This is a genomic window from Sulfitobacter sp. S190 (genome assembly GCF_025141935.1).
In the GTDB taxonomy this organism is placed as follows: Bacteria; Pseudomonadota; Alphaproteobacteria; order Rhodobacterales; family Rhodobacteraceae; genus Sulfitobacter.
Window position 1 is genome coordinate 2,077,512 of sequence record NZ_CP081120.1, and the last position, 57,671, is coordinate 2,135,182.

47 protein-coding genes and 1 pseudogene (2 of these 48 cut by a window edge) are annotated in these 57,671 nt (G+C 61.2%); 26 read left to right on the plus strand and 22 right to left on the minus strand.

Annotated features, from left to right (window positions below; genetic code table 11):
• The 3 genes in view from K3756_RS10530 to K3756_RS10540 are tightly spaced (each overlapping or abutting the next) and all read right to left on the minus strand, a layout consistent with a single transcriptional unit that may run on beyond the window.
• A protein-coding gene (locus K3756_RS10530; protein ID WP_259987188.1) for a TRAP transporter large permease subunit crosses the window boundary here: on the minus strand, window positions 1-1,014 show its 5' portion. 312 nt of this gene lie to the left of the window's left edge; the window shows 1,014 of its 1,326 coding nt (coding positions 1-1,014); the start codon lies at window positions 1,012-1,014; its stop codon lies beyond the left edge, outside the window.
• Window positions 1,014-1,535, minus strand: a complete 522-nt coding sequence (locus tag K3756_RS10535; protein ID WP_259987190.1) for a TRAP transporter small permease subunit — start codon at window positions 1,533-1,535, stop codon at window positions 1,014-1,016. The genes K3756_RS10530 and K3756_RS10535 overlap by 1 nt, the downstream gene beginning before the upstream one ends.
• Window positions 1,523-2,284, minus strand: a complete 762-nt coding sequence (locus tag K3756_RS10540; protein ID WP_259987191.1) for an N-formylglutamate amidohydrolase — start codon at window positions 2,282-2,284, stop codon at window positions 1,523-1,525. Before K3756_RS10540 ends, K3756_RS10535 begins: the two co-directional genes overlap by 13 nt.
• Before the next feature lie 121 nt (window positions 2,285-2,405).
• On the opposite strand from K3756_RS10540, the gene K3756_RS10545 reads away from it, so the two are divergent.
• Complete coding sequence (locus K3756_RS10545) at window positions 2,406-3,275, plus strand: MurR/RpiR family transcriptional regulator (RefSeq protein WP_259987192.1); 870 nt, start codon at window positions 2,406-2,408, stop codon at window positions 3,273-3,275.
• On the opposite strand, the gene K3756_RS10550 is transcribed toward K3756_RS10545, so the two are convergent.
• Complete coding sequence (locus tag K3756_RS10550; RefSeq protein WP_259987193.1) at window positions 3,276-4,310, minus strand: LacI family DNA-binding transcriptional regulator; 1,035 nt, start codon at window positions 4,308-4,310, stop codon at window positions 3,276-3,278.
• Window positions 4,311-4,404: 94 nt separating this feature from the next.
• Between K3756_RS10550 and K3756_RS10555 the strand changes: the two genes are divergently transcribed.
• The 6 genes from K3756_RS10555 to K3756_RS10580 all read left to right on the plus strand — a co-directional run bounded on the left by K3756_RS10555 (window position 4,405) and on the right by K3756_RS10580 (window position 11,868).
• Window positions 4,405-5,916 (plus strand): tripartite tricarboxylate transporter permease, encoded by a 1,512-nt coding sequence (locus tag K3756_RS10555; protein ID WP_259987194.1) that lies wholly within the window; start codon window positions 4,405-4,407, stop codon window positions 5,914-5,916.
• Entirely contained in the window at window positions 5,913-6,383 is a 471-nt protein-coding gene (locus K3756_RS10560; RefSeq protein WP_259987195.1) for a tripartite tricarboxylate transporter TctB family protein, read from the plus strand. Before K3756_RS10555 ends, K3756_RS10560 begins: the two co-directional genes overlap by 4 nt.
• 44 nt (window positions 6,384-6,427) lie before the next feature.
• Entirely contained in the window at window positions 6,428-7,396 is a 969-nt protein-coding gene (locus K3756_RS10565; RefSeq protein ID WP_259987196.1) for a tripartite tricarboxylate transporter substrate binding protein, read from the plus strand.
• Window positions 7,397-7,452: 56 nt separating this feature from the next.
• Window positions 7,453-8,856: an acylating sulfoacetaldehyde dehydrogenase gene (gene sauS, locus K3756_RS10570; protein WP_259987197.1), complete on the plus strand. Its 1,404-nt coding sequence runs from the start codon at window positions 7,453-7,455 to the stop codon at window positions 8,854-8,856.
• Window positions 8,853-10,364 (plus strand): AMP-binding protein, encoded by a 1,512-nt coding sequence (locus K3756_RS10575; RefSeq protein WP_259987199.1) that lies wholly within the window; start codon window positions 8,853-8,855, stop codon window positions 10,362-10,364. Before sauS ends, K3756_RS10575 begins: the two co-directional genes overlap by 4 nt.
• A 70-nt stretch (window positions 10,365-10,434) precedes the next feature.
• Window positions 10,435-11,868 carry an MFS transporter gene (locus K3756_RS10580; protein ID WP_259987200.1) on the plus strand — a complete coding sequence of 478 codons (1,434 nt, stop codon included), beginning with the start codon at window positions 10,435-10,437 and terminating at the stop codon, window positions 11,866-11,868.
• Window positions 11,869-11,874: 6 nt separating this feature from the next.
• Here K3756_RS10580 and K3756_RS10585 read toward each other — a convergent pair whose 3' ends face one another.
• The 3 genes from K3756_RS10585 to K3756_RS10595 form a co-directional block, all read right to left on the minus strand.
• The gene (locus K3756_RS10585; protein ID WP_259987202.1) at window positions 11,875-12,543 is read right to left on the minus strand and encodes a hypothetical protein; all 669 of its coding nucleotides are present in this window, start codon (window positions 12,541-12,543) and stop codon (window positions 11,875-11,877) included.
• Between the two features lie 3 nt (window positions 12,544-12,546).
• Entirely contained in the window at window positions 12,547-13,947 is a 1,401-nt protein-coding gene (locus tag K3756_RS10590) for a selenium-binding family protein (RefSeq protein WP_259987204.1), read from the minus strand.
• Between the two features lie 432 nt (window positions 13,948-14,379).
• Window positions 14,380-15,354 carry a dipeptidase gene (locus tag K3756_RS10595; protein WP_259987205.1) on the minus strand — a complete coding sequence of 325 codons (975 nt, stop codon included), beginning with the start codon at window positions 15,352-15,354 and terminating at the stop codon, window positions 14,380-14,382.
• A 236-nt stretch (window positions 15,355-15,590) separates the two neighbouring features.
• Here K3756_RS10595 and K3756_RS10600 point away from each other — a divergent pair, with 236 nt between their 5' ends.
• Window positions 15,591-16,541, plus strand: a complete 951-nt coding sequence (locus K3756_RS10600; protein ID WP_259987206.1) for a L,D-transpeptidase — start codon at window positions 15,591-15,593, stop codon at window positions 16,539-16,541.
• The gene (locus K3756_RS10605; protein WP_259987207.1) at window positions 16,538-17,308 is read left to right on the plus strand and encodes an extensin family protein; all 771 of its coding nucleotides are present in this window, start codon (window positions 16,538-16,540) and stop codon (window positions 17,306-17,308) included. Before K3756_RS10600 ends, K3756_RS10605 begins: the two co-directional genes overlap by 4 nt.
• Before the next feature lie 7 nt (window positions 17,309-17,315).
• On the opposite strand, the gene K3756_RS10610 is transcribed toward K3756_RS10605, so the two are convergent.
• Entirely contained in the window at window positions 17,316-18,203 is an 888-nt protein-coding gene (locus tag K3756_RS10610) for a LysR family transcriptional regulator (protein WP_259987208.1), read from the minus strand.
• Between the two features lie 124 nt (window positions 18,204-18,327).
• Between K3756_RS10610 and K3756_RS10615 the strand changes: the two genes are divergently transcribed.
• The 5 genes from K3756_RS10615 to K3756_RS10635 all read left to right on the plus strand — a co-directional run bounded on the left by K3756_RS10615 (window position 18,328) and on the right by K3756_RS10635 (window position 22,923).
• Window positions 18,328-19,290, plus strand: coding sequence for a tripartite tricarboxylate transporter substrate binding protein (locus K3756_RS10615; RefSeq protein ID WP_259987209.1), 963 nt, complete (start codon window positions 18,328-18,330; stop codon window positions 19,288-19,290).
• Entirely contained in the window at window positions 19,287-19,763 is a 477-nt protein-coding gene (locus K3756_RS10620) for a tripartite tricarboxylate transporter TctB family protein (RefSeq protein ID WP_259987210.1), read from the plus strand. Before K3756_RS10615 ends, K3756_RS10620 begins: the two co-directional genes overlap by 4 nt.
• 3 nt (window positions 19,764-19,766) lie before the next feature.
• Entirely contained in the window at window positions 19,767-21,275 is a 1,509-nt protein-coding gene (locus K3756_RS10625) for a tripartite tricarboxylate transporter permease (protein ID WP_259987211.1), read from the plus strand.
• The gene (locus K3756_RS10630; RefSeq protein WP_259987213.1) at window positions 21,275-22,462 is read left to right on the plus strand and encodes a CaiB/BaiF CoA-transferase family protein; all 1,188 of its coding nucleotides are present in this window, start codon (window positions 21,275-21,277) and stop codon (window positions 22,460-22,462) included. Before K3756_RS10625 ends, K3756_RS10630 begins: the two co-directional genes overlap by 1 nt.
• Before the next feature lie 62 nt (window positions 22,463-22,524).
• Window positions 22,525-22,923 (plus strand): hypothetical protein, encoded by a 399-nt coding sequence (locus tag K3756_RS10635; protein ID WP_259987215.1) that lies wholly within the window; start codon window positions 22,525-22,527, stop codon window positions 22,921-22,923.
• On the opposite strand, the gene K3756_RS10640 is transcribed toward K3756_RS10635, so the two are convergent.
• From K3756_RS10640 to dctP, 8 genes are all read right to left on the minus strand, one after another.
• Entirely contained in the window at window positions 22,920-24,245 is a 1,326-nt protein-coding gene (locus tag K3756_RS10640) for a sorbosone dehydrogenase family protein (RefSeq protein ID WP_259987217.1), read from the minus strand. The two genes, K3756_RS10635 and K3756_RS10640, sit on opposite strands and share 4 nt — an antisense overlap.
• 133 nt (window positions 24,246-24,378) lie before the next feature.
• On the minus strand, window positions 24,379-24,732 hold the full coding sequence (locus K3756_RS10645) for a c-type cytochrome (protein ID WP_259987219.1): 354 nt from the start codon (window positions 24,730-24,732) through the stop codon (window positions 24,379-24,381).
• Between the two features lie 96 nt (window positions 24,733-24,828).
• Window positions 24,829-26,346: an ABC-F family ATP-binding cassette domain-containing protein gene (locus K3756_RS10650; protein WP_259987221.1), complete on the minus strand. Its 1,518-nt coding sequence runs from the start codon at window positions 26,344-26,346 to the stop codon at window positions 24,829-24,831.
• A 255-nt stretch (window positions 26,347-26,601) separates the two neighbouring features.
• Entirely contained in the window at window positions 26,602-28,113 is a 1,512-nt protein-coding gene (locus K3756_RS10655) for a malonyl-CoA synthase (protein WP_259987222.1), read from the minus strand.
• Between the two features lie 11 nt (window positions 28,114-28,124).
• The gene (locus tag K3756_RS10660; RefSeq protein WP_259987223.1) at window positions 28,125-29,363 is read right to left on the minus strand and encodes a malonyl-CoA decarboxylase; all 1,239 of its coding nucleotides are present in this window, start codon (window positions 29,361-29,363) and stop codon (window positions 28,125-28,127) included.
• Window positions 29,360-30,676 (minus strand): TRAP transporter large permease, encoded by a 1,317-nt coding sequence (locus K3756_RS10665; RefSeq protein ID WP_259987224.1) that lies wholly within the window; start codon window positions 30,674-30,676, stop codon window positions 29,360-29,362. The genes K3756_RS10660 and K3756_RS10665 overlap by 4 nt, the downstream gene beginning before the upstream one ends.
• Window positions 30,676-31,224, minus strand: coding sequence for a TRAP transporter small permease (locus tag K3756_RS10670; protein ID WP_259987225.1), 549 nt, complete (start codon window positions 31,222-31,224; stop codon window positions 30,676-30,678). The genes K3756_RS10665 and K3756_RS10670 overlap by 1 nt, the downstream gene beginning before the upstream one ends.
• 70 nt (window positions 31,225-31,294) lie before the next feature.
• Window positions 31,295-32,281 carry a TRAP transporter substrate-binding protein DctP gene (gene dctP, locus K3756_RS10675; RefSeq protein ID WP_259987226.1) on the minus strand — a complete coding sequence of 329 codons (987 nt, stop codon included), beginning with the start codon at window positions 32,279-32,281 and terminating at the stop codon, window positions 31,295-31,297.
• Between the two features lie 140 nt (window positions 32,282-32,421).
• Between dctP and K3756_RS10680 the strand changes: the two genes are divergently transcribed.
• On the plus strand, window positions 32,422-33,069 hold the full coding sequence (locus tag K3756_RS10680) for a GntR family transcriptional regulator (RefSeq protein ID WP_259987227.1): 648 nt from the start codon (window positions 32,422-32,424) through the stop codon (window positions 33,067-33,069).
• A 112-nt stretch (window positions 33,070-33,181) separates the two neighbouring features.
• Window positions 33,182-34,288, plus strand: a complete 1,107-nt coding sequence (locus tag K3756_RS10685) for a serine hydrolase (protein WP_259987228.1) — start codon at window positions 33,182-33,184, stop codon at window positions 34,286-34,288.
• A 118-nt stretch (window positions 34,289-34,406) separates the two neighbouring features.
• Here K3756_RS10685 and K3756_RS10690 read toward each other — a convergent pair whose 3' ends face one another.
• Window positions 34,407-35,294: a LysR family transcriptional regulator gene (locus K3756_RS10690; RefSeq protein ID WP_259987230.1), complete on the minus strand. Its 888-nt coding sequence runs from the start codon at window positions 35,292-35,294 to the stop codon at window positions 34,407-34,409.
• 160 nt (window positions 35,295-35,454) lie between these two features.
• Here K3756_RS10690 and K3756_RS19620 point away from each other — a divergent pair.
• A pseudogene (locus K3756_RS19620) lies at window positions 35,455-35,601 on the plus strand (aldo/keto reductase); the annotation flags it as partial.
• Window positions 35,602-35,710: 109 nt separating this feature from the next.
• The gene (locus K3756_RS19625; protein WP_409202398.1) at window positions 35,711-36,175 is read left to right on the plus strand and encodes an aldo/keto reductase; all 465 of its coding nucleotides are present in this window, start codon (window positions 35,711-35,713) and stop codon (window positions 36,173-36,175) included.
• Between the two features lie 88 nt (window positions 36,176-36,263).
• Here the strand turns inward: K3756_RS19625 and K3756_RS19580 are convergent, their stop codons facing one another.
• The gene (locus tag K3756_RS19580; RefSeq protein ID WP_311201695.1) at window positions 36,264-40,778 is read right to left on the minus strand and encodes a Hint domain-containing protein; all 4,515 of its coding nucleotides are present in this window, start codon (window positions 40,776-40,778) and stop codon (window positions 36,264-36,266) included.
• A 294-nt stretch (window positions 40,779-41,072) separates the two neighbouring features.
• On the opposite strand from K3756_RS19580, the gene K3756_RS10715 reads away from it, so the two are divergent.
• The 5 genes from K3756_RS10715 (at window position 41,073) to K3756_RS10735 (ending at window position 47,842) form a co-directional block, all read left to right on the plus strand.
• Window positions 41,073-41,972, plus strand: a complete 900-nt coding sequence (locus K3756_RS10715) for a LysR family transcriptional regulator (RefSeq protein WP_259987232.1) — start codon at window positions 41,073-41,075, stop codon at window positions 41,970-41,972.
• Window positions 41,973-42,067: 95 nt separating this feature from the next.
• The gene (locus K3756_RS10720; protein WP_259987233.1) at window positions 42,068-44,155 is read left to right on the plus strand and encodes a hydantoinase/oxoprolinase family protein; all 2,088 of its coding nucleotides are present in this window, start codon (window positions 42,068-42,070) and stop codon (window positions 44,153-44,155) included.
• Window positions 44,152-45,861, plus strand: coding sequence for a hydantoinase B/oxoprolinase family protein (locus K3756_RS10725; protein WP_259987234.1), 1,710 nt, complete (start codon window positions 44,152-44,154; stop codon window positions 45,859-45,861). The genes K3756_RS10720 and K3756_RS10725 overlap by 4 nt, the downstream gene beginning before the upstream one ends.
• On the plus strand, window positions 45,858-47,069 hold the full coding sequence (locus K3756_RS10730; protein ID WP_259987235.1) for an FAD-binding oxidoreductase: 1,212 nt from the start codon (window positions 45,858-45,860) through the stop codon (window positions 47,067-47,069). The genes K3756_RS10725 and K3756_RS10730 overlap by 4 nt, the downstream gene beginning before the upstream one ends.
• Window positions 47,069-47,842 carry an HpcH/HpaI aldolase/citrate lyase family protein gene (locus K3756_RS10735; protein WP_259987236.1) on the plus strand — a complete coding sequence of 258 codons (774 nt, stop codon included), beginning with the start codon at window positions 47,069-47,071 and terminating at the stop codon, window positions 47,840-47,842. Before K3756_RS10730 ends, K3756_RS10735 begins: the two co-directional genes overlap by 1 nt.
• A 67-nt stretch (window positions 47,843-47,909) precedes the next feature.
• Here K3756_RS10735 and K3756_RS10740 read toward each other — a convergent pair whose 3' ends face one another.
• Window positions 47,910-48,623, minus strand: coding sequence for a PP2C family serine/threonine-protein phosphatase (locus K3756_RS10740; RefSeq protein WP_259987237.1), 714 nt, complete (start codon window positions 48,621-48,623; stop codon window positions 47,910-47,912).
• Window positions 48,624-48,725: 102 nt separating this feature from the next.
• Window positions 48,726-49,616, minus strand: coding sequence for an adenylate/guanylate cyclase domain-containing protein (locus K3756_RS10745; RefSeq protein WP_259987238.1), 891 nt, complete (start codon window positions 49,614-49,616; stop codon window positions 48,726-48,728).
• Window positions 49,617-49,745: 129 nt separating this feature from the next.
• Here K3756_RS10745 and K3756_RS10750 point away from each other — a divergent pair, with 129 nt between their 5' ends.
• Together K3756_RS10750 and K3756_RS10755 are read left to right on the plus strand one after the other, a co-directional pair.
• Window positions 49,746-50,201: a hypothetical protein gene (locus tag K3756_RS10750; protein ID WP_259987240.1), complete on the plus strand. Its 456-nt coding sequence runs from the start codon at window positions 49,746-49,748 to the stop codon at window positions 50,199-50,201.
• Between the two features lie 13 nt (window positions 50,202-50,214).
• Window positions 50,215-54,681, plus strand: a complete 4,467-nt coding sequence (locus K3756_RS10755; RefSeq protein ID WP_259987242.1) for a protein kinase domain-containing protein — start codon at window positions 50,215-50,217, stop codon at window positions 54,679-54,681.
• 125 nt (window positions 54,682-54,806) lie between these two features.
• Here the strand turns inward: K3756_RS10755 and K3756_RS10760 are convergent, their stop codons facing one another.
• Together K3756_RS10760 and K3756_RS10765 are read right to left on the minus strand one after the other, a co-directional pair.
• The gene (locus K3756_RS10760; protein WP_259987244.1) at window positions 54,807-54,962 is read right to left on the minus strand and encodes a hypothetical protein; all 156 of its coding nucleotides are present in this window, start codon (window positions 54,960-54,962) and stop codon (window positions 54,807-54,809) included.
• An 88-nt stretch (window positions 54,963-55,050) separates the two neighbouring features.
• Window positions 55,051-56,619 (minus strand): GAF domain-containing protein, encoded by a 1,569-nt coding sequence (locus K3756_RS10765; RefSeq protein ID WP_259987246.1) that lies wholly within the window; start codon window positions 56,617-56,619, stop codon window positions 55,051-55,053.
• Between the two features lie 175 nt (window positions 56,620-56,794).
• On the opposite strand from K3756_RS10765, the gene radC reads away from it, so the two are divergent.
• Window positions 56,795-57,671, plus strand: partial view of a RadC family protein gene (gene radC / locus K3756_RS10770; RefSeq protein WP_259987248.1) — the 5' portion only. The gene runs 62 nt beyond the window's last position; only the first 877 of its 939 coding nucleotides appear in the window; it begins with the start codon at window positions 56,795-56,797; its stop codon lies off the right edge, out of view.

Consider the following 57,671-nt stretch of genomic DNA (forward strand, 5'->3'; position numbering starts at 1 on the left):
CATCAGGATAAAGCTCAGCTGCATCAGGATCAGGATCACCCAAGGGCTGAGGCCCAGCTTTTCGGTAAACAGGCTCTCGATCGCCTTGACCGCGCCCAACCCATCGAAAACGGCCCCGAAGGCAAGGGCTGCGAGGATGATCCACATGAACATGCACGAGATGCCCAGCGTCTTGCGCACGCTCGTCTCGAAGACCTTGGCGGTCATGCGGCCCTTCAGCACCGCGGCGGCAAAGGCCGCAATCGCGCCGATGGCCGAGCTTTCGACCAGTGAAGTCCAGCCATTCACGAAGGGCACCATCATGGCGAAGAAGATGAAGAGCGGCAGCAGCCCCGCGCCCAGCAGCCTGATCTTTTCAGTGCGTGGCATTGCCCGTTCCTCGGGTGGCAGGATCGGGCCCAGCGCAGGGTTCAGCCGGCACCGCACCACGATATAGATCACGAACATCGCTGCCATCAGCAGCCCGGGCACCACGCCCGCCAGCCACAGCTGACCCACGGGTTGCCGCGCGATCATCGCATATAGGACCAGCACCACAGAGGGCGGCACCAGAATGCCCAGCGATGATCCGGCCTGTATCACCCCCGTCACCATACGTTTGTCATAGCCACGCTTGAGCAGTTCAGGCAGTGCGATCGTAGCCCCGATGGCCATCCCTGCGACAGACAACCCGTTCATCGCGGAAATGAGCACCATCAACCCGATCGTCCCGACCGCGAGGCCACCCGACAGCCCCCCCATCCAGACATGAAACATCTTGTAGAGATCGTCGGCGATGCGGCTTTCGGACAGGATGTAGCCCATGAAGATGAACATCGGCAGTGTCAGCAGCGGATACCATTTCATCAGCTTGATCGCCGCCGCAAAGCCCAGATCATACCCGCCGCGGTCCCCCCAGAGGAAAAACGCCGCAACGACAGCGACAAAACCGATGGCCCCGAAAACCCGCTGACCGGTCAGCAGCATCAGCATCATCGAGGAAAACATCAGGATGGCGATGACCTCATACGACATCAGATTTTCTCTCCCATGTCGTGTCCTTGCAACCGCAAGATATCCTTGAAAAATTCCGATATCGCCTGCAGCAGCATAAGGAAAATACCCAGCACCATGATCGATTTGATGGGCCACAGATACGGGCGCCAGACGGATGAACTGCGCTCTCCGCCATAGCTGAACGAATACATCAGGCTTTCCCAGCCGCCCCACAGAAGGAACACGAGATAGACGATCAGGAAAAGGATGGTCATCGCATCAATCTGCGCCTTGCGGTGGTCCGACCACTCTCCGTAGAGCAGATCCATCCGGACGTTCGAACCCATCTGGATCGAATACGGCCCTCCCAGCATGTAATAGGCCACCATCGCGAACTGCGCGACCTCAAGCGTCCACAGGGAGGGCGAGAAGAACGTCTTGGACACCGACGACCACAGCAGGATCGCCATCATCACGAATATGCCATACATCACGATCCGCCCGATGCGGTAATTCAAGGCGTCCACGATACCGATATAGCGGCGCATCAGCTTTTGCATGCAACAGTCCCTTCGTCGACGAGGGCCGCCTTTATCCAGCCGGACAGCGTCTGCGCCATCTTGCCCTGCGCAGCAGCATCCAAGAGCAGGTCATTGCGCACTTCGATCATCACGTTGCGGTGGCCATGCGGCAACGCGTGGGTGCGCAAGGTATGGGTTACACCGTCTTGCGGGCCGTAGGGTTCGTTGCGCGCGACCTTGTGCGTCACCGTGCCCGGCGCCAACGCCAGCATGCGGTCCGCAAGCCGCGCGTCGCTGTCGTGCAGCACGCCTACTTCCACCGCCCGGTGTTTGCCATGATAAACCGGCGTGAAGCTATGGATCGTCACCATGACAGGATCGCGCCGCGCGGCAAGACAGGCGGCGAGCGCATCGTGGAACGGCGTGTAATAGGTCGCGACCCGCGACTGGCGCTCGGCATCCGTCATCGCGCGGTTGCCCGGAATGTCGAACACCTCGCTGCGGGCGGGCATCGCATCGGGCGCATGAGGGGGCCGGTTGCAATCATACACCAGCCGCGACGTGCGCGCCGCCACCAGCGTGGCATCCAGCATATGCGACATCCCACGCGCCACTGCCATCGCACCGGGATCCCACGCAATATGGCTTTCGCGGGCCGTCGCGGACAAGCCCAGCCCGTTAAATTCATCGGGGATACGGTGACTGGCATGCTCGCACACCAACACAACCGGTGACGCCGCATCGGCATTCACAACTTCTACCAGATTTGTGTCGACCGTATGATTCATCCCACCCCCATCCCTACGAAAGTTCTTGCCAAGACGGGATTCTGTCAACAAAATTGTGAAAAATTTATCTCAGTCGATCTCGATCTGATATATTTTCAATCAAACCGGAGCCTGCTTCGCCGTGGATGAAACCCAGACCATCTCTGATCGTATCCACGAAAAGATGGACCAGATGACGCGCGCTGAGCGGCAATTGGCGCTGTCGATCCTCGAGAACTACCCCGCATCAGGGTTGGGGCCGCTGGCCGCCTTGGCCAAAAGCGCGCAGGTGTCGGTGCCGACCGTCGCGCGCATGGTGCAAAAGCTGGGATATCGCGGATACCCAGACTTTCAGGCCGATCTGCGCGATGAACTGGGCGCGATAGCCAAAGGCCCGATTGCCAAGCACGAGACTTGGGCCGGAGGAGCGCCGTCCGAGCACATCCTGAACCGCTTTACCGACGCGGTGATCGACAACATCCGCAACACGCTCGCGCATATCGATCCTGCCGCCTTTGATGCGGCCTGTGCGCTGGTCGCGGACCGCAAGAGGCACCTTTATATCGTGGGCGGTCGAGTAACGCACACGCTCGCCGAATATCTGTTTTTGCATATGCAGGTCATCCGGCCGAACCTCACCCATGTGCAATCCACATCGAATACATGGCCACACTATCTGCTGAATGCGCAGGACGGTGATGTGTTCGTCATCTTCGATGTGCGTCGGTACGAGAACAACACGCTCAAGCTTGCGGAAATGGCCGCGGCGCGCGGTGCGCGGATCGTGCTGTTCACCGATCAGTGGCGCTCGCCCGTGCACCGGTTGGCCGACATCACCCTGACCAGCCGGATCATCGTGCCGTCTGCGTGGGATTCTGCGGCCACGACCATGTTGCTGACCGAAAGCATGATTTCCGCCGTCCAGACGCTCAGCTGGGACAGTACACGCGACCGTATGCAGGAACTCGAAGAAATATTCGACAAGACCAAGCTGTTCCGCAAATTCCGGTGACTACGGCGCGCGATGAAGCGTCCGGCACGACCCGCGCACGATCAACTGGGGGGCGCAATGCTCTCCGTGCCGCGGGGCTGAGGGGTTCTTGATCGCGCGGGCAAGGTTCTCGCCCGCCTTGCGCCCAATGCTGCGTGCGGGCAACCGTACGGTCGTCAGCGCAGGTTCGCTGTCCGAGGAGCCCTTGAAATCGCCAATCCCGTAAACCGACACATCCTGCGGCACGCGTAGCCCCGCGCGCGCCACCGCGTGCATGGCACCAGTCGCAAGGATGTCGTTCCCGCAGATCAGCGCCGTCGGTCGGCGCGGCCCGTCGAACAGTTCCAACGCCGCGCGCTTTGACGCCGCGATGCTGTAGACCGTGGTCACCTGCCACGGTTCCGGCACCTGCACACCAGCCTCCCCCAGTGTCTGCAGAATCGCGGTGCTGCGCGCCTTGGCGCGGTCATTGCCCTCCCCCGGTGCCAACAGACAGGCGATATCCCGGTGGCCCTGCGCAAGCGCGTGTTGCGCAATCAGACGCCCCGCCATTTCATTGTCGGCCCCGATCGAGGGATGGGCAGAGCTTTGCGCGTAATTCCACATCAAGACCGCCGGTGTCTGTTGGCTATCGATTAATTGGAAGACCGCGCTGTCATGGTCGAGCCCGGTGAGCGCAATTCCGTCGACGCGGTGCTCCAGCAGTTTGCGCAGGATTTCGTATTCGCGCTGCTGGTCATAGCCGTGCGACGCAAGCAGGATGGTAAACCCCTCTGCCGCAACGGCATCCGAAAACGCCTGCACCACTTCGGCGAATATCGTGTGATCGATGGTCGGTACCACAACCCCGATCGTGCCGGACCGTATCCCGTGGATGGTCTGCGCCGCACGGTTGCGGATATAGCCCTGCTTGCGCACTGCCGCCTCGATCTTCTTGCGAGTCGTCGGTTTGAGCAATTCGGGATGATTGAAGTAGCGCGACACCGTCGAAGCGGAGACGCGCGCGGCCTTCGCAACACTCACGATATCGGCACGTTTCCGTTTTCCGTCAGTCACTTCCGACCCCCAACTCAGGCATTTATGAAAACATTTGCAAAACTATTTTCATCGCTTAGCGTTATCAGTCAAGCAGCGTTGCGGGGAGGCAGCGATGGAATTCCTGTTCTACATGGGTGACGTGTTCACGCCGGTCAATTTTGTCCTGCTTTTGATCGGGACAATCGGGGGGTTGATCCTTGGCGCGACGCCGGGCCTGTCGCCGACGATGGCGGTGGCGCTGCTTATCCCCTTCACATTCCAGCTCGAGGCGGCGCAAGGGCTGATCCTGCTGGGGGCCGCCTATACCTCGACGGTGGCGGGTGGCGCGGTCTCGGCGATCCTGCTCAAGATACCCGGCGCGCCTGCGAACATCGCGACCACGCTCGACGGGCACACGATGGCGCGCAAGGGCGAAGGTGCCAAGGCGTTGCAACTCAGCTTTCTCGCCTCGGCCGTGGGGGGTGTCTTTGGTGTGCTCCTGCTGATCTTTCTGACCCCGGTTCTTGCCCAGTGGGCGCTCGCGTTCGGTCCGAGCCACCTGTTCTGGCTGGCCATTCTGGGGGTGACGGTGATCGGATCGCTGGACAGCAAATCGGTGGTCAAGGGGTTGCTCTCGGGGTGTATCGGACTTTGGCTCGCGACAATCGGTTTTGACGACATCATGGGCGCTCAACGGTTCATCTTCCATCCCGCATTGGGCGGCGGCATCAATATCATCGCAGCATTGATCGGCCTGTTCGCAATCCCGCAGGTGATCACGATGTTTGCCAAGGGCCGCCACAATGACGGTGCCGAAGTAATCAAGGTGCAAAAGCATCCGATCTCGGGCGCTTTTCGCGTTTTGATGCGCAGCAAACGGGCGCTCGGCATCGGTACGGCCGTCGGATCCGTCATCGGTCTGATCCCCGGTGTCGGCGGACAGATTGCCGGGCTCGTGGCTTATGACCAATCCAAGAAGTTCAGCGCGGAACGCGAGAAATTCGGGACCGGTCACGCCGAGGGTGTGATTGCCGCCGAGAGCGCCAACAACGCGATGGTCGGGCCCAGTCTTGTGCCGCTGTTGACCCTGTCGATCCCGGGCTCGCCCACGGCGGCGGTGCTCTTGGGCGGCCTGCTGATCCACGGTATCTTTCCGGGCTCCGATCTTTTTGACAACCACCCTGACGTGGCATGGACCTTCATCAACTCGATGCTGATCGGGCAGATCCTGATGTGCATTTTCGGCCTGTATGTAGCGGGTCTTGCCGCGCGGGTCGCGCAAGTGCCCCAGTCGGTCATGGCCGCCGTAGTGCTGGGCCTCGCCGTTTTCGGAAGCTATTCGGTACAAAGCTCGATGGGCGATGTTTACGTCATGGCCGCATTGGGCGTCATGATGTATTTTCTCGAACGGTTTGGTTTCAGCGCGGCGCCGCTGGTGCTTGGCCTGATCCTCGGCCCCATTGCCGAAGCAAACTTCATCCAGGGATCGATGATCGCGAATGCGACGGGCGGTATGGCCCCCTATTTCCTCGGCGGGCCACTCAATATCGTGTTGATCGTCGTGGTCATCGCCTCGATTTGTTACTCGGGCTACATGGAATTGCGCGCACGTCGCTACACCTCCAAAGAGGAGATCATGGCATGAGCACACCCTCCCTGCCCCGGCTTCAGCATATCGTAGGATCAGGCATCGTCGCGGCTGTCGGGATCTGGGTGTCCTACGTCAGCTATACCCAGCAGCCCAGCGAGGCGTTTTTGTTCCCGCGCCTGATCGCCACCGTTTTTGTGGTGCTGGCCCTGTGGACCTTCGCCAAAGCGTGTCTGGGGTGGACCAAGGTCGGCAACGGCATATCGGTCCGGCAGTTCACAAACCTGCTGCCCGGCCTGCTGGTATCGCTGATCTATATCTTCTGGGCGGCCAAAGCGTTCGGGTTCTATACAGCCACAACGGTCGCGTTTTTCATATTGCTGAGCCTTTACGATCCTGCCCCGCATACCGCGGTGCGCAGCTGGCTTATGCGCATTCTCATCACGGCCTGTTTCATGGTCGTCATGTACGGTCTCTTCGCACAACTTCTAAACGTGTACACACCGCGAGAGGTCTTTTTCTGAACCGCAAAAGCGGCAGATATCCATTTCCTAGGGAGGAACGATCAATGAAAAAACTATTTGCAGGAGCGGCCATCGCACTGGCCAGTCTCACAAGCACAGCGCTGGCCGATGGCCATGCGAACTACCCCGAAAGGCCGATCATGATGATGGTCAGCTATGGCGCGGGCGGTGCGACCGACTTCCAGGCACGTATCGTGACCATGACGGCCGGCAACGAAGACGCGCTTGGCATGCCGATTGCGATCATCAACAAACCCGGTGCGGGTGGCCGCGTTGGCTGGAACTGGCTGGCGGGACAGGCCGAGGCGGACGGCTACACGCTTGGGGCCTATAACATCCCCCACTTCATCGCACAGTCCATCAAGGGCGGCGTCGAATATTCGCGCGACAGCTTTGAGCCGATTGCCAACTGGGGTGCCGATCCGGCGGTGCTTGTTGTCGGGGCAGACAGCGAATTCAATTCTCTGGGTGATGTCGTGGAGTTCGCGAAGGCAAACCCCGGCAAGCTGACAACGTCCGGTGCAGGTCTGTTCGTGGGTCACCACATCGCCGCGCTTCAAATGGAAAAAGCGGGCGACATGAAGCTGGCCTATATTCCCACCAAAGGTGGTGGTGCAGCAGCCATGAAGGCCGTGATCGCGGGTGACGTCATGGCCGGCATCAACAACCTCAGCGATGCGTTCCGCGCGCGCGAAGCGGGCAACGTCAAGATCCTTGCCGTGGCCGATCTGGAGCGCAACGAATTCCTGCCCGATGTGCCGACCATGATGGAAGCGGGGCTGGATGTTGACAACTCCTCCGTCAACTTCCGCGGCGTGATGGTGCCCAAGGGAACACCGCAAGGCATCATCGACAAGCTGGCCGAAACCGTGCCGGCCATGTTCGAGAATTCCCGCGTTGCCGGCAAAATGAAGGCAGGCGGATCGCCGATGCACGTGATGAAACGGGACGAGGTGCTCGAGATGTGGGCCGCCCGCGAAGAAACGCTCAAGGACCTGCTCGCCGGTCTTTGACAATAGCCTGAAGGGGGCGCAGAGCTGCGCCCTCTTTTACCCGAAAGGAAATGACCATGAACGCCCCCGACGCCCTCGCAGAAGTTGACGCAATCGTCGCGCGTGCGCGTGCCGCACAGGCCCGCTTCGAAGCCGGTGGGAGTCAGGCACTCTACGACCGCGCCGCATTGGCCGCGGGATGGGCGATCATGGACCCCGACCGCAACCGGCACCTCGCCGAACTGGCGGTCGAAACCACCGGGCTGGGAAATGTGCCCGACAAGATTACGAAAAACCACCGCAAGACGCTGGGTTTGCTGCGCGACATATCGTCGGCCAGAACCTATGGCGTGATAAAGGACGATCCAGCCACCGGCATCACGGAAATCGCCCGCCCGATTGGCGTGATCGGCGCGGTGGTCCCGTCGACCAACCCCGGCGCGACCCCCGCCAATAACATCATCAACGCGCTGAAATGCGGCAATGCCATCGTGGTATCGCCCTCGCCCAAGGGCGTGCCGACCTGCGAGGCGCTGCTGGACTACATCCATGCGGAGTTTGACAAAGCCGGGATCGACCGCGATCTGGTCCAGATGATCCCCGGTCGCGGGTCCAAGGACAAGACGCAGCGATTGCTCGAAATCTCCGATCTGATCGTGGTGACGGGGTCACAAAACAATGTCAGACGGGCCTATACATCCGGCACGCCCGCCTTGGCCGTCGGCGCGGGCAACGTCACCGTGATTGTCGACAGCACTGCCGATCTTGCCGCTGCCGCAGACAAGATCTGCGCGTCCAAGACGTTCGATAATGCCACGTCCTGTTCTTCAGAGAATTCGGTCGTGGTGCTGGACGCCGTTTACGACGCTTTCGTGGACGAGATGGCACGCACGGGTGGTGCGCTTGTCCGTGACGAGACGAAAGTCACCGACAAACTCTGGGTCAAAGGCCATCTGAACCCTGCGGCAATCGCGCGCGATGCGGACGAGATGATCGCGGCCCTGGGGCTTGAGAACGACGTCCCCGCGGGTACGAAATACATCGCGGTGGAAAGCCGCGGGATCGGCAGCGATCATCCTCTGTCGGGCGAAAAGCTCAGCCGCGTGCTGACGGTTTACCGCGCGGCCGATTTCGATGCCGCGGTCCGGATCACGCGCGATATCCAGTTGCATCAGGGGCGCGGACACTCTGTCGGGATCCACACAGCCGATGACGACCATATTCTGACCTTGGCCAAGGCGATCCCCACCAGCCGCGTTATCGTCAATCAGGCCCACACATTTGCGACGGGCGGGGCTTTCACCAACGGCATGCCGTTTTCGCTGTCGATGGGCTGCGGATCGTGGGGCGGCAATTCCATTGATACGAATGTGCATTGGCGCCATTTCATGCAAACGACCAAGATCGTGCGTGAAATACCCGGTCACGAGCCTGCGCCCGAGGAGATATTCGCGGGGTACTGGGCCGAGGTCGGCAAATGATCTTTTCGGCGCAGGTCCCCCCCGAGGGCACGGTGCGCGACTGGCTCGATGCGCGGGCGCAAGAGGGCGGCACCGCGATCGTGTTTCCCGAAACCGGGGAAAGGCTGGAATGGTCAGAACTGCGGGACACGGCTGCCGCGATGGCCCGCGTCATGGTGGGACGAGGCATAGGCAAGGGCGAAAGCGTGGCCATCGTTCACCCCAACGGCAAGGCGGGGGTCGAAGCGCTCTACGCCACGCTATATGGCGGGTTCCGCGCCACGATGATCAACCTTGCCGCCGGACCCGATGCAATCGCCTATGCGCTGGCGCATTCGCGCGCGCGCTTCGCCTTTGTGCATCCCGATCAGCGCAGCGCCTTCGACGCAGCCGCGCCCGCGGCGATGCACGTGCTGGATCCGGCGCAGTTTGACCCCGCGGACCAGACGGCGTTGCATCCGCTCGCATCTGCGGATCACGCCCTGCTGATGTATACCTCTGGCACGACGGGGCGGCCCAAAGGCGTTGTGCACACCCATGCGAGCCTGCTTGCCGGAGGGTGGACGACCGCGGTTGCGCATGATCTCGGGCCACGCGACCGGGGGTTTTGTGTACTGCCGATCTACCACATCAACGGCCTGTGCGTGACCGTCATGGGCGCGCTGGTCTCCGGCGGGTCGCTCGCCATGGTGTCCCGCTTCTCCGCCCGCGCGTTCTGGGATCAGGCCGACAGCGCCGGGATCACGTGGTTTTCGGTTGTGCCGACGATCATCAGCCACCTGCTGCACGGGCAGACCGACCCGACGGACGCACTGTGTGCGCGCCTGCGCTTCGGCCGTTCCGCATCGTCGGCGCTGGCGATCGAGACGCAAACCGCGTTCGAGAAGCGTTTCGGCGTGCCCATTATCGAGACGATGGGGCTGACCGAGACCGCGGCGCAGATCCTGTCGAACCCCCTGCCCCCGGCGATGCGCAAAATCGGATCACCCGGGCGCGCCTACGGCAACGAAGTCCGCATTCTTGCACCCGACATGACAGACGCTCCCGTCGATACAGAGGGCGAAATCGCCATTCGCGGCCCGAACGTGATGGCGGAATACCTGTTCAACCCCGACGCCACGGCGGCGACGTTCGTGGGCGATTGGCTGCGCACAGGCGATCTGGGCCGGATCGACGCGGACGGCTACGTTTTTGTGACGGGGCGCCTGAAGGAGTTGATCATCAAAGGGGGCGAAAACATCGCGCCACGCGAAATCGACGAAGTGCTCTACGGGCATCCCGATGTGGTCGAGGCCGCAGCCTTCGCGCGGGCCTGTCCGCGCTACGGCGAAACCGTTGAGGCGGCGGTGGCCCTGCGGCCTGAAGCGACACTGGCGGCTGACGATCTGATCGCGCTTTGCCATGATCGTCTGGGCGCGTTCAAATCCCCCGATCTGGTGCACGTGATGGCCGAATTGCCAAAAGGACCGTCGGGAAAAATCCAGCGGATGAAGCTGGCCGACATGCTTCAGACCGCCACCGCGCAATAGCCCCGCGCATTTATGTCATGACCGCTTCAATCTGCGCGACTTGGATGCACTTCCGGTGTAGCCTGCGGGCATGAGCACCACACTCCCGCTTCCCTGTACCGCGACCGGCACCGCCGTTGATCCCGCGCGCGGCGATTGTCCCGACCAGAACGGCACGCTCGTTGCAACCATCCTCGGATCGAGCCTCGCGTTCATCGTCGGCTCGATCATCAACGTCGCCTTGCCGCAAATGCAGACCGAATTTGGCGTCGGCGCAACCGGCGCCCAGTGGATCGTCAACGCCTACCTCCTGCCGCTGGGGGCGTTTGTGCTGATCGGCGGCGCTCTGGGCGATCATTACGGGCGCAAGCGGGTGTTCATGGCCGGTCTGGTTGTCTTCCTTCTGGCCTGTCTGCTGTGTGCCGTGGCGTGGAGCTTTCCCGTTTTTCTGATCGGGCGCGCGTTCGAAGGGATCGGGGCCGCGATGCTGGCGCCGACGTCACTGGCGATTATCGCGGACGGGTTCTCGGGCCGCGCACGCGGCACCGCGATTGGCACTTGGGCCGCAGCGGGCGCCGCGGCGGGGGCAATCGCTCCGCTTGCCGGTGGCGTGATTGTCGATCTGGCCAGCTGGCGATGGGCATTCGCGGCCGTTGTGCCGTTGGCGGGCTATGCGGTAATCGTCGCACGTCGATCCGTGCGCGAGAGCAAAGCCGCCGCGGATGAGGTCGCCCCCCTTGACTGGACCGGTGCCGCCCTGTCGGGTGCGGCCCTGCTTGCGCTGATTTACGCGTTGATCGCGCTGCCCGAACGCGGCGCTACACCATTGGTGGGCGCGACGCTCGTGTCGGGGATCATGCTGGCCGGATTGTTCGTCACGGTCGAGAAGCACAAAGGCACGCGGGCCATGACGCCGCTGGCGCTCTTTACCAACAAGACCTTTGTCGGCCTGTCGTTGCTGACACTGTTCCTCTACGCCGCGCTTGGCGGACTTCTGGTTCTGCTGCCCTACGTCCTCATCCGCGAACTGGGCTATAGTGCGACGGCGGCCGGCGCCGCAATCCTGCCCTTCCCTATGGTGATGGGGCTGCTGTCCCGCTTCGCGGGAGGAGCGCTTGCCGACCGGTTTGGCACGAGAACGCTTCTGGGCTTCGGATCGCTTTGCGTGGCTGCGGGGTTCTTCGTGTTCTCGCGCGCTGCGGGCGACACACTGTCCTACTGGGGGTTGTTGTTTCCGGCGCTGATCCTGATGGCGATCGGCATGGCGACCTCTGTCGCGCCCCTGACGACTGCAGTGCTCAACAGCGCAGGTGCGCGCTATACCGGCGTGGCCTCCGGCATCAATAACGCGATCTCGCGGATCGCGGGGCTGGTGGCGACAGCCCTTCTGGGCATCGTGCTGATCGGATGGGCCGATGATCTGATTGCGGGGTTTGCCCTTGCCGCATGGGCAGGCATGGCGCTTTCTGTCGCGAGTGCGACTGCCGCATTACTTCTGGTGCGTGAAGCGCAAACGCAAGATTGAAAGAACCTAGTGACCGGCAATGGCCGAATAGAGCCCGAATGCCCCAACGGCGATCAGGCTGAAGGCCCATAGTAGATCAAGGTTGAACCAGGTACGTGACAGAAATTTGAGACCGAGCCAGAGGTAAATCACGACCGCAATCACGCCGCCGGCAACCGTCATCGACAGCGTATGCACGGCCGCGACGGCAAAAGCAGTGCCAAGATTGCCCCCCATCAACATCTGGGCGGCCTGATGGCCCATGTCATCGGCCGCAATGGCGCAAATCCCTAGATAAATCGGCACCAGCATCAGCCCCGCGCCGTGGGCCATCGCAGCGAGAAACGACCAGAGAATCAGCCGCGCGGGATGAACCCGTGCCAGAATGCGCGGATGGCGACGGTTGATCAGCAGATAAATCCCCATGCCGATCACCAGAACGCCTGCGCCGATCCGGATTTCGCGTTCCCAATCGACAAGCACCAGCATCAGCGAGAACGGCAGCAGGATGCCGATCATCGCCACGAAATGCCCCAACGCCAGCAACCCCAGCGCGCGTGGCAATGCGCGGTGACGCAGCTCCATCAGCGCCGCCGAAACGGCCAACGGCCATCCCATACCGGGATTGATCCCGTGGTACAGGCCGGAAAAAATGACAGCCCACCAAAGGGCTGTCACGGACGTGGCGTCGATCATCCGCTAGACGGACGGATAGCAGAAGCTGTCGGTGGAACAATCGCCCCCTTCAAGTCGGATCTGGTGCGAGCGCAGCCCTTCGGGAAAGTTGATGTAGAAATCTTGGTTCAGGGTAAGACCGCCGTTTTCCCCCACATCTGCCATCACCATCTGCCCGCCTTCGTCGTCGGGGTAGAATTGGTCATCCCACGTCGAATAAAGCGAATTCGTCCAGTAGACCCGCTTGCCGTCGCGGCTGATCTCGACCATTTGCGGCCCATAGGCAAAATCCTTGCCATTGGGGTGTTTCGTACCGCGCGCCACACCGCCCAGTTCGACCTTGCCCGCAAGCACCGGGTTCATGGGGTCGGATACGTCATACTGGTGCATTTCGCCCAGCCCCCAGCACGCGACATAGAGATATTTGTCATCAAGAGACAAATCGATGTCAGTGACAAGCGGTGGCACCGCTTCGAAGCCTTGCAAAAGCGGCGGCAGATTTTCGGGCTTTTCGGGCCGCGGGTCGATGGTGATCGTCTTTTTCGCCTGCCATGTCCCGTCGTCGCCCCGCCACCACGTAAATATGGCACCTTGCAGATTGGTCGTATCCACAACGACACCGCAGAAACCGTAGGATTTGGTCGGGTCGTGCGCGGGCCTGATTTCGAGCGCCATCTGGTAATTTTCACCAAAATCGATCGTCTGAATGTTCTTGCGTGCGCGCAAATCCCAGAAATGGATCGAGTGGCCGTATTTGTTGCTAAGCAAATCCTCGGGCACGACCCCGTTTTCGAACTGCGGAGGCAATCCCCACTCGGAGCTGACCATGTAATCCTGCGGCAGGTTCCACCAAAAGTCGTAGTGCTTGTCCTGTTTGCCGCGGTCCATCTCGTACTGGCCGATGATCTCGAAGGTCTCGCAGTCCATGATGAAAATGCCGGGGGGGCCATCTGTCCCGTCTTCGCCGCCGCCGCCAAGGCACGACACATAGATGCCTTCCGGGCCGCAGTGGATTGTGTGGGGCCGCGAATACCCTGTCTTGGCAAACAGCTCTTCGGGTTCGATTGTCTTGTGGATTTTCGCCTTGAGCGGCTCTTTGACGTCGATCACGTAAATCCGCGAGGACCGGATGCCCGGCACAATCAGATAGCGGCGCTCGAGAAAGGCATGGCCTGTCAGCGGCGACAGGGACGAGGAACAGGCGTTCCAGCCAAAGTGGTGGAATTCATCACCTTTGTTGGGAACGATCACCTGATGCACGATCTCGCCGTAGGTGTCCGATCCGGGTTTGAGGTCAATGACCGCAATCCCGTCTGATTGGGACCCGTCGGGGCTGAGCATCACGGTGAAGGCAAAGTTTTCGATTGGGGCCTGCATGGCCAGCTTCGGTGACGCGTGGAAGGTCGGATCTGGTCTAAGGTTCATAAAATTCCTCCTTGTTTGGCTGGTCGCCCCGTTTGCGGGATCGTCCTATTGGGCCAAATCGAACCGACACAGCGGCAAGTTGGTGCGACAGCGCATAATTGCGCACGCCCTGCAGCAAAGCGGCAGACACCTCAGTGTCCGTAGGCCATGCCCACGACTGAAAACATCAAAGCGATTCTAAGCAAGGTTAATCGTCCTGTAGGTGCAGGACAGCGGGGCTAGATCCACTTCATGATGCAGCTGCAAGAAATTGAATTATCTACGTATTTTTGCATCCAGCAAAGGTGAACTGCACCCAACTTCGGGCACCCGCCGCATTTACACGCCGAAAAATGCTATATCAAACCAAAGCGCATTATTTTCAATTCTCTAGAAGGCGAACCTCACCGTCCGCATCAACTCTCGGCCGACCCGGCGGTTCGAATGATGGCCTCACGCCATGGCCGTGAAATTCTCTGCGTAAAATCGGTACCAGTTGCCGCCCATGATCCCTGCGACCTCTTCGTCGTTCAGGCCAATTGCCCGCAAGCCCGCTTCGATTTGATCAAAGTCACGGTTGTCCTTGAACCATGTCGGCATGGGCGGAAAGCCGGGAGCGGCCGCAGAGCCTTCGCCGTAGTCGATCTCCTTGCTCCAGCGACCGACGCGCATCCACTCTACGATACTGTCGGGCTGGTCCTGACACAGGTCGGTACCGATCCCCAAATGCTCCGCACCGAATTTTTCCGCCGTGCGCGCGATCATTTCGCAAAAACTCTGCAATGTGCAATCGGACTTGTCACGCAGATGGTGGGGATAAACGGAAAAGCCAAGCATACCGCCATTTTCGGTCACCGCACGGATCACGTCGTCCCTCTTGTTGCGCAGCGCGGGCGACCATTCATACGGGTTGGCGTGGGTAATTGCGATAGGCCGTTCGGAGAGATCTGCCGCCTCGATGGTCGAGCGATCGGCAGAATGGCTCATATCGACGACAAGCCCGACACGGTTCATTTCGCGGATGACCTGTTTTCCCATTCGAGTGATGCCGGTGTCCTCGGCCTCGTAACAGCCTGTGGCGAGCAAGGATTGGTTGTTGTAGGTCAATTGCATAAACCGCGCCCCCAACGTGTGCACGATTTCAACCAGTCCGATATCGTCTTCGATCGGGCTGGGGTTCTGGAACCCGAAGAATATCGCGGTGCGGCCCGTTTCACGCGCCCTGTCGATGTCGCTGGCCCATTGGCCCTTCATGATCAGGTCTGGATATTGCTCGAACCAGCGGTTCCACCGCTCGAAGTTCAGCACCGTTTCGCGAAAATTTTCGTGGTAGGCGATGGTCACATGGACAGCATCGACCCGTCCTTCGCGCATCTGGCGAAAGATTTTCTCGGACCAGTTTGCATACTGTAGATTATCGATCCGCATGGCCGGTCCCCGCATATTTGGCAACGCTTTGCTTTCCGGTCTTCATTCTCGCCTTCCCGGACAGCTTTGCGGACACAACACATCCATTTCCGACCGAAAGCAACCCGCACCGGACTGCCCCAGTACAGCAAAGGGCCACGCGCGGTACCGCTTTAGGTGCGTTCGAAAAAATAAAGTCGATCAGGTGAACCAACCGGCCCCTACCGCGTTGGTTTTAAAATAACAAAAGGCCTATCATGCGAATTTCCCATATCTGTGCACTTCTTCTGGCATCCGGTCCCGCTTTTGCCCTGACACCCGATGACATCACTTCAGCGACCTACGATGGCGGCAGCCTGCCCGAGGGCCAGTCGGGGGTGACGGTCAAATTGCAGGTGCTGCTCGACCGCGCGGGCGTCTCGCCCGGTGTGATCGACGGCTACAAGGGCGGGATGAGCGAGAGCGCGTTGCGCGGATTTGAAGAACGCGAGGGTTTCCCCGTCGATGGCACGCTGGACAAAGACGTCTGGGCCGCCTTGGGCGCGGACAGTGCTGCGCCGATCCTCACGTCATACACCGTCACTGAAGAGGATGCGGCCAACCTGACTGATAAAATCCCTGACAATGTGGCCAAGAAGGCAAAGCTGGACCAATTGGGATACACCCGTGTCAGCGAAAAGTTGGCCGAGCGGTTCCACATGGACGAGGATTTCCTGCGCGCCTTGAACGAAGGTGCGAGTTTTGCACCGGGATCGACCCTCATGGTTACCGATCCCGGCGCGCGGCTTGAGGGAACGGCCGACCGTGTGGAAATCCGCAAATCCGACCGTCGCGCCGTGGCGTTTGATGCCGCAGGGAATATGCTGACCAGCTATCCTGTCGCGATCGGATCGCAAGAGACCCCGTCGCCTGAAGGTCAGGTAGAGGTCGTCGCCGTCGCGATGGACCCGACCTACAGTTATCGACCTGACACGAATTTTGTGGCCGACGGCGTGGAAGAGGCACTGACCCTGCCACCGGGTCCGAATGGTCCGGTGGGAACGGTCTGGATTGATTTGTCGAAACCCACCTACGGCCTTCACGGGACGGACACCCCCGCCAAACTTTTCGAAAATGACAGTCACGGCTGCGTGCGGTTCTCCAACTGGGATGTGGAAGAGCTTGCCTTTCTCGTATCTCAGGGCGTTTCCGTCGAATTTGTCGAATGATGCGTTTTTGCGTCATACCCCTGATCTGCGCGGCACCGCTGGCCGCGCAGGAACTGGCCCCCGACGTGTCCCCTTTGCCCGAGAACAGACCTGCCGCCGAAGCAAGCGCGCCTCCGCCAAAGCCGCAGCCCACGCCTTCGACCGAATTGGTTTCGGCAGGCGCACGCGATCTTCTGCGGCTGGACGATGAGGCATATGCCACCTGCCTCTCCCAACTTGATGACATGGGCGTGACCTATACCGAAATCGCCGCGATCATCCCGGAAAACGACCGCGATTGCGGCATCCTGCGCCCCGTCGAGGTGACACAGCTTGAGGGGGATATCGCGATTGAACCCGCAGCGACCCTGCGATGCCCCACCGCCGTTGCCGTCGCGGCATGGGCCCGCGATTTTGTGGTGCCGGCCAGCCAGCGTCTGGACGATCGCGGCGCGTTGGCGGTCATTGAAAACGGATCGGGCTATATCTGCAGGCGGCGCAACAACGCCGCCGATGGCAAGCTGTCCGAACATGCGTTTGGCAACGCGATGGATATCATGGGCTTTCGCTTTGACGAAGGTGCCCCAATTGCGGTCCAGCCGCGCGAAGCCGAAGGGTCAATGGCAGAGGCGTTTCAGGACGCCGTTCGTGCTGCGGCCTGCCTTGAATTCTCGACTGTCTTGGGCCCCGGATCAAACGCTGCGCATGACGACCATCTTCATCTCGACATCGTCGCTCGGGGAAGTGGGTACCGGCTGTGCGAACAGGGTGGTGCCACCACGGACTGATACGCGCCTACCCGTGCGGGACCTTGGCGTCGAACAGACGCTGCAAGGTCTCGCCAAAGGTTTGCGATGCGGCGTTCGTCGCCTTCTGTCGGGCCATGAAATACCCGAACTCAATACTCAATTCGTCAATCCACGGCACAAGCGCAATTTCTTGCGCCAATTCCGGATCAAGCGAAACTGCATCGGCGAACGTATACCCGAGACCCTGATGGACCAATCGGTAGGCGGCCGTTCCGACCGACACCTCGTAGGCGGGTTTTGCCAATCCCTGAACACGGCTGTCGATCAGGCGGCGCAGCACGGTTGATCCGTCCAGCGCGATATAGGGCACCCCTTTCACGTCGTCGGATGTCAGGACCCTGCGGGCGGCCAATGGATGCGCGCGCGGGACTGCGACGCACAACCGCGCTGCTCCCAACCGTGTCGGCTCTGGCATTTCGACCGGCAAAGGCAGTGTGGACACGCACAAATCGAAACTTCGGTGCATGATGCGCCTGCCCAGATCACGGCGCAGCATGATTTCCAGTTTCACCGGTTGGTCCGGAAACCGCTGCGCGAACTCCGCAATCGCGGGCAAGACCAGCCCGTTCGCCACGCGGGTCTGGGAAACGATACGCAAAGGAGCGGGTCCGCTTTTTCGCATCCGCTCGAAAACCGACGGCAGCTCGTCAATCTGCGCAAGCAGACTGAGCGCTTCGGGGTAGAACTGCTCGGCCTGCGGTGTCGGAACCAATCGCTTCTGATCCCTGTGGAACAGGGCAACTCCGTACTCCTGTTCCAAAAGCCCCAATTGCCTGCTGGCCGCGGATTGGCTCAGGTGCATCCTGTCAGCCGCCCGCGCAAGGGTGCCTTCTTCCATGATATAGACAAAGATGCGTAGCGATCTGAGGTTCATTGTTCCAATTATTCGATTTATGGATGCAATAATTGCGTTTTTTCTAATTTGATTTGCTTGCTACGGTCCAGTCATAATTTAAAACACGCTCCGCTTGCGGGCGTCCTGTCTGTGGGAGGACATCATGAAAAGACGCGATTTTGTGCAGGCCGGCTTTGCGGCAACGGCTCTTGCGGCGGCGGGACCCGCTTGGGCGGAATGGACACCACGCCGCCCGATCAACGTAATCCTGCCCTATTCGGCAGGGGGCGGTACAGACGCCTTGGCCCGCGCGGCGGCAGCGTCCGCTGAAGGCATCCTGCCGGTCCCGATGGTGATCGTCAACAAACCCGGATCGTCAGGTATCACCGGTGCGACCGAAGCCGCTGCCGCCCGCCCCGATGGCAATACCATGATGGTCACCTCGGCGGGATCGTTCCTGTTGACGTCGATGTTGCGCGACACGGATGTCGACCCGTTCGACAGCTTCGAGATCATTGCGCAGATCGGCAATCTGACGCCCGCAGTTATTGTTCCTGCCAACAGCCCGTTTCAGTCGGTGCAGGATCTGGTCGACGCGGCCCGCGCCAACCCCGGCGCGTTGCGGTGGGCGCACAACGGGCGTGGCGGGTTCCATCAGGTTGCCGGGCAGAGCTTTCTTGACCGCAACGCCCTTGATACGCAGGACGTCCCGTTCAAGGGCGGTGGTCCGACCCGGGCCGCGGTCATAGGTGAACAGGTGGATTTCGCCTTTGTCGGCATTCAGCAGGCGGCCGGTTTCGAGAACGAGCTGCGCGTATTGGCGCTGGCAGCACCCGAACGCGACGCCGTGCGCAGCGATGTGCCGACCCTTGCGGAGTTGGGCTTCGACTACGTCGCCGTATCATCACCGATCGTTTTCTTCGCGCCCAAGGGCACAGATCCCGACATCGTCGAAGGAATGGAAAGCGCGCTCAAGGCGATCACCGAAACCGATCAATTTGCGGGGCTGATGCGCGAGCGCGGCAATGTGCCCGCTTTCCTGAACGGTGCCGATACCGAAGCGCGCCTGCGCCGGATGCGCGATGAAACGCAGCCCGTCATCGATGCATTGAAATCGCAGGGATGACGGTGACACCTGAACCGGCCCCTGCCGCGCGCGCCGTGGGCACAGCGTTGATCCTGACCGGCATAGGCGCCACCGCGGCCAGCCTTTCGATCGGGCTTGACCAATACGGGCGATGGGGTGCGCGGTATTTTCCGCTCGCAGCGTCCGCTTCCCTGCTCGTGCTGGGCGTCATCGAATTGCGCGCCAGCGCAAAGGACCGGCGGCTGGACCGGTCCCATCTTGCGGCCATCGCGGGGCTTCTGGCGTTGTCAGTCGCCTATGTCTGGACGATCTCCGCCTTCGGCTATCTCATCGCCACTGCACTCGCGGCACCTCTCGCCCTGCTGCTGTTCGGCGTGCGATCGGTCGCCGGCCTGTGCGCCGCTTCGGTCCTGTGCCCGCTTGCCTACCATCTGGTATTCTTCGTCGGTCTGGGTGTTTTTCCGCCTCTGGGCCGCTGGTTCGACCTGCTTGACCTGATCGGGGGATATTGACCGATGGACATCATTGCGGGCTTGGCGACGGTGCTGGGCGATCCTGTCCTGCTGGCGTGGGTGTTGCTTGCGTCCGTCGTGGGCATGATCGTGGGGGCCATTCCGGGGCTTACGGCTTCGGCTGCCATCGCAATGCTGTTGCCGCTGACGTTCTACATGGAGCCGCTTCCCGCTTTGGCATTTTTGTATGTCATCGGAAAATCGGGGCGGTATGGCGGATCGATTGCCGCGATCCTGTTCAATACACCCGGCACCGCCGCGTCAGCCGCAACGCAATTGGACGGCTATCCGCTGGCCCGTCAGGGCAAGGCCGCAAAGGCGATGAAGGTCGCGACAATTTCATCTGTGATCGGGGATCTGACGGGCGAAATCCTCTTGATTGCAGGCGTTGCATGGATCGCGGCGATTGCCCTGCGCCTTGGACCACCCGAGCTGTTTGCAGTGTATTTTGCGGCCTTTGTGGTGATTGGATCGGTGATCGGCAAATCCGTTGTACGCGGGCTTGCCTCGGCGGCACTGGGCATTTTGGTGGCCATGGTCGGGCTCGACCCGATCAGCGCGACCGAAAGGTTCACCTTTGGCAGTTTCGACCTGACCAACGGCATTTCGCTGGTCCCCCTGATGATCGGTATCTTCGTGCTGGGTGAGGTTTTTTCCCAGCTTGAGACGCGGCAAAACCAACCCGCGCTGGCGGCAGCGTCCCCCGGTGATCCTTCCGACAACACGCTGAGCTGGGCCGAATACAAACCGTGTATTCCCCATGTCGTCAGATCGTCGTTTATCGGCGCTTTTATCGGCATGCTGCCGGGTTTGGGATCCGCGATCGCCGCCTTCGTGGCCTACGGCGAGGGAAAGCGGCGCGCGCGTGATCCGCAGGCGTGGGGTCGCGGTGCGCTCGAAGGGATTGCCGCTCCCGAAGCGGCCAATAACGCGGTCAGCGGCCCCTCGATGGCCCCGCTTCTGACACTGGGGATACCGGGATCGACCATCGGCGCGATCCTGATCGGCGTATTCCTGATCCACGGGATCCAGATCGGGCCTGCGCTTTTTCTCACCAGCCGCGATCTGATCTTTGCCCTTTTTGCCTGCGGCCTGATCGGCATCGCCATGTACGGTGTCATCGGTTACTTCGGCGCTGCGTTTGTGGGGCGTTTCATCACGCGCATACCGGCGCAGGTGCTGTATCCCGTTATTTTCCTGACTGCATTCGTTGCGGCCTATACCTCGCGGGGCAATCTGTTCGACGTCTATGTCATGGTTGCTGCGGGCTTTGCCGGTTGGGGCATGCGCAAGCTCGACTTCAACCCCGCCGCTTTCATCATTTCCTTCGTTCTTGCGGGCGGCGCGGAAGAGGCGTTTCGCCAATCACTTCTGCTCAGCGACACGGGCCTGATGATCTTTGTGACCCGACCGATCGCGCTGGCATTTCTGCTGATCGGCGTCGGCGCGTTGGTCTTGCGGGTGCGTCGTCTGGCACGACAACGGCACGCATCCGTGCAGGGAAGCGTGTGATGGGCGCGCCGCTCGACGGGATACGGGTGATTGACTGGACACATGTCCTGGCAGGGCCCGCGTGCGCCTATATGCTCGCCCAACTGGGTGCCGAGGTCATCAAGGTCGAACGTCCTGGGCGCGGTGACGCCATGCGCCACCGTGGCGGCAGTGACCGCGATGCTGCAGCCGCTGGCATGAGTACCGCCTACCGTACGCAGGGCGCGGGAAAGCAATCCATCGCGATCGATCTCGAAACGCGCGAGGGCCACGCGGTATTCTCGCGTTTGCTGGAACGCGCGGATGTTCTGGTCGAAAACCACCGTCCTGCCACGCTGCAGCGGCTGGGCCTGAGCGAAACACATACCCGCGCGATCAATCCGCGCCTGATCCATTGCGCGATGACAGGGTACGGCCGGGGCAACGCCATGTCGGACGCCCCCGCGTACGACGTCAACATACAGGCGATCAGCGGTTTGATGGCGCTGACCGGCACCCGCACGACGGGCCCCTTGCGCACCGGCGCGCCGGTGATCGACTACGCGACCGCGCTCGCTGGCGCGCTTGGCGTTCTTTCGGCCCTGCTGGCACGGCACACCAGTGGCGCAGGCCGTTTCGTAGATGTCTCCATGCTCGAAACCGCGTTCACGCTGATGGGCTCGACAATTGCCGACTACCGCCTCACCGGCATCGCACCACAACCGCGCGGCAACACGGCAAACAGCCGCTCGCCCGCGTCCGGCGTCTTTGCCTGCGCCGAAGGACAGATCAGCCTCGGCGTCAATGAGCAAGCGCAGTTCGAGGCGCTCTGCCGCGCCCTTTCCCGGCCCGAATTGGCCGCTGATCCGCGTTTCACCACCGCAGCTGCACGCGACGAAAACCGCGGCGCCCTCGCAGATGTTTTGGTGCATGTCTTGCAGTCAAAAAGCGCGGATCATTGGGAGGAAACACTGCTGGCCGCGGGCGTGCCCTGCGCCCGGTTGCGCAGCCTGCCGGAAGCGCTGGAACTGCCCGCCGCCACACACCGCGCATTTGCAACACGTGGTCCCGGCGGATTTGCCGGCTTGCCGTTTGGCGCCGATGGGCCCGCCTCGGATCACCCCCCGCCCCCGCTTGGCGCCGATACGCGCGCGGTGCTGCGGGCGCTGTCCTATTCCGATGCCGACATTGCCGATCTTGTCGCGCGTGGTGCGGTGGGTACAACCTGAGCAGGCTTGCCGTGCCGAACGGATCGCGCAACACTGTGTGGCACCATTATCGGAGAGTTGGTGTGCGAAAAGCCAGCCTATGCATCAGTATTGTTATCGCCCTGTCGCCACGCGCGGGCCACGCGGATGTCGCGGCTGCCAAGGCACAGGCGCGGGCCGGTCAGTTCGACGCCATGACCGAGATCGGTTGTGCGCAGGAACAAGGCCAGCCAATGGGCCGCTGTGAAGCCCAAGCCGCACTCGCAGGGGATGCCACGGCCGTCAAAGTGACCTTCGACAATGGTTTCGCGCGAACGCTCCTGTTCTCGAACAAGGCGTTCCTACGCGGTGATGCGACGATGTCCGGCACTGGAAAAGACACCGATTGGCATATCGCACAAGGGTTCTATTTCGTGCGGGTCGATGACCAGCGGTTCGAAATTCCCGAAACGCTGGTCACAGGGGCTTTGTCCCGCGATTAACCGCCCGGCGTCAGCTTGTAGATGATGCCTTCGTCGATCGAGGTATACAGGCTGCCGTCCGGGCCCATCACGACAGACCGAAAGCGGCCCGGCTCCATCGGCAGGGTCATTTCGGTCACGTCTTCGACGTCCGTGCCGTCATCGTTGAACTGGATCACGTCGATGCGCTGGCCGATCGGGGTCCCCCCGAAGCCGATGCCCATGATGCCGACGACCATCGCACCGTTCCATTCACCCCAGGCGTCGCCCTCCAGAAAGGCCGCCGAAGAGGTGCCTTGCGACCAGCCGTTGTTGTTCCAGATCGGTGGCATCGCGTCGGGGTATGTGTCGAAGTCAGTCATCGGCATGAAGGCCGCGCGTTCATAACGGTTCATGCCATCGGCCTGATTTGGGCTATACCCGCAGTAGTCATCCGGACAATCGCCGCGGCCCGCCATATTGGGGCGCGGATCCCACCCGGCGTTGCCACCGTTTTGCAAGACGGTGATCTCGTCCGAATGCCAGGGCCCGTGTTCTGCGGTGGCCGCCGCGCCCGTTTCCGGATGAAACGCGATCCCCTGAACGTTGCGGTGGCCATAGGTATAGGTGCGGGGGTCAAACCCTTCGGGCGGGCTGTTGTCCGCGATCGCCGCGCCATCCGTGTCGATCCGCAACACTTTGGAGCCCATCATCGTCGGACTTTGCGGAACCTGCCCGTTGTGGGTATCGCCCGTGGTCAAAAACAGATGCCCGTTGGCATCAAATCGCACGCGCCCGCCGTTGTGCGCACCCGGCCCGCCGAACGGGTGATCGGAGGCCGCCATCTTGTAGGGCACATCATCCACGATATCGGTGCGGTCGGCGACTTGCGTAAAGTCCTCGTTCAAGGTGAACCGCATCAACCGGTTCGTATGCGGATCGGACATGTTGGACGTCGAATAGACATAGATCCGGCGGTTATTGGCAAAATCGGGATCAAAAGCGACCCCCATCATGCCCGCCTGCCCTTCGCAAAACAGATCAGTGCCATTGGACGCATAGCCGTCCGTCTCTCCGACGCCGTAAAGCGCGGTGACGGTGCCATCGGGCATGCGCACCGAAAGACCACGGCATTTTTCGGTAAACAGCATCGTGCCATCGTCGAGAAACGCCATGTCCCAGGGATTGTCCAACCCGTCGAGAACCACTTCATGTTGCAGACTGGTTGTATTCATACCGCTCTGTGCAAAGGCGGCCGTTGTCAGCAACGCGGTACCGGCGAGCAATGCGGCGGTTGCGGGCAAAGCAGAAAAAGACGTGACGTGTTTCATGATTTCCTCCCAGAAGACGAATGCTATTTCCATCCGGGAGCGCCTGGCGGCACGATCAGTCCCGGCTGGCCGAGGGCTCAACCATAGGTCTGCGCGCGCCGACCGGTCAACGAATTTCTCGTCATGCTAGAAAATGCCGCAGTATCAACGATCTCGGCTGCGATCTTCAATCAAACGCGGTCGCCACGTAGACCGAGATATTGGCAATGTCCTCATCGGACAGCTTCTTGGCGTGGCTGATCATGAGGATGGAATTCGGCCCGATCTTTTCACCCGACCGGTAAATGCGCAGCTTTTCGGCGATATACTCGGGTGACTTGTCGGCAAGCGCGGGATAACTCGCGGCCCCTTGCGCCTTGTTTCCATGACACGCGCGACAGGATTTTTGAAAAATCTTCTGCGCCGCTTCCACATCAATCTCCTGCGCGGAGGGCAAACCGGCGGTTTCAGCATCGCTGTCCGCGAGTGCGCCAGCCGCAAACAATGCCAGTACAATACTCAGAACTGCGGGTTTTAACATTGGCACACTCTCCATTCATGGGGTCCGGGATCAGGGCGTTCGGTGATCTTGCCAGCAACTTAACCATCCCGCAACGGTCGCATCCCGATCGCGGCATCAATCCCGGCCCATCTGTTGGTTCAGAAACGGCTCCGGGCTGTCCACTTCGCGCAGCGTACTGGCCTCAATCAACCAGAACCGGTTACCGACGTTGCGCAGAAAGCTGCGGTCGTGCGTCACAATCAAACAACTGGTCTGGTGCCCCACAAGCTCCGCTTCGAGCGCTTCTTGTCCGTCAATATCGAGATGGTTGGTCGGCTCATCCAAGAGGTAGAAATTCGGGTTCTGCAAGCGGAGCATCAGCATGGCAAGCCGCGCTTTCTGCCCGCCGGACAAAGCACCGATTCGGGTATCCTGCATCTCTATGCCCACGCCTGCTGCGGCCAGAACGCCCCGCGCCCGCTGATCTGCGATATCGCACCGGCGCGACACCGCGGACATCGGGGTTTCGTCATCCGGCAGCTGGGCCAGATGCTGGTCCGAATAGGCAGGAACGATCGATGCCGCGCATTTCAATCCCCCCTGCGGAATCTTGAAAGCCCCCGCAATCGCGCGGACAAGCCGGGTCTTGCCGGTGCCGTTGGGCCCCAGCAGCACGATCCTGTCGCCCGGCGCGATCCATTTGCGGCCTGTCCGGTACAGCGGGCGGCCATCCGGTGTCTCGATTTGCACATCGTCAAGTGTCACCAGCGCCTTCGCGTGCGTGCCGCTGTTGGTCAGCGCGATGGCCCCTGCGTGATGCTCGCGGTGGGCGGGTCTTGCCGCGGCCTCCATCTTTTCGGCACGCGCACTAAGCTGTTTGGTCTTGGTGATCAGCAGATCGGAACCGGAGTTGATTCCAATATTCTTGAGTTTCGCGGCCTGTCTGCGCAGCTGCTGGGCCTTGTTCAGATCATTGGCGAACCGGCGCGCATCAGCGGCATCGGCTTCGTCGAGCGCCGCGCGCGCGGGCGTGAACGGCAGCTGGAATTTTCGCGAACCCTTCGTGCGCAGGAACAGGGTGGCGTTGGTCACGGTATCCAGAAAGGCACGGTCGTGCGAGGTGATGACACTCGGCAAATCGGCGGGCAGCTGTGCCAGCCAGTCTTGCAACATCCCGACGCGCTGCAGATCGAGATGGTTTGTGGGTTCATCCATCAACAGCGCATCGGGTTCTATCACCCACGCTGCCGCCAAAGCCGCCATGCGTTGCCATCCGCCACTCAGGGTGCCGAGGGTCTGGTGCTGCAGATCGTAAGGCACATTCAAGGCACCAAGCACGACATCGACCCGCCAGCTTTCGTAATCGGCTTGCGCGGGAGGCAACCCGGCAAGCACGTGATCGTAGAGTGTCTCGCGCAGGGCGGTTTGCGGCACATCCTGCGGCACATAACCGATGCGCAATCCACGTGCGCGGGTGATCTCGCCGGTGGTGGGCTCGCTCTGGTCGGCCAGACATCTGAGCAGCGTGGTTTTTCCGCTGCCATTGGCCGCGACCAAACCGATACGGTCGCCCTTGTTCACGGTAAATGTCAGATCATCAAAGAGAGAGGCGCCAAGGGTTACCCCCAAGCCGGATACAGTCAGAATTGTCATTGCTGTTGTCTCGCATCAAAACGAAAGGGGCCGAAAAACGGCTTTGAGCGGACCAAATCAGATCGTGAAATGTCTGGTCAGCCCTGCAAACGAATTTACAGGGCCGCGCGGGGACCATGCTGAAGTCGGCGGATGATACGCATCGTCAGCAAGTGCCCTCCCTTTGTTGAATGCTGTCTGTTGCTAAATGCTAGAAAATTACCTGCGCCATTACAAGCACGAGGTCTGAGGCCGCCTCATGCCAGCACGCGAACGTCAGTCGAGCGCGTTTGCAAATTGGGTCCGCAGCACGTTCTTTTGTACTTTGCCCATCGTGTTTCGGGGTAATTCCGGCACAATCAACAGCTTGCGGGGCTGCTTGAAGCGGGCCAATGACGTCGCCACCTGCGCGGCAATGCCCTCCAGATTCAGCGTCGTATCCGGCATTGCGACAAGGATGCCCAAAACGCTTTCGCCGAAATCGGCATGCGGCACCCCGATGACCGCGCTTTCCAGCACACCGTCCTGATCATCAAGCAGCAGCTCGATTTCCTTGGGATAGATGTTGTATCCGCCCGAGATGATCAGATCCTTGTTGCGCCCGACAATGCTGACGTATCCGTCCTCGTCGATCCGGCCCAGATCACCGGTGATGAAGAACCCGTCACTGCGCAGCTCTTCGGCGGTTTTTTCGGGCATCTGCCAATACCCCTGAAACACATTGGGGCCACGCACCTCGATCTCGCCGATTTCGCCCTTCGGCAAGGTCTCTGCGGTCTTGCTGTCCGTGATCTTCAATTCCACCCCGGGCAGCGGGAAGCCGACCGTCCCGGCGCGCCGCTCCCCGTCGTAGGGGTTCGAGGTGTTCATATTCGTTTCCGTCATGCCATAGCGTTCCAGTATGCGGTGCCCCGTACGGCTTTCGAATTGCGCATGCGTTTCCGCCAACAAAGGCGCACTGCCAGACACGAAAAGCCTCATATGCGCAGCGAGGTCCTTGGTGAACCGGTCATCGCCCAGCAATCGGGTGTAGAAGGTCGGCACGCCCATCATCGTGGTGGCCTGCGGCAGATGCGCAATCATCTGGTCCAGATCGAACTTGGGCAGGAACACCATTTGCCCCCCCGCGAGCAGTGTGATGTTGCTGGCCACGAACAGACCGTGGGTGTGGAAGATCGGCAGCGCATGCAGCAACACATCGTCGGTGGTAAAGCGCCATTCGTCGCGCAGCGTCTTGGCATTCGACAGCAGGTTGCCCTGGCTGAGCATGGCCCCTTTCGACCGCCCCGTCGTGCCGGAGGTATAGAGAAAGGCAGCCAGATCATCGATGCTGCGGGACACGGTTTCGAAGGTTTGCGAAAGCTGCGCCGCGCCATCCGCAAAGCTGCCGGTGCCATCTGCATCAAGCGTCTCGAGCTTTGCACTGCACCGCGCGGCAATCGGCCCGAGATCCTCCCGCTTGGACCCGTCGCACAGAAGAACGCCCGCGCCGCTGTTTTCCACGAAATAGGACACTTCATCGGCGGTATAGGCCGTGTTGAGCGGCAAAAAGACCAATCCGGCCTGCACGCAGGCCGCATAGACCGCAAGCGCCTGCGGGGATTTCTCGATCTGCACCGCGACCCTGTCCCCCGCCTTGAGGCCCAGACCGGTCAGACATCCGGCATACTGCGCCGCCAGCTCCAGAAATCCGGCATAGCTGAGGGTCTGCCCGTCGGGAAGGCGCAAGAACACGGCGCTGCTGCCCGCGTGTTGGCCAAACAACGTATCGTAGAGCGGGTTTTCCATTCAGAAGATCCTCAGGACTTGGATGGAACAGACGCGCCGAGCGCGCGCACTGCGGGCGATGCCGTAACGACCTTTTCGGTGACGAAACGCTCGTGATTGGCGGTGATTTGCGGCAGATCATACAGGTAGTTGACCATCGCACCACGCGATTGTCGCATGCCGTTGTCCGACACGTCCGCCTGCGCATGTACCACATGCACCACAGCGCCGTTGCCCAGATGGAAGCGGGCGACCGGATCAACGGGCAACCTGTCTTCGCGTTTCGCGTTCAAAAGGTAATGGGCGGCCTGCTGCTCCAGCGATGCACGCATCAGTGCGGGGTCCGCATTTTGATCGAGCCAGCGGGTCAGGCCGGGGATCGGCGACAGGGTCACGAATGTCTCAAGCGCGATCAGGTCCCGCGATAATTCGGCTGCCACCTGCTTGATCAGCGAATTGCCAAAGGAAATCCCCGCCAGACCCGCCTGACAGTTCGAGATGGAATAGAATACGGCCGTGTCGGCATCCTGCGCCTCGATCGGTTCTCGTCCGTCGGCCAGCAAGGTCTGCACGGAGTTCGGAATGCCCTGTGTAAGCGCCACTTCGACGAAAATCAGCGGCTCATCCGGCATGGCGGGATGGAAGAACCCGAAACAGCGCCGATCAGAGGGTTCCAAACGGCGGCGCAGATCATCCCAGCTGTCAATCGCGTGTACCGCCTCATAGGCGATGATCTTTTCCAGAACGGCGGCCGGGCTTGACCAGTTGATCCGGCGCAGGACCAGAAAGCCGCGATTGAACCACGACGCGAAAAGATGCTGGAAATCAACGTCGAGCGGGCCCAAGGCCGCGTCCTGCTGCATCATACGCAAAAGATCATGCCGCATGGACACGAGCCGCTGCGTCCCGCCGGGCACCTGATTCAGGCGGCGCAGCAGCTCCTGACGGCGGGGTTCGCTCGCCCGCGCATAGGCTTGATAGCTGCGCTTGGACGGGCTTTGTTTGTAGGTCTTGAGCGTTTCGACCACATCCACCGGATCGATTTCAAGATCGCGCAGCATGAAGTCGAAGAACGCGCGCTTTTCGTTCGGTTCAGCGTGGGCGTAGTGATCGAGGATCAACCGCGCCACTGTGCTGCCGGACACTTCGCCCTGCGTGCCCAGAAGATCATGCGCCAGATCATTGATCGCGCGGCCCTCGGCACCGGAGGAGACGGCCCGCGCAAAGCGGCGCTCGAAAACGGTTGAGAAGAGGCCGCTCAGATAGCTCATATCGCGGTGCCCATGACGGCGTTAGGCAACCATGTCGCCAGACCGGGGAAGATGCACAGCAAGATGATCGCGATCACCATACAGGCCACGAACGGCAGCGATCCGGCAAGGATCGTCTTGAGCGAGATGTCAGGCGCGATCCCGTTGATGACATAGAGGTTCAGCCCGACAGGCGGTGAGATAAGGCCGATTTCCATATTGATCGTCAGCACAACCGCGAACCAGATCGGATCGAAACCGGCCGTCGTGATGATCGGCAACAAGATCGGTGCTGCCATCAGGATCACGGCCACCGGAGGCAGGAAGAACCCGGCGATCAGCAAAAAGACATTCACCGCACCCATCAATACCCAGGGGTTCACGTCCAGCGTTCCGATCCAGGCGGCGATGGATTGGGTGATGAACAGGCTCGACAGCATATAGGAAAACACGCCCGCTGCGGCGATGATAAACAGGATCATCACGCTTTCCTTGGTGCTGTCGCGCAGGACGACCCACAGATCAGCGGGGTTCCACAGTTTGTAGATCACCATCGCAATCAATAGACACAAAAGAGCGCCCACCGCTGCCGTCTCTGACGGGGTCGCGACACCACCGTACATGGCATAAAGAACACCGACGATGATCACCAGAAACGGCACCACCCGCGGCAGGATCTCAAGCTTTTCCTTCCACGTATAGTTGCCCTGCGCCAGCAATGCGCGGTCTCCGGATCGCCACGTCGAGTAGAGCGACCACACCATGAAAAGCACCACGAGCAGCAGACCGGGAATGACCCCGGCCAGAAAGAGCCGGCCGATCGATTGCTCGGTTGCGATGCCGTAGACGATCATTGTGACCGATGGCGGGATCAGGATGCCCAATGTGCCTCCTGCCGCGATAGAACCTGCGGCGACCCCGTCCGGATAGCCGCGTTTGCGCATTTCGGGGATCCCCATCTTGCCGATCGCCGCACAGGTCGCGGGGCTTGATCCGGACATGGCCGCGAAAAGCGCACAAGCCCCGAGGTTCGAGATGACCAATCCTCCGGGAACGCGCGTCAGCCACCGCTCCAACGCTTCGTACAGATCCGCACCCGCGCGGGTCGACGCGATGGATGATCCCATGATGATAAACATCGGGATCGACAGCAGTGCGAAATTGTCGAGCTTGCCAAACAGGATTTCGGGCAGCAATTCCAGCGACCGCATGCCATCGAATATCATGATAAACGCCGTCGATACGATCAGCAGCCCCAAGGCGACAGACACGCCTGAAAACAGCACCAGAATGGTACAGACCGCAACGATAGCGCCGAGTGTGAGCGGATCCATCAGCTGTCCTCCAAACCGAATGGCTTTTCGATCCCGAGAAGGATCGCCACCAGATCGGCCACAAGCTGCAACAGATACAGGGCAAAGCCTACGGGCAGCGCCAGATACGGTATCCACAGGCGTACGCCCCAGACGGTATCGGATTTCCAGTTCCGCTCCCACGTCAGATGCCAGAATTCATAGGAATGCCAAAGCATGATCGCCACCATGACGATGGACACCGTCAGGGTGAACATGGCCAGACCGAAGCGCGCCTTGCGCCCCAGCGCCAAGGGGATCAGATCGACGTTCACGTGACCGCGCAGCCGCTGCACATAGGGCAGACCGATCAACGTGGCGCCGATGGCCAGATAAATCACCGCTTCGGTCTGCCAGATGGTGGAGCCGTTGAGGACGAAGCGCACGAAGATCATCTGGCACGTGATCGCGATCGCCGCCACGATCATCGCGGCAGAACACCATCCCGCAAGCGTAGAGAGAGCAGCCACGAGACGCAGGAACGGGTTGTTCCCCGTCCGCGCGGCCGCGACAGAGCTTTGGCCTGCCATTGCAACACCCTTGAATAAAAGAAGAAACATCTTCGGGCCGCGTCACGATGCGGCCCGAATAAAGCGCCGATCAATCGACGGCCAGCGCCATATCGAGCAGTTCCTGACCGCCCTCCACTTCTTCAACAAAACTGGCATAGGATGTTTCCTGCGCCAGCGCGCGCCACGCCTCGAAATCCTCGGCCGACATCTGCGCAATCTCGACGCCCGCGTCACGGAACACCTGCTCGGACGCCGCGTCCTGCTTTTTCGCCTCTTCCAGATAGAACGCCTGCGCCTTGGCCGACGCATCCATCAGCGCCTTTTGCTGCTCCGGCGTCAGGCCGTCAAATCGGGATTTGTTCATCAACAGCGGTTGATACATAAACCACAATGCCACATCACCCGCCGGAGTGTAGCAGCTGACCTGCTCGTAGATGCGGTAGGAAACGAAGGAGGACGACGAGGTATTTGCCGCGTTCAAGACGCCGGTTTGCATCGCGTTATAGATTTCGGAGGACGCCATTCCGGTGATAGAGGCCCCTGCCCCCGCCAGCATCTGCTCGAACGCCTTGCCTGCGGCGCGGGTCTGCAGGCCCTTCACATCCTCGGGCTTCGTGATGCATTTGTCCTTGCCGACAAAACCGCCTGCCAGATACCCGTGAACCAGCACCATTACGTCATCGTCGGCCATCTTTTCCTCGAGTGCCGCCATGAAGGGCGACGCGCTCAGACGGGCCGCGTGGTCGTGGTTTTTCACCATTCCGGGCATCAAAGTGAGGTTATAGGCGGGCTGCTGACCGCCTGCATAGCTCAGCGGCAATACAGTCATGTCCAGCTGCCCGCGGCTAAGCGGGCGGTATTGCTCGCGCGGCTTAAACAGGGATTTCGAGCCGAAAATCTGGATGTCGAGATCGACGTCGGCTGCCGCCACTTCATCAGCAACCATTTGTGCAACCTGATGGCGCACGTCCTTGTTCGACCATTGATGTGACAGACGTAATGTTTCGGCGCTCGCCGCCGACCCGAACGCCAGACACGCCGCCATCGCCGTCGCCGTAAATTTTGCGAATTTCATAGTTTCCTCCCAGGGTGTGAATCGAATTTTGCATCGAACCTACGGCCAAAGCGTCACATGGCTCGCATAACGAGTCAATCTTTTCGTATACAAGAATTCTATGATTGCATTTCCACCAATCGGGATGGTATTGTTTCCCAATGGAAATGAGACGCGCAGACGAAATCGCAAATACGCTGGAACAGCTTGTTTTCGCTGGAGAATTCCGGGATGGCGAACGGCTTGACGAGTTGAAACTCGCAGAGCAGTTCCACGTCTCGCGCACCCCTATTCGGGAGGCGCTTCAGGTGCTCGTCACCTCCGGCATGGCCGAACAGATCCCGCGGCGCGGCGTCTTCATCCGGCAACCCGGCCCGGTCGAGTTGATGGAGATGTTCGAAACCATGGCCGAACTCGAAGCGGTCTGCGGTCGCCTTGCGGCAAGTCGCATGAGTGACGCCGATCTGGAAGCGCTGTCCGCCGCGAACGCGCGGTGCCAAGAGGCGATAGAGGCTGCCGACCACGACCGCTATTACGCCGAGAACGAAACGTTCCACCAGATCATCTACCGTGGTGCGGCAAACAGCTTTCTCGAAAAGCAGGCACTGCAGTTGCAGGCGCGTCTCAAGGCGTACCGGCGCATCCAGCTGCGTTTTCGCGGGCGTCTGAGGCAGTCGATGGGAGAACACTCCCAGATCCTGCAGTATCTCAAAGACGGCGATGCACAGAACACCGCAAGGGTCTTGCGCGATCATGTTGCGGTACAGGGCGAGAAATTCCACCAGCTTCTGGCCAGCCTCGATCGGTAGCGGCTTGGCAGGATGGCGCCCATTCCGGTCCGGCGATCATCCCCCTCCACCAATTTCATCTAAGCTATGACCACATTCGACTGGTTGCCGCAGCATCGCCGTGGAGGTTCGCATGAAATTCATCCTCGTTGCCCTCACGCTGGCCATAATCATTCCGCTGGCCTGCGATGCGACGGCCCAAACCGACGCGGACCAAATGGCGCGCCGCATCACGGCAACCGGCGCACCGGGCGCGGCAGTGGGGGTGCTGAGCGCGACCGATGCGGGTGACTGGCAGGCTATCGTCGCCGTGGACGGTCTTCGGGCCGCCGGCACGGACGTCCCTGTGGTCACAACTGACCCTTGGCACATCGGATCGCTGAGCAAATCGATGACTGCCACGCTGGTGGCGCGGCTGGTCGAGCGTGGCACTCTATCATGGGAAGATACGGTCGGCGATCTGCTTGGCGCGGTCGTGCGCGATATGCATCCCGCGTACCGCCCGCTGACTTTTCGCCACTTGCTGAGCCACCGCGCGGGGCTGCCCGCTAACATTGGCAGGATCGCCGCGCTCAGGCTCAGTGGCACGGACGCCGGCAGGGATGCCCGCGCCGACCGCGAAATCTATGCGCGAATTGTTCTGGCGCAGCCGCCCGTGTCCACGCCCGAGACGGAGTTTGCCTATTCGAACGCGGGCTATGTCGTTGTCGGTGCCATGCTGGAGGCCGCGACGGACCAATCTTGGGAAACCCTCATCACGCGCGACATATTCGATCCGCTCGGTCTTGGCAGCGCCGGGTTCGGACCACCGGGCAGCCTCGATAGGCTCGACGCACCGCGCGGCCACCGGGGCACAGCGCGGCCCCGCCCGGTGGCGCCGGAGCGTTTTGCCGACAATATACCCGCACTGGGCCCCGCCGGTCGTGTCCACATCAGCGCGCCAGATCTTTTGCGCTATGCCGAGGCGCATCTGGATGGGGCATGGGGCAACACCGATTTCCTGTCGCAAGAAAGCTGGCAGCGGCTGCATGCTCCGCAATTCGGCGGAGATTATGCGATGGGGTGGAACGTCACGCCCGGCGGACAGCTTGTCCATTCGGGGTCAAATACCTTGTGGTTTGCGCGTATCGGTATCGATCTGGCCGCACGGCGTGCGTTTGTTCTGCTGGCAAACCAATACAGTCGCGACGTCCTGCGCCCTTTGTTTGCCGACCTCACGACCGAGCTGTTTGATCGCTGAACGTCAACCTGCGTGTTGCGGCTGAACGGGCGCATGAGGTTTTCGACAACAAACGGCAACGCGTTTGCGCTCAGGGTCATGCGGGAAAGGACCAGTGCCCGAATTTTCGGGGCGGCATTTAAAGCCATCTGTCGCAATACGCTTGGACCGCTCTGCAAAACCGCTCCACCCGCGCGGGCCTCTGCGTGCCCGTTGCCAGCGCAAGGTTCACGGGAAGCTGCGCGGCTCGCAGGTTTGGTGCCACATCAACCAGCGCACCGCTGTCGAGGTCTTCGGCGACAAACCACCGTGGCAGGATCGCGATGCCGACCCCCTGCCGCGCAGCCTCGTAAATCGCGAAAATATTGTCACTCGCCATCTTGGGCCGAACGGTAAAACTCCGCGCCGCTCCTTTCGTGTCGTATAGCTCGATCCGGTTGCCTTCGAATTGTCCGAGGGTGAGCCATGGCATCTTGGCCACATCGGCCCCGCGCTGCCGCGCCAGACAATCGGCGGTCCCCACGACCAGCCTCTCTACCTTGGCAAGCTGGCGCACCACCAAGGTATCGTCAGGAACGGCGCCGATCTTGATCCAGCAATCGCACCCCTCTTCGGCGAACCGGATCACGTCATCGCGCAGCCGCCAGTCTATGGTTATCTGCGGGTGCGCATGCATGAATTCCGCCGCTGCCCGCAGCAAAAGCCGCTGTCCCAAACCGACCGGAGCGATGACGCGGATGGTGCCGCGCAGTCCACCTTGCCCGCTGTGACGGTCCTCTATGGCTTCCCATTCACCCAACATCCGCCGTGCGTCCGCCAGCAGCGCAAGGCCGTCCGGTGTAAGCGTGACATCATGGGTGGTGCGCCGCACGAGAACCGTGCCCAAACGGTCTTCCAAAGCGGCAAGCTGGCGCGACACCGAAGGCTGCGAGGTTCCCAGATCCCGCGCCGCGCCGGAAAGCGACCGCCGCTCGGCAATGCGCACAAATGTCGAAAGAAGGGTGAGACGATCAAACCGGCTGCTCATACGCAATACGTATAACAATCCTGCCTCATATGCCACTACCGTCTATCCCGGCGGCATCTACCTTTGTCACGACACACACGAAAAAGGACACTCAGTCATGACACATACGACATTCACATTTCCCAACGGACGGACGATCAACCGGATCGGTTACGGCGCGATGCGGCTGACAGGCCAGCCCCGTAATTTCGGCCCTTACGCAGATTGGCAAGGCGGTATTGACCTGCTGCGCCGCGCCCGAGAGCTTGGCGTTACGCACATCGACACTGCCCGCGCTTACGGACCCCACGACAACGAGCGGCTCATTGCAGATGCGCTGGTAGATGCCGATGGCAACTACGGTGAGATGTTCATTGCCTCCAAAGGCGGGGTCGAAAAGAGCGCCAAGCATAGACCGCGATACCTCGGCGGACACGTTGAAACGCCACGTCGACGAAAGCCGCGCCAATCTGCGCACCGACAAGATCGACCTTTACTATGTGCATGCCCCCGACGGGGTCACGCCAATCGCGCAAAGCGTCGCCGCACTCGAGGATATGCGTCAGGCGGGGAAGATCGACATGATCGGTTTGTCCAATGTCACAATCGATCAGGTCAGGGAAGCATTGCGTATCGCGCCCATCGCAGCGGTCCAGAACCGGTATTCACCAGCCGATGAACGTGACGCGGCGCAGGAAAGCATGATTGACTGGCTGGATGCCCAAGGCATCGCCTTTGTCCCGCACGGCCCGTTGGGCGCAAACCCGATGGCGCAGGGCGCAGCGATTGACCCCGGCGCGGCATTGCGACGTTTGCTGGGCCGCGCCCCGAATGTGCTTGCCATTCCGGGTACCACAACCATCGCGCATCTGGAACAAAATGCAGCGGCGCTGGCGGAGTAAGCGGACTGCGGCCCTGTTGCACGGCGCGACCGCACTCTGCGATGGGCAATGGTAAAATCGGGATGCAACCGTTCAGGCGATACGCGTTTCAAGCGCAGGAGGCGGCGGCGGGCACATACAGATTCGGGCACGGTGGCGCCGCAAAAGTCATTGTGCCCGCTTTCCAGCGGCGCCGCACAGCGCCGCGGGGCAGAACCGGAAAGGCCCGCGGGCCAAAGACAGTCCCGTCAAACCCGCCACGCCGCGATGCGGCGGAAAGGAGCCGGGCGCGTTCCGCTCGCGGCAGCATTCCCAACGCATACGGACCGGGGTAAAAGCTCTCGCTCGGCAGGCCCTGTGCAATGATCGCGGCGTGGCGGTCAAGCAGGATATGCCAATAGGTGACCGCATGCCGACCCTTGGCAAAGGATGCAAAAGTCGTTTCTTCGGCCAGATGGCGTGCGCGGACAAAGACGGGCAGACCGCTGGGTCCCACCACAAGCATGCAATGTTGCGGGGACACCAACAGTGCGCGATTGCCCGCGCGGGGCTTGATCCTCACCGGCGTCCGCCGGCGATCCACCTGTCCTGCCGTAAGCGTCAGCTCGGTGTGCGCGATCCACTGGATGCGCTGCAGGTCTCCGGTGTGCGTCACGACGCGGTCGCCGCAACACAACCGCTCGATTGGCACTTCACCGCCCTGCGTCAGGATCAGGGTTCCGCTGGCGAAACAGACAACACCGGTGTTTTCCGATGTGAATGAACTGTTGTCCGCACGCGCGCCCTGAAATGTCAGGCTGCCAGCCCCGAAGCTGTCGTTATCCGAGTAATCCGCACCATCAACGCCGTCGTTGGACTGGTTCAGTATGCCATCGTCCGCTTGGTCGGCATGCAGTTCCCAGATGTCATCGTAGAACCCCGAAAGGTCGATAAAGTCGTTGTTGGTGGTATCGCCGTCGTCCAGCGTACCGGTATTGCCGGTGTTGAAATCGGTGATCGTGTCTGAACCGTCGCCCGCGGCGTAGACGAATGTATCGTCTCCGGTCCCGCCTGTGATGAGGTCGTCCCCCGCGCCCCCTTCGAGCCGGTCATCGTCAGCGCCCCCGTCGAGCGTGTCGTTTCCGTCACCGCCCTCCAACGTATCATCGCCAAGTGTCGCGGTGATGCTGTCATTGCCCGCCCCCCCGACAAGGCTGTCGTCGCCCGCGGAATTCGACAGCGTGTCGTCGCCGTCACCGCCCAGCAAGGTATCCTGCCCCTCGCCCGTTGTCAGAACATCGTCGCCCGCACCCCCTTCGATATAGTCGTCACCATCGCCGCCCGCGATCGTGTCGCCGCCCGCGCCACCGGTCAGGCTGTCGTTGCCCCCCTGACCAAGGATCAGATCGGCGCCATCGCCGCCCATCACCGTGTCGTCATTGTTGCCTGCATCAATGCCCAGCCCGGAGCCATCGGCGCGAGCGTCAATCGTATCCTGCCCCGACGTGCCATCGATGAATTCGATCTCGGAGAATATGCCGTCGGCTGTGCCGCTTGTGGAGGCGTAAGTGCCCGCCTCGTCGCCGGTCAAAAGGACATTCACCGCCGTGGAGCCAACAAAATCGAGCGTGTCGGTCTCGCCGCCCTCGTCGCCGCCGACAATGGTGTCGGTGTCCGCGTTGGCAGAGATCTGGATCATGTCACTGCCAGTGCCGCCGTCGATCGTATCGTCACCGAACTGGCCCTGGATCAGGTCGTCGCCTGCCCCGCCTTCGATGCTGTCGTTGCCGGTCCAGCCAAAGAGGCTGTCACCGCCCTCACCCCCGAAGACCGTGTCGTCTCCCTGATCACCATCGATCTGATCGGCGCCGTCGCCGCCTTCGATATAGTCCGCACCTCCCCCGCCGATGATCGTGTCTTCGCCCGCGAAGCCGAAAAGCCCGACGCCGACCCCGTCGTTGAACGCATCGATCAGATCATCGCCATCGCCGGTAAAAATGTTTTCGATTTCGGAAAAGGAAATCGTGTCGGTTCCGTCGGTAAAGGTACCGGCCTCGTCGCCGCTGAAGGTCACGGCGATATCGCTTGTCGTCAGGCCGACGATTGTGTCGCTGTCGCTGCTCGATGTGACACCTTCACCGCCAAGAATCGTGTCATTGCCGAAGCTGTCTTCGATGACAAAGACGTCGGCATCCTCGCCGCCGTCCATGCTGTCGGCCCCCGCGCCCCCCACGAGCCTGTCGTCGTCCGCACCGCCGATCAGCGTGTCGTTGCCGGCCTCTCCCTCCAGCGTATCATTGCCGCCTGTGGCCACGATGCTGTCATCGCCCGTGCCGCCCACGAGGCTGTCATCACCGTCCGAATTGGTGAGTGTGTCGTCACCCGCGCCGCCGAACAACGTGTCCTCGCCCAGACCGGTGCTTAGAGAATCATTCCCGTCGCCGCCATCGATCCAGTCGTTGCCATCGCCGCCCGCGATTGTGTCGCCGCCGTCACCCCCAATCAGGCTGTCGTTGCCGATACCGCCCTCGATGGTGTCGTCGCCCTCCCCGCCGTCGACCGTGTCGTCCCCACTCCCCCCCGATAGGAAATCCTCGCGAACGCCTCCGGAAATCCAATCGTTCCCGTCCTCGCCATAGATCGTGTCGTCGGACATGGCGCCGCCGGTGTCCGTAATGACGTCATCACCGGCCCCGCCAAACACGGTGTCGGTATTGTTGCCACCATCAATCGTGTCGTTCCCATCCCCGCCAAGGATCCGGTCGGTACCGCCATCGCCGCCGATCAGATCAGCGCCGCCTCCGCCCTCGAGCGTGTCGCTGCCGCTGCCGCCGTAAATCGCGTCTGCGCCGCTTTCGCCCCCGACGAAATCGTTGCCCTCATCCCCAAAGAGCGTGTCAGCATCGTCTCCCCCCCAGACCGTGTCGCTGCCGGCCCCGCCGTAGAAAACATCATTGCCCGATCCGTTTTGTGAGGGACCGAGTTCATCATCGATGAAATCGTTGCCCGCGCCGCCGCTCAGGGTATCGGCACCGTCTTTGCCAAACAGCGTGTCGTCGCCATAGCCGCCTGAAATGCTGTCGTCGCCTGCACCACCATCAAGACTGTCATCGCCGAAGTTGCCGACAATCGTGTCAGCACCCGTGCCACCTTCGATCGTATCGGCAAGACCATCCGCGCCGTAATTGACGGTTTGATTGCCACCCTCGATCAGTTGCAGATAGAAACCGTTTTCATCGCGCAGCACCCAGTTGTCGTCTTCGAAAGTCGATTGGGTAACCGTCTGGCCCGCAGTGATGGTCTGGTAAAACTGAAGCGCGCCCGTATTGTCGATCCACCACAATTCGACCGGCCCATCGGCGTCATTCGTGACGGTCAACGTGGTGGCAGCCCCCCCTTGCGAGGCGAAACTCGGCACATCGATCCAGACATTTTCGCCGCGCAACACGTCATCACCCGCGCCGCCAGCAAGCAGGTCATCGCCCGATCCACCCGCGACGACATCCGCATCGTCGCCACCGTCGAGCGTATCGTCGCCGAGATTTGCGCTGAGCGTGTCGCGTCCCGATCCGCCAATCAGGCTGTCCGCGCCGCTGCCGGCGCGCAGAAAATCGTCGCCTGCGCCACCGTCAGCCGAAAACCCGGCGCTGTCGCTTTCGCCGTAAACGGTGTCGGCACCGCTTGTCAGATCGAAGGCTTCGATCTGCGAAAAGGCGATTGTATCGGTGCCATCGGTCAGGGTTCCCGCCTCGTCAGAGCTGTGACGCACCAAGACGGGCCCGGATATCGGGTTGGCGTTGATGCTGTCGGCGTCATCTCCGCCTTCGCCGCCCGAGATCGTGTCGTTACCGAACGCATTCTCGATAAAGAACGTATCGCCATCGTCCCCGCCCGACACGACGTCATCTCCGGCACCACCAAAAAGAAAATCTGCCCCCTCGCCACCGCTGAGCGTATCGTTCCCCGCATTTCCATACAGATTGTCGAAACCGGCACCGCCGTCGAGGCTGTCGTCACCTTCCTGCCCGTTTATCAGGTCGCCGCCGTCGCCGCCGCTCAGTGTGTCGTTGCCGCCTTCCCCGAACAACCGGTCGTTCCCATCGCCCCCCGCGACAAAATCATTGCCGCCACCGGCATGGATCGTATCATCGCTTTCGCCGCCCAGCAGGTTGTCGGCATTTCCCGTGCCCTTGATCGCGTTTGCGGCGCCCGAAGCGTAGGTCTGGCTGTCCAGATCGGTGTAGGACGGGGCATTCGAGTTTGTGACGTTTGACGGCGTGTACGTGTAGGTATTGCCCGGTTGCAGTTGCCCGTCCGCGACATATCCGACCGCCGTGCCCCCGATCTCGACCGCGTAGATGTTCACGGTTCCGCCGGTTTCATCGGTAATGCTGAACCGGCTTTCGAGATAGGACGGACCGCTGGCGAGCACATTGCCCGCACTGTCGCGCAAGGTTGTCGTCTGCTGGGAGGTATCGTCCGCGGTCTCGTTGGACACGGCATCGCCGGACCATGTTCCGTCATCATCGGTTATGGTGAAGGACAACGCCGTTGCCGCATTATAGCTCGGATCAACCCGCAGGCGGCTTTCGGTGAAATACTGGATGGTGCTCGGCGAAAGCCCGATGAAAGAATGCGTCGCCATAACCTAGCTCTCCGTGAACTCTGTTGTAAAAAATATTCCAAATATCATCGATCTATCCTGAAACCGATTGGCCCGTCGCGGCTGCGCGAAGGGGTCTGCTCAGGTACCCCGGCATCCCCTAACCAAGGTTGAAGCGTGCAGATTTTTATGCGTTCGATTTGAAACGATTTGCCAAGATTGACGCCGCGCGCAGGACGCGCCGGGGTCGTTCACACCCGGCCATGCTGAAACCCCTTGCCTGCGCCAGTGGAAAGGATAGCCTGACTATCAACTGGATTTATTGCCGAGCGGGACATGATCAAAAGCCAGATCACATTCAAACAGCTCGAGGCGTTTGCCTTTGTCGTTGATACCGGCACCTTTCGCGCGGCGGCAGCGGCCCTCGGGACGACCCAGCCGAATATTTCGGCACGCATCACAGCACTCGAATCCGCGTTGCGTGTCACCCTGCTTATCCGCGATGCCGGTTCCGTCCGCCTGACGGCAGATGGTGAAAAACTGCTGCGCAAGACCCGCGATGTCCTGTGGGCCGCCGAAGCACTTATCGAAGCGGCGGGCCGTCAGGAAATGATCGAGGAAACCCTGCGCCTTGGCGTCACAGAACTCGTCGCATGCACGTGGCTGCAAACCTTTTTGCGGCTGATGAAAGACGCCTACCCCAAGCTGCGGATTCAACTGGAGGTCGATCTTTCAACCGCGATTGATGCCCGCCTTATGGAAGGCCAGCTCGATCTGGCGCTTCAAACCGGTCCATTTAAATCAAAGGCCTTTACCAGTGAGCCTCTGGGCGAGGAGCCCTATTGCTGGATCGCGCGGCCAGACCTGATGCAAAGCCTGGACGCACCGCTTCGTCTCTCTGACCTGTTCGGCATGACAATACTGACCCACGCAAAACATACGCAGGCCTGCGCGGCCCTTCATTCCACCGCGAAGGAACAAGGGCTGCGCCGTGAGCGGATTGTCCATTCCAGCGCCCTTTCTGCCTGTGTGCCCATGGTGCTGGAAGGTCTGGGCGCGGCGCTGTTGCCCAAGCGGCTCGTTGCGGGCGAAATCGCGTCGGGTGATCTGCAAGAGCTGACCTGCGACTGGCTGCCCGAACCCCTGTCATTCTATGCGCGGTATGCACCGACGCGGGCCGCGCGTTACGTGGAAAAGGCCGCCCAAATTGCAAAAGTTGCGATGCAAACCCATTAGATCAATAAAACTGATCGGGACGAGAAATTAAATCGATTTGATTATCGCGGGCTTGTCTGGCTTTTTGCGGATGTACCTGTTTGTAGGAGCTTCAGATGTCAGCACCCTCTGTCCGCCTTGGCGTCGACATCGGCGGCACGTTTACCGATGTTGTCCTCGAAATTGATGACAAATCCTTTTCTACAAAGGTTCTGACGACCTATGCCGCGCCGGAGAATGCGATCATCGATGGCATGCACACCGTCTGTGCCCAAGCGGACATTGCGCCCTCCCGGATCGACCAGATTATCCACGGCACCACGCTTGCCACCAATGCCCTGATCGAACGGCGGGGGGCAAAGACGGCCCTCATCACGACCCGTGGTTTCCGCGATGTGATCGAAATGCGGACGGAATCGCGGTTCGAGCAATATGATCTGAACCTCAACCTGCCCGATCCGCTGCTGCCGCGACAGATGCGGTTTACCGTTGCAGGCCGTGTCGATGCGCACGGAGAGGTGCTTGTCGACATCGATCGCGCCGAAGTCGAGGCCGTGGTTGACCAGATCGGCAAGGCCGGTTTCGAAAGTGTCGCAGTCGGGCTGATCCATTCCTATCTCAACCCCACCCACGAAAGGTTGGTACGCGATGTGCTGGCCGAAAAGCTGCCCCACGTCGCGGTCTCGATTTCCTCCGAAGTCTCCCCCCAGATGCGCGAATACGAACGGTTCAACACGGTCGTCGCCAACGCCTATATCAAGCCGTTGATGGCCTCTTACCTTGGCCGCCTCGAAGACCGGCTGAAGGGCGAAGGCGTGTCGTGCCGCATCTTCCTGATGCATTCGGGCGGGGGGATCATCTCGATCCAGAACGCCGCGGACTTTCCCGTCCGGCTGGTTGAATCAGGGCCCGCGGGCGGCGCGGTTTTCGCGGCCCATATTGCCGCGCGCTACGGGTTGGAAAAGGTGCTGTCCTTCGACATGGGCGGCACCACGGCGAAGATATGTCTCATCAAGAACCAGACCCCGAAGACGTCCCGCGTGTTCGAAGTGGCCCGGACCTACCGGTTCAAAAAGGGTTCGGGCATGCCGATCTCGATCCCCGTTATCGACATGGTCGAAATCGGGGCGGGAGGCGGATCATTGGCGCATGTAGACGGTTTGCGCCAGATCCGCGTCGGGCCGGAAAGCGCCGGATCGGAGCCCGGCCCCGCATGCTACGGCAGAGAAGGAACGCGCCCCGCCGTCACCGATGCGGACCTCGTTCTGGGCAAGTTGGACCCGGAGAATTTTGCGGGCGGGTCCATCAAGCTGCACCCCGAGGCATCGAAATCCGCGCTGAACCACCACGTGGGCGAAACACTGGACATGGACGCGACCGAGGCGGCGTTCGGCGTGGCAGAAGTGGTCGATGAAAACATGGCCAACGCGGCCCGCGTGCATGCGGTCGAGAACGGCGAGGACCTGTCCGAATATACGATGATCGCGTTCGGTGGCGCCGCTCCTTTGCACGCCGGCCGTCTGGCCGAAAAGCTGGGCGTCGAACGCCTGCTTGTGCCCCCCGGGGCTGGCGTGGGATCGGCAATCGGGTTCCTGCGTGCGCCCTTCAGTTTCGAGGCCAACCGCTCCGTCTATATGAAGCTCAGTGATTTTGACCCCGAGCGGATCAAGACCCTGTTAGCCGAGCTTCAGGCCGAGGCCACCGGCTTTGTGCGGACCTGCGACGAAAAAAGCCCCATTCTGTCGGAATTCAAGGTCTATATGCGCTACACCGGTCAGGGCTGGGAAATTCCGATCAGCCTGAGCGAAGCGCAGGCAATGGCCCCCGATGCCCGCGTTTTTGAAGCCCGTTTTATCGAGGATTACACCAAGCTGTTCAGCCGACCCGTTGCGGGTATGGATATCGAGATAACGGTTTGGTCGGTCAATGCCACGACGCCGCCCCAACCGGTGGCACGGACGCCCGAGCTGGGCGGCACAGATCGCGCCGCGCCGACCGGAACGCGCAGGGTGTTCGACGCGGCATCGGCCGGGTTTCTGGACGCGGACATCGTCAACCGCTTCGACATGCAGGCGGGCGTACACGCGGTCGGCCCCGCCGCGATTGTCGAGGATGAAACCACGATCATCGTGCCCGCCAGCCGGAACGCGATCAGGCAGCCGGACGGCTGTATCGACGTCATAACGAAGGGGTCGGCACAATGACACAAGAACACTCGAACGTGGCCTATCAGGTCATGTGGAACCGCCTGATTTCCGTGGTCGAAGAGCAGGCGCAGGCACTTGTTCGAACGGCATTTTCCACTTCTGTAAGGGAAGCGGGTGATTTGTCCGCCGGGGTCTATGACGTTGCAGGCAACATGCTGGCGCAGGCGGTGACCGGCACCCCCGGGCACGTCAACGCCATGGCTGACGCGGTGGCCCATTTCATCCGCAGGATCGGTCGCGACAATATTGCGGATGGCGATGTCTATATCACCAATGATCCGTGGGAAGGCACAGGCCACCTGCACGACATCACAATGGTCACGCCCTCATTTTACAAAGACACGCTGGTCGGCTTTTTTGCCTGCACCGCGCATATTGTCGACATCGGCGGGCGCGGGTTCGGGGCAGATGCGCACAGCGTTTACGAAGAGGGCCTATATCTTCCGATCATGAAATTCGCGGATCGCGGCAAGGTCGACGAGACCCTGACGCGGATCATCCGCGGCAACGTGCGCGAACCCAATCAACTGATCGGTGACATCTACGCCTTGGCCACCTGCAACGAAATCGGCCACCGCCGCCTTGTCGATATGATGGACGAATTCGATCTGGATGATCTGGGTGGCATCGCCGCCTTCATCCTCGACAATTCGCGCCGCGCAACGCTCGAGCGGATCGCGGCGCTGCCGCAGCAATCCGCATCGGGCGAGATGACAGTGGACGGATTTGACCGCCCCATTACGCTCAGGGTCAGGGTCAGCATTCAGGGAGACAGGATCGTGTCGGATTTTACCGGCTCCTCCGGTCTGGACAAGAAAGGCATCAATTGTCCGCTGGTCTATGCAAAGGCCTATGCCTGCTACGCGCTCAAGGTCGCCATCGCACCCGAGATACCCAACAACGCAGCATCGCTCGCCCCGTTCGAGATAGAAGCGCCCCCCAATACGATCGTCAACGCCCTGCACCCCGCGCCGGTGGCCCTGCGTCATATCGTGGGGCATTTCGTACCCGATGTGGTGTTCAACGCATTTGACAAGATCGTCCCCGGTCTGGTCCCCGCCGAAGGCGCGGGATGTTTGTGTAACTTTCAGGTGTCCTTGCGCCCACGCACCGATGCCCCTGCTCCGGCGACCGCGCGGCGCTCCGAAGTTCTGACGTTCAATTCCGGCGGATCGGGGGCCCGGCCCCGGCACGACGGGCTTAATGCCACGGCCTTCCCGTCGGGCGTGATGACCATGCCCATCGAGGCCACCGAGCACGCAGGCCCCGTCATCATCTGGCGCAAGGAGTTGCGCCCCGATTCAGGCGGCGTTGGCAGGACACGCGGCGGGCTTGGTCAATACATGGAAGTCGGAGCGCAAGAGGGCCACGAATTCGACATTCAGGCGATGTTTGACCGTGTCGATCATCCCGCACGCGGCCGGCGTGGCGGGGGCCCCGGCGCGCCCACGACGATCGTACAGGACGACGGCACGGCCATGAATGGCAAGGGCAAACAGTTCGTGGCCCACGGGCGCAGGGTCCTGATGGCCTTCCCGGGGGGGGCTGGATACGGCGATCCGTCCGAACGCGACGTGGAGCAAATAAAACGCGATCTGGCGCGGGGTTATATTTCGGCGCAGACCGCCGCTGCAGACTACAATCTTTCGGCCGAGGACATCGCAGATGTCGAAGCCGCAATCGCGCGAGGAGATCCCCTGTGAAAACGCAATCACCCAAAAGCACATCCTATGACGTCGTCATCATCGGCGGCGCGATGATGGGGGCCTCTGCCGCCTGGTTCTTGTCCGACGACGCGGATTTTGATGGCAGCGTTCTGGTCATCGACCGCGACCTTACTTACGAAAACACATCGACCATGCACACCAATTCGCGCATGCGTCAGCAATTCTCGGGCGAACTGAACGTGCGGATCAGCCAGTTTGCCGCGGATTTCGTCAAGAACCTGCCCCGCTATATGGGCAACGACGACCGCGTACCGGACCTGTCCATCCGCCCGTTCGGGTACATGTATCTGGCCGATAGCGAAGGCTTTGCAGACTTTCTGCGCGAAAGCCAGCGGGTACAGGTGGCCGCAGGTGCAGAGACGCAGCTGATGACCCCCGACCAGATCAAAGCCGCCTATCCATACTACAATGTGGACGACATCGTTCTGGGCTCGATCAACCTCGTGGACGAAGGGTTCTGGGATGCCACGGCCGTGTTTGACTGGTGGCGCAAATCGGCCCGCGAGCGCGGCGTGGAACACATCGAGAACGAAGTTGTCGCAGTCACCCGCAACGCCGCAGGCACCCGCGTTGAAAGCGTCACGCTGAAGTCGGGTGACGTCATCGCTTGTGGTCAGGTGCTCAACGCCTCCGGTCCGCGGGCGGCAGCGACCGCGCGGATGGCAGGAATTGATATTCCGGTGGAGCCGCGCAAACGGTTCTCGTGGATTTTTTCCGCGGAGCGACCGCTGGACCGCGATCTGCCCCTGACAATCGATCCGTCCGGCGTTCACGTGCGCGAAAACGGCGGCGGGACGTACCAGTGCGGTGGCCACTCCGATATTGACCCTGCGGTAGACCCCGATGATTTTGGGATGGATCACGCCATCTGGCAAGATCACGTCTGGCCCGTCCTCGCGACGCGCATTCCGCAGTTCGAAGCGATCAAGGTGCAATCCGAATGGGCCGGGCACTATGCCTACAACACCTTCGATCACAACGCGATCCTTGGCCCGCATATGGAAGTCGAAAACTTCCTCTTTCTCAACGGGTTATCGGGCCACGGCCTGCAGCAATCCCCGGCCATGGGACGCGGCACCGCCGAGATCATGGTTCACGGGGAATACCGGACACTCAATATGACGCAGTTCCATTTCGACCGCATCCCGGCAGGGGGCAGGATCATCGAAAAGGCGATCATCTGATGCAGGTGCCGTTGAACCCCTTCACCCAAGCGCTGGCCCGCGGTGACAAACAGATCGGCCTCTGGATCAGCCTGTGCAGCAATTTCGTGGCGGAGGTGACAGCGCATGCGGGCTATGATTGGGCGCTTGTCGACATGGAGCACAGCCCCAATGACTACTTCAGTGTTCTGGGACAGTTGCAAGCCTTTGCCGCCAGCGACACAACGGCAATCGTGCGGGTCGAATGGAACGATGATGTCGCGGTAAAGCGACTGCTCGATCTGGGTGCGCCGGGCCTTCTGTTTCCCATGATCCAATCCGTGGAAGAGGCGCAGAAAGCTGTCGCCGCGACCCGCTACCCCCCGAACGGTGTGCGCGGTGTCTCGGGGGCCACGCGTGCGACAAAGTTCGGCCGCGTCACCGATTACGTCTCTGCCATTGAAAACGAGACGACCGTGATCGTACAACTGGAAACCCGCGCGGCCGTCGCGCAGGCCGACGCGATTAGCGATGTCGATGGCATCAGCGATATCTTCTTCGGGCCCGGCGATATTGCCGCCGATATCGGCAAACTTGGCAGCCCGATGGCACCGGAAGTCTGGGCGTTGATCAAACCCGCTGCCCGAAAGCTGATCGACAAGGGTGTGCCGGTCGGAACGCTCGTGCTGGATCCCGCATTCGCGAGCGAATTGCTGAACGAAGGCTTTACCTTTGTCGCCTGCGGCACCGACGCCAGCCTTCTGGCAAAAGCGTCCGATCATCTGCTGGCCAGCGTGAAAGAACGTCTCACCTGAGACAGGTCTGCTTTAGTGCGCGCCCCCCGCGCGAGGGCCGGGCGCTCACGGTACGACCGTGGCGGGCTTATGCCACGTCGATCACAATCACCGTGATGTTGTCTTCGCCCTCGCCATCCAGCGCAGCTTTCAACAAGGTTTCCGCTACCTCTTCGCTCGGTGTGTCGCGCAAATCGCCCAGTATCGCTTCAAGATCGAGCGCGTTGTGCAGCCCGTCGGTACTCAGCACATACCGGTCCCCTTGCCGTAGCGTGCCAGTGACTGTGCCCAGATCCAGATTTGCTTGCGCGCCCACGGCACGCTTGACCACGTGGCGCTGCGGATGGTGGCGCGCCTCGGGCCAGCTCAGTTCGCCCAAGGCCACAAGGTCGGCAACGACCGAATGATCCGCCGTCAGTTGCCGCAGCGTGCCGTCCCTGACGCAGTACACCCGACTGTCCCCCGCCCAGTCACACCAGAAGCAATTGTCCGACGCCATGAACGTCGCGACGGTCGTGCCCATGATCCCCCCCGACCCTGCGCGGCTTTGCTCCAATAGAATGTCGTGTGCCTTCTGGATGGCGCCGCGCAGCGCGCGGATTTGTTGTTCGGGATCGGGACTGCGCGGGACGCCAGCGATACAGTCCACGACCGTTTGCGCGGCGCGGCCACCCGCACGGTGCCCGCCCATGCCATCCGCCACGGCCCAGATACGGTGATGAGGCAAGGCGATAAGCCTGTCGTCGTTCTGCGCGCGCACCCAGCCGGTGTGGGTCGCCGTGCCATATCGGAAGGTTGTCATCGCACAATTACTCGCAGCGCAATTTTCCTCCTCTACGGCCCTGCCGCGCCTTCCTTCTGCCTTGCGCTTCATCGGAATGCTCCGTCCGTTGTTACAGCTGTCCTAGTCTCCCGCCGCCCTTTCATCGGTGACATGTGTCTGCGCATACCGGATCACCGCCTCGCGTGCCTGACCGACCGGCGCCCCCAGCGACACAGTGCCCGCCCCGAGCAAGGTGACGCTGTTGCGGTGTGCGTGCAGCTCGCGGCCTCGATCCATCCGGATGTAAGTGCCCGATGTGCTGTGATCGCGCAGCACCACGATACCGTTCATGACCGTTACGGTCGCATGGTTTCGCGACACCCACGGCGCGGCGACAACCAGATCGGCATCAGACGCGCGCCCGATGGACAGCTCCACCCCTTCGGCCACATCAAAGCGCGCATTATTATACATCAGCCTCACCTGCAGGCGGCCCGCCGATGGCGCCGTATCGCCCGCGAAGTTCAATGTCCGGTCCGCCGGATCCTCCGCCAGATACGAATAGACCCGGACCGGTTCATGCGACCCTTTCAGGCGGATGACATCAACTTCGCGCAAAAGCTGCGCGTGCGATTGCGACAGTTGACGGTAAAGCGGCTCCAGCACCAGAACCTCACCGGCTTTGGCAAGCGACGACAGGCGGGCGGCCATATTCACAGGCGTGCCATAGATATCGTCGGGCACGCGCAACATCTCGCCCCAGCCAAGCCCGGCGTGCACCCTGAGCACGGCATCACGCGTGTTCCTTACCGCCGCCATCGCGGTTTGCAGCGCGGCATCCGCGTTCTCGAAAAAGGCCAGAACGTCATCCCCTCTGGAATGCAGAAACACGCCCTCGCGGGCACGGATGTCACGGCGTATGTCCGTGAGACACCGGTTGATTTCGCGCACCGCACCCGCATCGCCCAAGGCCTCGAAAAGCGGCGTGCTGTTGGAAACATCTGCCATGACCGCCGCGCCGACAACCTGCATGTGTCTCGCTCCACCTTGGCACCCGCGCCCTTTGAAAATCGGCGCAGTTAGGGTTTTTTCCAGTTCTGTGATAGTCTCATGAAACCGAAGTCAGAGCAATTACCGTTCTAAATGGGGGGCTATATGTTGATGAAGGATTTTAAAAAGCAATTTGTTACCCACACCGCCACAGCCACATGCGTATTGGGGGTCACCGTCTGTGGCCCACTTCTGGCGCAGGATTCAAATGCCTGTCCGGTGGACGGCTGCGCCATCGAGATCGCATCGGCAACACAGACCGACGGAGAGCTGAGCCTTGAGATCAACGCGAATTTCGATCCCGATATTTCGAAGAACCATTTCCACATTTGGTGGGGTGAGCTTTACGATGTGAAACAGGTCAGCAACAACGCCGAAACCGTACACAATGTCGCGCAGGGCGATTGGCATCCGACAGATGCCTACCCCAGCTATACGACCACGGGCGTCACATCGCTTTCGCAACGCGGCGATGCGTCATCGCTGTGCATTTCTGCGGCCGATCGCAACCACGACATCATTGATCCCGGGGCTTTGCACTGCGTCGACGTATCTGCGCACTTCTGACGCTGGATCATAAATGGAACTGCCGGGCTACATCGGACGCTATGTCGTTCGCCATGAGATTGCGCGCGGTGGTTTTGCCGTCGTCGCCTTGTCGTGGGACGAAGAACTTGCCGCCGATGTCGCGATCAAGATCCTGCTCGAGAACGAGGCGGGCGATGACGCGCTGACTGCGCGATTTATCGAAGAGGCGCGATTGCTGCGCCGGATACAGTCCTACAACGTGGTGGGCGTGCATGACATCGGACGGCTGTCCAGCGGTCAGCCCTATTTCGTGATGGATTACGCCGATCAGGGGCCTCTGACGGCGCAGCTTGGTGGACGCACGGAGGCGGATGGTGGCATGCCGCAGCATGACGTGCTGCAGTTGGTGGATGCGGTCACATCGGGGCTTTCGGCCATCCACCGTGCGGGTGTCGTCCACCGCGATATCAAACCCGACAATATTCTCTATCAAACCGTGGGTCTGCGCAGTTCCAACGCCGCCGCAGTCCCGCCATCGGACGATCGAACCGTGCAGGCCCCTGCGCCCCCATCCGCCCCCGCCGGTTTCGCCCGTGTCATGATCGGCGATCTGGGCATCGCGAGCGATCTGCAACGCGAGAGCGCCGGTTGCCAGCTTGTCGGAGGAACGCCGGCCTACATGGCGCCGGAACAGTTTGACGTCGACCAGACACCCACGTCTCTGGCCGACATATATGCCGCGACGGCGGTTCTTTGGTACGCGGTCACGGGCACACGACCGCCCGCGGCAGCCGACCTCGGGGCCGGTGCCGAAAAAAACCACCCGCTCTGGCAGGACTTCTTTGTCCGCGGCATGGCCGCACGCCCGTCCGAGCGGTTTGCCGATATCCAGTCATGGAGCAGCGCGGCCCACGACATCATGGCGCGCATCGCCGCGCAGGAACCTGTAGCCGTAGGCCCCCGCGACGGTTCTGTTTCAGTATCCGGACCGGACGGGGATTGCCCCTACCACGGATTGAGCGCCTTTCAGCCCGAAGATGCCGACCGTTTCTTTGGCCGCGAAGAACTTGTCGCTGACTTGCTCCAACGCCTGCGGACAAGCCACATACTGGTCGTCGGCGGCGCATCGGGCAGCGGCAAAAGCTCACTCATCCGCGCGGGCGTGATCCCGTCTTTGAAACAGGGGCTGATCCCGGGCAGCGACACCTGGCGGGTCGAATTGTTCACGCCGGGCCGCGATGCGCTGGCAGAACTGTTTTTCCGCCTGCGCGGTGCCGACGGTGATGCCCGCGTCAGGCTCGACGAATTCATTGCCCGCCCGTCCACCGCACGACAGGTCCTGCAAGACGCCCAAGATCGCCCGCTGTTGCTGGTGATCGACCAGTTCGAAGAGCTTTTTACCCTGAACGACGAAAAGATAACGCAGGGTTTTGTCGATGCGCTCGCGGCGATCTGTGACCCGGCAGACAGCGATGTGCGGATCATCATCACAATCCGCGCCGATTTTTACGAGAAATGTGCCGCCATCCAATGGCTCGCCGAAGCGGTCAGTCGCAATCAGGTGCTGGTCGGGCCGATGTCGGCAAATGATCTGCGTCGCGCGATCGTCGAACCGGCGCGCCGTGCGGGCGCCTATGTGGAACAGAACCTCGTCGATGCCATTATCGCGGAGGCTGGAAAGGAGGCCGGTGTTCTGCCGCTCATCTCCCACGCGCTTGTCGAGACATGGAAACGGCGTCTGGGTGCGACGCTGACCTACGAAGGATACCGCAGCAGTGGCGGCATGACCGGCGCGATCCAGCAAACTGCGGATGCGATTTTCGACAACACCTTTTCGGACGAGGAACGCAAGGTGGCCGAGCGCCTCTTGCTCAGCCTTGTCACCCCCGGCGAGGGCGGTGCAGACACCCGCCGCATCCTCGCCCGCGCTGATTTGCACGATGATCCGGACGCGAGGGTGATGGGGCGGGTCATCATACGCCTGACCGAAGCGCGGCTTCTGACGGTCGATGACGAAACCATCCAGATCACGCATGAGGCATTGCTGCGCTCATGGCCACGGCTCAGCCGCTGGATCGACCGGTCGTGGGGGGATTTGCGGCTGCGCCTCCGGATTGTTCAGATGGCCGAAGAGTGGATCGAAGCCGACCGCGGGGCGGAAATGCTCGTGAGCGGGGCGCGGCTGGACTACATACTGGAGTGGCTGGAAAAACATCGCGACAGTGTCGGGGCAAAGGAAATCGAGTTTCTGACGCGCAGCGAGATGGCGCGCAATGCCGCCCGAAGTGAAACCGATGCGCGGCGGCAAAAACGCAGGCGGCGGCAGATGCTCGCGGTTTGTGCGCTGGTTGCGCTGACAATCGGCACCACGGCAGCATCGGTCATCGCCTTTCGGGAATCGCGACAGGCCCGCCAGAATGCCGCGCTTGCCGATACCGCGACCCTCATGGCAAAGGACCGTCTGTCGAGCGCGCTCGGCGCCGCAGCGGCAGGATACGCGATGGAAGACCCGCTGCTCGCGCTCAACCTTGCGGCACAATCCATTTCGCAGTCGCGCGACCCGGGCACACGGTACGATGCGCAGGTGGCTTTGCTCAAGGCGCGCAGCATTCTGGCGACAGGTCTGCCCGTGCCCATGGGCACGCCCGTCGCCGTCGGTGACGCGTTGGCGCTCGCGATATCGCCCGATGGTCGCCACGTCATCGTGGGGGGGCGTGACGGCACGATCCGTATTCTCGACGCCACAAACCGCCAGCAGATCGGCGAGAGGCTTGTCAGCGATCTGGGTGGCATTCAGGACATCGCGTTTGCGCCCGATGGCAAACGGCTGGCCGCCGTGGGCGATAAAGGGCATGTCGCGATCTGGCCGTTCAACGACGGTCTTACCGGCAACCAGACCCCCATCGGTCAGGCCGGTGACATCCAATGGCGGCTGGCGTTTCATCCGTCCGGTGCGGCGCTTGCAACCGCCGGTGAGGATGGTCGGGTCAACGTCTGGTCGACCACAGCGCAGGGGCAATCGCAAAGCCGTGTAATCGGCTCCCGCCACGGCGATTTCACCAGCGTCGCCTTCAGCCCGGACGGCAAGACAATCGCTGCGGGGACCGGGTCGGGCGAAGTACACGCCTGGACCTACCCAGCGGGTGATCCGGTGTTTCCCCCGTTGGAAACTGTCCATACCAGCGATGTCTGGATGCTGTCGTTCAGCGCTGACGGGACGCGGATTGCGACGGCCAGCAGTGACGGCACCTCCGCGATCGTGCAGACCCCATCCGGCGACGTGTTGAACCGCGCGTTTTCGGGCAATGATATGATAAGCTCGGTCCAGTTCATGCCCGCAGGCTCGAAACTGGTGGGCGGAAGCAGCCGCGGCCGCCTGTTGATCTGGGACGTCGCGGCGGGGGCACGCGTCGCCATGTCTCCGACTGGTCATTCGGGGCGCATTCTGGATCTTTCCGTCTCTGACGATCGCACAACTGCCGCGACGCTCGGCGCGGACCAGAATGTGCGCTTCTGGCGTCTCGGCCCGCCTCCACCGCGCGCGATAGCATTCTCGACCGGAGACAGCGCCAAGGCAAAGGGTCTCGCTGTGGGGCACGACGCGCTGTTCTTCGGCGACACCAGCGGCGCCGTGAACCGCGCTGATCTAACCACTCAGACGACCAAAACGGGCCATGCGCACGGGCACGAAGTCTGGGCCATTGCGCTCTCTCCCGAAGGCACAACGCTGGCAACCGCGGATCGAATGGGCCACATCATCCTGTCGGGGGCGGCGCTAAAAGGTCCGTTGACCAAATTGCGGCCTCTTGAAGAGGCCATTTGGGACCTCCAGTACACCTCGGACGCATCCCGCCTGATGGCCGCCGCTGACAGCGCGGTGCACCTGATCAGTCTCGATGACACCACGGCGGCCCGTCAATTCGCGCCGCAGCACGGCCGTGTGACCCGCGCCGTGCTTGATAGCGGTTCATCGCGGATTGCCGTCGCCACAAGTCGCGGGGACGTGATCGTCTGGCCGATTGACCGGATCGCCGACCCGATGGTTCTCAAGGTATCCGGCAATCTCATCTGGTCGGTTGCATTCAGCCGCGATGGCACCCTCCTCGCCGTCGGAGACAGCGATGAGACAGTATCCATCTGGCGGCTTTCCGATGCGACGCGGTTGCAGGATTTCTCGGGGCACACCCGCGGTGCGACCGACGTTGTGTTCCTCGGCGATGGTAAAAGCCTTCTCGCCGCAGACCGGAGCGGCGGTCTGCACATCTGGGACCTCAACTTCGGCAAGCTGATCGGACGGATCCCCGACGCACACGGCGGCGCCATCTGGCGTCTCGGCGTCTTTCCCGACGGTCAGACATTCGCAAGCGCGGGCGATGACGGCATGGTGAAGCTTTGGGACGTGTTGAGTGCCGATACAGCTTGCACGCTCAGCACCGGCATCCTGAGCGCCCAACAACGCGCGCAATATCTAGGGGCGGCACATAATGACGATGCCTGTGCGCTTCTGGGGCAGGATTGAAAAATTGGTTCGGCGAAGGATGGGGTTTCAGTCGGATGACCGGAAGGCTTAAAAAATGACGGCATCACCTGACGCCACCGGCAACGCAAAAGGCGCGCAGTCATCCGCGCGCCCTATGGTAAATTTCATGATTTGCGGCTCTGGTCCGTCGCGTTCGGGCTACCAGCGGGGCCCTCGTTCATTGTTTCGGTCGCGTTCTTCCAATGATCTTTCATTTCTTCACGCGGCTTTTTGTCGTCGTCCTTGGCAATCTCGGGGCGTTGGTCCTTATCGTCGCTCATGGCCGTTCTCCTTTTGGTATTCAAAAGGAAAACCCGTGAAAGCCGCCAAGGGTTCCGAAATCAAATCTGCACAGGGGTGACCGGCCCGCTACTGAAAGCTCGCAGTGGGCAGGTACAGATCGTGGCGGACCCCTTCAGGGTGCCAGTCGGTCTGCATACTGCCGTTCATCTGGCTGTTTACGGTCATCTCGATCAGGGTCGAGCCGAACCCTTTGGTCGAAGGCGCACCGGGCACGTTCGGCCCGCCCGTTTCGGACCACCGCAGATGCACGGCCGTACCGTCATCGCCGGCGATCGTATCCCACGTCAGAACCAGCTTTCCGCTTTCTTCCGAAAGGGCGCCGTATTTCGCGGCATTTGTTGCCATTTCGTGCAGGACCAGCGCCAGATTGGACGCGGCATCGGGGTTGAGCGGCACCGGCGGTCCGGTCAGGGTAATTGCATCGGCTGTGCGGATGTGGGGCTCCAGAATGGAGGAGGCCAATGTCTGCAACGTGACGTCCGTCGTCGTGACCTGCTTGCCCGAAATCGCCGGTTGGATCAGCGCATGCGCCGAGGCAAGCGCCTCGACCCGCCCGCGTAGCGCCGCTCCCATCTGCTTGGGGCTGCTGCTGCGGCGGGCGGTCATGCTGATCATGCCCGAAACGATCGCAAACAGGTTCTTAACCCGGTGGTTCAGTTCCTGCGTCAACAGCTGTTCGCGCAATTCAGCGGCTTTATGATCGGTGATGTCGCGCACTGTTCCGACCAGACGCACAGCTTGCCCGTCGACAAAACTCGCCTGTCCCATCGTGTGCAGCCATCTGGTCTCGCCCGTATCCGGCCGAGTGAACCGCATTTCCAGATCATGCTGGCCCGTGCCCCCGGGATTGAGGGATGCCTCTACATCCGTTTCCCACACAAGCTTGTCATCCGGGTGAATAGACTGCTGAACGGCGGCAAAGACGTCTTCTTCGTCTTTTTGCAGGCCCCAGATCGAATACAGCTCGTCATCCCAACGGGCCTTCTGGGTCTGTGGGTCAAAGTCATAAGTACCGATCTGTCCGGCACGCAGAGCGAGGCGCAACCGCTCCTCCGCGGCGCTTGCAACGGCTTCGATCTGCGCGCTGTCCGCCAATGCGGACCGCAGCAAAATCTCCGTCTCGACCACCGACGCAATATCCTCGAGAATTTCACGCTCGTCTGTCGTCCAGTCGCGGGGCTCGGACTGTATTGCGCAAAAGGACCCAAGGACATGGCCGTCAGGCGCATGGATCGGAATTCCCAGATAGGCAATCACGCCCAGATCGGGGATGGCCAGATTTTCCTGAACGAGCGGGTCTTCGCGCGCATCGCGGATGACCAACGGCGCGTCTGCGGCGACAACGTGCTGGCAGAAGGAATGCGATAGCGGTGTCTCGCGCGCCTCGGCGGTGGCATCCGGCAGGCCGGTCTGAGCTTTGAAGAACTGGCGTTCGCCATCAACGAGGGACACCAGCCCGACGGGCGTGCCCAACATGCGCGTAGCCAGACGCACGGCCCTGTCAAACGCCTCTTCCGGGGGCGTATCCATCAAGCCGGTGGCGTCCAGCGCCGTCAAACGGGCCGAATTGTTCAGGCGTTCGTGCGGTTGCGGGGCAGGAAACGGGTAGATTTTGGCAGCAAGTGGGTCGGACATAAGCGAGTGTCTAGCATAGCTTACACGGCGGTGACATCGCATTCTCATGCGGTAGCGGATCGGCGCCAAGACCACGGGCCGCATCGAAAGCCAGCGGCCTTTACGAAAAGTTAACCACTTTTTCACAGCATGGGTGGATGTGTCCTCACTCCAATGTGTCAGCCGGAGGTACCGAATGACCAATCCGCTCTCCATCGGTCTCGACAGTTTGAAAAAACTCAAGACCAAGAGGCACAAACGGTTCGCAGCCCCGAAGCGGTCGACCGGATCTGGCTTTTCCGAAGAGGCATTGCAGGGGCTTGCCGATCTCGACGCGCGCTGCGCCCCGATTGACGCGGTTCCGCTGTCGGCCATGGCGCCGACCTATACCCGCACGAGGCGCCTGTCCAAAGAGGCATCCGCCGGTGGGGGGCTTGTCCTCGACGGTCAGGGCAATGCTGTGCCGCACTATTGGGGGCACCGCGAACGGCTGCGGCAACGGTTCTTGCGGGGCGGTCATGCGGCGATGCCGGAATACGAAGTGCTCGAATTGCTGCTGTTCAACGCGGTACAACGCATCGACGTCAAACCGCTCGCCAAACGGTTGCTGGCGGAATTCGGCGATCTCAACGGGGTGGTGGCCGCATCGGAACACCGGCTTCTTCAGGTCGATGGCGCGACGCCAAAGGTATTTCTCCAGCTGCGCCTCGCCGAGGCATTTGCCCAGCGTATGGGGCAGGCAAAAGTGCTCGCGCGCGAAGTCCTGTCGTCATGGGACGATCTGATCGCCTATTGCCGCACCTCGATGGCCCACCGCGAAACGGAACAGTTTCGCATCCTGTTTCTGGACCGCAAGAACGTCGTCGTCGCGGACGAGGCACAGGCCGCCGGCACGGTCGATCACGTCCCCGTCTATCCCCGAGAGGTCGCCAAACGTGCGCTCGAGCTGAACGCCAGCGCCCTGATCATGGTCCACAACCACCCCTCCGGCGATCCAACGCCCAGCCAGCAGGACATCAAGATGACCGATGAGGTCAACCGCGCCTGTCAAAGCATCGGTGTGACCATCCATG

Bases quoted from the DNA above. Each gene is read 5' to 3' on its own strand.
- K3756_RS10680 (WP_259987227.1), top strand. From the start codon at position 32,422: ATGGAAATGAGACGCGCAGACGAAATCGCAAATACGCTGGAACAGCTT.
- K3756_RS10645 (WP_259987219.1), bottom strand. From the start codon at position 24,732: ATGTTAAAACCCGCAGTTCTGAGTATTGTACTGGCATTGTTTGCGGCT.
- K3756_RS10640 (WP_259987217.1), bottom strand. From the start codon at position 24,245: ATGGAAATAGCATTCGTCTTCTGGGAGGAAATCATGAAACACGTCACG.
- dctP (WP_259987226.1), bottom strand. From the start codon at position 32,281: ATGAAATTCGCAAAATTTACGGCGACGGCGATGGCGGCGTGTCTGGCG.
- K3756_RS10665 (WP_259987224.1), bottom strand. From the start codon at position 30,676: ATGGATCCGCTCACACTCGGCGCTATCGTTGCGGTCTGTACCATTCTG.
- K3756_RS10590 (WP_259987204.1), bottom strand. From the start codon at position 13,947: ATGAACCTTAGACCAGATCCGACCTTCCACGCGTCACCGAAGCTGGCC.
- K3756_RS10535 (WP_259987190.1), bottom strand. From the start codon at position 1,535: ATGCAAAAGCTGATGCGCCGCTATATCGGTATCGTGGACGCCTTGAAT.
- K3756_RS10740 (WP_259987237.1), bottom strand. From the start codon at position 48,623: ATGACAACCTTCCGATATGGCACGGCGACCCACACCGGCTGGGTGCGC.
- sauS (WP_259987197.1), top strand. From the start codon at position 7,453: ATGAACGCCCCCGACGCCCTCGCAGAAGTTGACGCAATCGTCGCGCGT.
- K3756_RS10750 (WP_259987240.1), top strand. From the start codon at position 49,746: ATGAAGGATTTTAAAAAGCAATTTGTTACCCACACCGCCACAGCCACA.
- K3756_RS10615 (WP_259987209.1), top strand. From the start codon at position 18,328: ATGAAAAGACGCGATTTTGTGCAGGCCGGCTTTGCGGCAACGGCTCTT.
- K3756_RS10600 (WP_259987206.1), top strand. From the start codon at position 15,591: ATGCGAATTTCCCATATCTGTGCACTTCTTCTGGCATCCGGTCCCGCT.
- K3756_RS10735 (WP_259987236.1), top strand. From the start codon at position 47,069: ATGCAGGTGCCGTTGAACCCCTTCACCCAAGCGCTGGCCCGCGGTGAC.
- K3756_RS10580 (WP_259987200.1), top strand. From the start codon at position 10,435: ATGAGCACCACACTCCCGCTTCCCTGTACCGCGACCGGCACCGCCGTT.
- K3756_RS10690 (WP_259987230.1), bottom strand. From the start codon at position 35,294: ATGAGCAGCCGGTTTGATCGTCTCACCCTTCTTTCGACATTTGTGCGC.
- K3756_RS10655 (WP_259987222.1), bottom strand. From the start codon at position 28,113: ATGGAAAACCCGCTCTACGATACGTTGTTTGGCCAACACGCGGGCAGC.
- K3756_RS10540 (WP_259987191.1), bottom strand. From the start codon at position 2,284: ATGAATCATACGGTCGACACAAATCTGGTAGAAGTTGTGAATGCCGAT.
- K3756_RS10585 (WP_259987202.1), bottom strand. From the start codon at position 12,543: ATGATCGACGCCACGTCCGTGACAGCCCTTTGGTGGGCTGTCATTTTT.
- K3756_RS10650 (WP_259987221.1), bottom strand. From the start codon at position 26,346: ATGACAATTCTGACTGTATCCGGCTTGGGGGTAACCCTTGGCGCCTCT.
- K3756_RS10565 (WP_259987196.1), top strand. From the start codon at position 6,428: ATGAAAAAACTATTTGCAGGAGCGGCCATCGCACTGGCCAGTCTCACA.
- K3756_RS10555 (WP_259987194.1), top strand. From the start codon at position 4,405: ATGGAATTCCTGTTCTACATGGGTGACGTGTTCACGCCGGTCAATTTT.
- K3756_RS10575 (WP_259987199.1), top strand. From the start codon at position 8,853: ATGATCTTTTCGGCGCAGGTCCCCCCCGAGGGCACGGTGCGCGACTGG.
- K3756_RS10620 (WP_259987210.1), top strand. From the start codon at position 19,287: ATGACGGTGACACCTGAACCGGCCCCTGCCGCGCGCGCCGTGGGCACA.
- K3756_RS10745 (WP_259987238.1), bottom strand. From the start codon at position 49,616: ATGCAGGTTGTCGGCGCGGCGGTCATGGCAGATGTTTCCAACAGCACG.
- K3756_RS10560 (WP_259987195.1), top strand. From the start codon at position 5,913: ATGAGCACACCCTCCCTGCCCCGGCTTCAGCATATCGTAGGATCAGGC.
- K3756_RS10630 (WP_259987213.1), top strand. From the start codon at position 21,275: ATGGGCGCGCCGCTCGACGGGATACGGGTGATTGACTGGACACATGTC.
- K3756_RS10595 (WP_259987205.1), bottom strand. From the start codon at position 15,354: ATGCGGATCGATAATCTACAGTATGCAAACTGGTCCGAGAAAATCTTT.
- K3756_RS10760 (WP_259987244.1), bottom strand. From the start codon at position 54,962: ATGAGCGACGATAAGGACCAACGCCCCGAGATTGCCAAGGACGACGAC.
- K3756_RS19580 (WP_311201695.1), bottom strand. From the start codon at position 40,778: ATGGCGACGCATTCTTTCATCGGGCTTTCGCCGAGCACCATCCAGTAT.
- K3756_RS10715 (WP_259987232.1), top strand. From the start codon at position 41,073: ATGATCAAAAGCCAGATCACATTCAAACAGCTCGAGGCGTTTGCCTTT.
- K3756_RS10755 (WP_259987242.1), top strand. From the start codon at position 50,215: ATGGAACTGCCGGGCTACATCGGACGCTATGTCGTTCGCCATGAGATT.
- K3756_RS10685 (WP_259987228.1), top strand. From the start codon at position 33,182: ATGAAATTCATCCTCGTTGCCCTCACGCTGGCCATAATCATTCCGCTG.
- K3756_RS10720 (WP_259987233.1), top strand. From the start codon at position 42,068: ATGTCAGCACCCTCTGTCCGCCTTGGCGTCGACATCGGCGGCACGTTT.
- K3756_RS10765 (WP_259987246.1), bottom strand. From the start codon at position 56,619: ATGTCCGACCCACTTGCTGCCAAAATCTACCCGTTTCCTGCCCCGCAA.
- K3756_RS10670 (WP_259987225.1), bottom strand. From the start codon at position 31,224: ATGGCAGGCCAAAGCTCTGTCGCGGCCGCGCGGACGGGGAACAACCCG.
- K3756_RS10610 (WP_259987208.1), bottom strand. From the start codon at position 18,203: ATGAACCTCAGATCGCTACGCATCTTTGTCTATATCATGGAAGAAGGC.
- K3756_RS10625 (WP_259987211.1), top strand. From the start codon at position 19,767: ATGGACATCATTGCGGGCTTGGCGACGGTGCTGGGCGATCCTGTCCTG.
- K3756_RS10660 (WP_259987223.1), bottom strand. From the start codon at position 29,363: ATGAGCTATCTGAGCGGCCTCTTCTCAACCGTTTTCGAGCGCCGCTTT.
- K3756_RS10725 (WP_259987234.1), top strand. From the start codon at position 44,152: ATGACACAAGAACACTCGAACGTGGCCTATCAGGTCATGTGGAACCGC.
- K3756_RS10605 (WP_259987207.1), top strand. From the start codon at position 16,538: ATGATGCGTTTTTGCGTCATACCCCTGATCTGCGCGGCACCGCTGGCC.